The sequence below is a fragment of the Xanthomonas sp. PPL134 genome (genome assembly GCF_040595915.1).
Taxonomy (GTDB): domain Bacteria; phylum Pseudomonadota; class Gammaproteobacteria; order Xanthomonadales; family Xanthomonadaceae; genus Xanthomonas_A; species Xanthomonas_A indica.
In genome coordinates, this window is sequence record NZ_JAMDLL010000006.1 from 1 (window position 1) to 54913 (window position 54913).

The window sequence follows — 54913 nt, forward strand, 5'->3', positions numbered from 1 at the left end:
GGCACCACCAACACCTACACCGTCTACGACGAAGCCGGCCACTGGATGGGCGACTACGACACCAACGGCAAGGCGCTGCAGCAGGCGATCTGGCTAGATGGCCTGCCGGTGGGCGTGCTGGTGGGGGCCGCGCTGAACTACGTGCAGCCGGACCATCTGGGTGCGCCACGGGCGGTGATCGACCCGGCGCGCGACGTCGCAGTCTGGACCTGGGACATCAAGGGCGAAGCGTTCGGCAACACGCCGCCGGACCAAGATGCGGATCGCGACGGCGCGGCGTTCGTGTTCGGGATGCGTTTTCCGGGGCAGCGGTATGACAGCGCTACGGGGCTCAACCAGAACTACTTCCGGGACTATGACACGAGCACTGGACGATATGCGCAGAGTGATCCGATCGGCCTGAGTGGCGGCGCCAGCACTTGGGCATATGTTGAATCCAGCCCATTGATGTTTTCTGATCATATGGGGCTTGAGAAGGACCAAGCGTGCGTGGCTAGCTATACGACTACTGGTGCTATCTGCGGAGGGGTTGTTGGTTACTACGGCAGCGGTGTAGCTGGGGCGATTGGCGGTGGATTTGTATGTGCACCAGCAGGTCCTGGCGCCGCGGCATGTGCAGCAGGTGGAGCAATGGCCGTTAGTCCTGCTGGAGGAGCACTTGGCTCCATCGTTGGTGGTGTCACCGGGCATGCCATCGGCAATGCAATGTGTCCGGATGAACCCGAGGATAGAGAAAACGTTTGTGAAGAAAATCTGCAGCGAGATCTGGTGACGTGCAAAGCTCTCGGACGACGCGGAGGAAGGTCCTCCTATGCAGTATGTGAACGCCAAGCAATGCTTCGCTATGGAAACTGCTTAAGCGGGCGCGACGAGGGGATTGACGCACCTTTGCCACCTTGGAGAATGTAATGGATAATTCAAATAATGTTAAAAAACGTCGTGCGTTATTGATTTCAATTTTTGATAATGATGACTCCCTTCGCGTGGATTTGGATGATGTTGTAAGTGACGGAACATTCGGTGAGATTTGGAAGAAAAAAGAGCATGTGACGAACAAGGATATTTCCGTCGGTGAGTTCGATAGCCTGTCTTTTGACGAAAAGGAGTTGGCTGATTTCGGATATTTCGTGATGGCGCGATTGTATGCATATAGGTCTCGTGGTGAGAACTAGTCGTCACATCATTGCTGTCGTTTTGCTTTTTTGGTGACTGTAAAGAAACGAGGTCGATTCGCTGGTGGGAGTGGTTTGGGCTCGCGGGGTTTTCCGACAAAGTGGCTAAGAAAACAGAATTTCAGCGGGCCGCGGGCAAGCTTATCTCTGCCATTCAAAAGGAATGGGGCGAGGAGCTTGGTGAGAAAAATGCGGATTTCTCGGAAGATGTTATGAATGCTGCGCACGACATCCTGCAATGTAGGAGCTCTGAAAGATTAAGAGACATGTTGGGTGGGAAGAACGTTAGACAGCATCTGGGGGATGTTTGGGTGCAGCGGCATCCCAGTGTGAAGCCCGCCATTGCGGAATTGGAACGAGTCGTTGCTGCTGACTTGGGGGCATAACAGGGCGGGGGGCTGACACTGCGATGGGTGCGCTTACCGCCCGGCAAGCTGCTGGTCACGGGCGATCATCGCGGCGACAGTTTCGATGGCCGCTATTTCGGCTTCGTCGATGCCGACAGCGTCTATGGCAAGGCGCTGGCGGTGTTTTACCGCCGCGGTGAGGGATTCGAGTGGGCGCGGCTGTAGGGCGCGGCTAACGACGAGGGAACATGCTCCGTAGGAGCGGCTTCAGCCGCGACGGGCATTCCTTATAACGCCTGTCGCGGCTGAAGCCGCTCCTACGAAGGCGCCCTTGTGCAGTCAGAACGCCACGCCCGCCAGCGTGCACGCCACCTCCCACAAACGCGCGGCCACCTGCGGGTCGCGCGCCTGCCGGGCGATCCTGGCCGGGGCCGGGTCGCCTTTCAGCTCGAACGGGCCGTCGGGCCCGTAGTACCCGCCGGGCTGGGCGTTTGGCGAGGTGGCGGCGTAGAGGGTGGGCAGGGCGCCGGCGGCGGCGGAATGGCTGATCCACGGTGCGAGCCACTGGGTCGCTGCGCCGATCGCGGTGCGGCGACCGCCGACCGCCGGGCCATTGGCGATCAGCGCGGTCTGCGCAATGCCGGGATGCGCGGCGAGCGCGCGCACGCCCCAGCCCTGCGCGTCGCTGCGCCGCTGCAGTTCCAGCGAAAACATCAGCATCGCCAGCTTGGATTGCCCATAGGCCTTCCACGGCCGGTAGGGACGTTCGCACTGCAGGTCGTCGAAGTCGATGCGGCCTTGGCGATGCGCCAGGCTCGAGAGGTTCACCACGCGTGCTTCCGGCGCGGCGCGCAGCAGCGGCAACAGGCGCGCGGTCAGCGCGAAGTGGCCGAGGTAGTTGCTGCCGAACTGCAGTTCCAGGCCGTCGGCCGTGGTCTGCCGCTGCGGCGGCGCCATCACCCCGGCGTTGTTGATCAGCAGATCCAGCCGCGGGTCGCGCGCCGCGATGCGCGCGGCGAAGGCGGCCACCGATGCGAGCTGTGCCAGGTCCAGGGCTTCCACGCGCACGTCGGCCGCCGGATGTGCGGCCAGGATCGCCTGCCGCGCAGTCTCGGCCTTGCCCGGGTTACGCGCCGCCAGCACCACGCTGGCGCCCGCGTCGGCCAGCGCCAGCGCGGTCTCGTAGCCCAGTCCGCCGGGGCTGGCGCCGGTGACGATGGCAATCCTGTCGCGCTGCGACGGCAGGTCGGCGAGGGTCCAGCGGCTCACGGCGCCACCGCCTGCGCCAGTGCGCGCCACCAGCGCTCGCCGCTTGCCGGCTGCGTCAGGTCCACGCGCTCGCCCATGCGCGGCGTGGCCAGCGCCACACCAGCGGCATCGGCCAGCGCCGCGAGGCGTTCGAAGGGTTCGTGCCAGGCATGCATCGCCAGGTCGAAGGTGCCGTTGTGGATCGGCAGCAGCGTGCGTCCACCGATGTCCAGGTGCGCCTGCAGGGTCTGCTCCGGCTGCATGTGCACGTGCGGCCAGTCCACGTCGTAGGCGCCGTTTTCGATCAGGCTCACGTCGAAGGGCCCCAGCCGCTCGCCGATCGCCTTGAAGCCGTCGGAGTAGCCGCCGTCGCCGCTGAAGAACAGCTTCAGCTCGGGCGTCTCGATCGCCCACGAGCACCACAGCCGGCGCCCGCGGTCGAACATGCCGCGGCCGGAGAAGTGCTGCGCCGGGGTGGCGGTCAGCGTCATCCCGTCCACCGTGGTCGACTGCCACCAGTCCAGTTGCCGGATCCTGTCCGCGGCCACGCCCCAGCGCTGCAGCAAGTCGCCCACGCCCAGCGGCGTCACGAAGGTCCCGACACGCTCGGCCAGGCGGCGGATGCTGGCGCGGTCCAGGTGGTCGTAGTGATCGTGCGAGAGGATCACCCCGGCGATCGGCGGCAACGCGTCCAGCGCGATCGGCGGGGCGTGGAAGCGGCGTGGGCCGGCGAACGGAAACGGCGAGGCGCGTTCGGAGAACACCGGGTCGGTCAGCCACAAGCGCTCGCGCAGCTTGAGCAGCACCGTGGAATGGCCGAGCCGGTACAGGCTGCGGTCGGGCGCCGCCAGCAACTGCTCGGCGGTCAGCGGCAGCACCGGCAGCGGCTGCGCGGGCACCGCCTCGGGCGACTTGCGGGTCAGCAGATGCCACAGGATGCGCAGGGTTCCGGCCAGGCCGGGCGCGCCGCTGGTGCCCGGGGTGGCGTTGCGGAAGCGGCCGTGGCGGTACTGCGGCGACGCCTGATGCGCGGGCGGAACAGGGGACAGCGAGGAAGCGGACGCAGACATGGCGGCAATCCTTGGAAGACGATCTGGCACGAGAATTACACTACACAGTGTAGTTTCCTTTTCGTGCAAGTAAACTGCGCGGTGTAACATTCGCCCATGGCTTCTCTTTCCACGCCCGCATCGGCACGGCTGACCGAGCGCAAGCGCCAGGCGATCCTGGAGGCGGCGATCGCCGAGTTCCGTGGTCATGGCTTCGAGGCCACCAGCATGGACCGCATCGCGGCCAGCGCCGGCGTGTCCAAGCGCACCGTCTACAACCATTTCCCCAGCAAGGACGCGCTGTTCGACGAGATCCTGGTGCAGCTCTGGCAGCGCAGCCTGGACACCGTCGGCGTGCCGTACGACCCGCAGCAGCCGCTGCGAGGGCAGTTGCTGCAGTTGCTGCAGCAGAAGCTGCAGATGTTCGACGATCCCGCCTTTCTCGGCCTGTCGCGGATGGCGATGGTGGAAGGCCTGCGCGCGCCCGAGCGTGCGCGCGATCTGGTCGCGCGCCTGGGCAGCAAGGAGGAGGGCACGCTGGTGTGGTTGCGCGCGGCCCTGGCCGATGGGCGGCTCAAGCCGCTGCAGCCCGAGTTCGCCGCGCAGCAGTTGCATGCGTTGATCAAGGGCTTCGCGTTCTGGCCGCAGTTGAGCATGGGCCAGCCGCCGCTCAGCCCTGAGCAGCAGGCCCAGGTCGCCGCGTCGGCGACGGACATGTTCCTGGGGCATTACGCGCGGGATGCGGACTAGCCCGTCCGCGTCACCGCGCTTGCGCCGCGGGCATCAGTCCTCGCACCACACCGCCAGTTCGTAGCCGTCGCGGTCGGCGAAGTGGAAGCGGCGCCCGCCGGGGAAGGCGAACACCGGGCGCACGATGCGGCCGCCGCCGGCTTCGACGCGCGCCTGGGTCGCGGCCAGGTCGTTGGAGTACAACACCACCAGCGCGCCGCCGGGGTGCGGCGTGCCGTGGAAGAAGCCGCCGCTCAGGCGGCCGTCGCGGAACTCGCAGTAGTCCGGGCCGTAGTCCTGGAAGGTCCAGTCGAAGGCCTGGCCGTAGAAGGCCTTGGCCGCGGCGATCGAGGCGACGGCGAATTCCAGATAGTCGATGCGGTGATGCTGCTCGGCGCGGGACATGGGCGGCTCCTGTGGAAGAGCGGGCAGTGTCCTTCATCCGGGCGGCGCCGGCTTGGCGAAAACGGTCAACTCAGCGTGCGTGCCGCTGCACAAGTTCGCGCGGGCTGAGCCCGGTCAGTTGTCGGCTGTCGCGCACCAGATGCGGCGCGTCGCCATAGCCGGCCTCGAGCGCCGCCGCGGTCAGGCTGGGATGCTGGCGGGCCAGGCCCAGGAAGCGCTGAAGGCGCAGGATGCGCTCCAGGGTCTTGGTGCCGTAGCCGAATGCCTCGTGGCTGCGCCGGCGCAGCGTGCGTTCGCTGATGCCCAGTGTGCCGGTCAGCACGGCCAGCCGCGGCGGCGTCGCGCCGGCGAGTTGCGCGAACAGCCAGGCCATCGCGTGGTCGCGGTGCAGCGGCCGGCTCGCGCAGAGGGCGTGCAAGGTCGCCAGTGAGTCGGCGGCATCCTCCAGCCGCGCCTGCCAGTCGCGGCCGCGGACGCCCCACAGCGCGTCCAGCGGCACGCGCTGGTCGGCGACGGCATGCAGCGGCACGCCGAGCAGGCTGGCGCCGGCCCCGGCCGCGAGGCGTACACCGGTCAGCACCATGCCCGGCGCCAGCGTGGCGTCGCTGGCGCGGCGGTCCGGCCCGGCCACGAACAAGGCGCGGCCGTTCCAGATCAGGTCGACGCAGCCATCGGGCAGCACCTGCGTCGGCGCTGCCTCTGCTGCGCCCTGGCGGAACCGCCAACTGCAGCGCACCCGGTCGCGCAGCGCCGCTGGCGCATCGCATTCGGCATAGCGGGAGGGCAGGGACATGCGGCGGCAAGTCGACGGGAGCAGCCGCCACGGTAGCAGGCCGCGTCGTCGCGCAGGCATGGCCGTGCCGGCGCGACGCGCGCTGCACCAGCACCGCCGCCGCGCCGGCGGATCAGACGCCGCTGCGTGGCGTCGGCGCCAGGTGCGCGACGAACCAGTCGCGTGCGGCGCCGCTGGAGACCTCGAACTGTTCGACGTACGGCACGAAGTGGCCGCCGCGCAGCATCAGTAACTGCTTCGGTTCCAGCGCCTGCGCGTAGGCTTGCAGTTGGAAGTCGGTGCCGGAGATGTAGTCGCGGTCGGCGACGATCATCAGCAACGGCGTCGGGCTGATCGCCGCGGCGAAGATCGCCGGCTCGTAGCCGCGGCTCCACTCCGCCGAGCGCAGGGTGGTCCAGTTGTGCCAGTTCGGTGCGATCGCGCCGGCGCCCTCGAAGAAGGCGCGCGCGTCGTCGCTGGGAAAGAGCGCGTCGGTGGCACCGACCACGGCCTTGCGTGCCGGCTCGCCACCACGCAGCACCGCCAGGCGATCCGCGGCGAACGCGGCCTGCAGGGCCTCGGCGCGCTCGTAGCTGCCGCGGCGCAGCCCGTTGCGATAGCCGGCCAGGCCGGGCACCTGCGCGACCACCGCCTTGACCCGCCGATCGGTGGCCGCGACCTGCATGGCGTGCGCGCCGCTGTAGCTGGTGCCCCACACGCCGAGGCGCATCGGGTCGATGCCGTCCAGGTTGCCGGCATAGGTGATGGCGTGGCGGCAATCCTCGATCTGGCGCCAGGGATCGATCTCCTGCCGCGGGGTGCCGTCGCTGTCGCCGAAGCCGCGGTGGTCGTACACCAGCACGGCCAGGCCGGCGGCGGCGAACACCTCGGCATAGCGATCCAGGTACGCCTCCTTGACCAGCGACCAGCCGTGCGCCATCACCACGATCGGCGCGGGCGTGGCGGTGGTTGGTGTGGGCCGGTACAGCCAGCCGCGCAGGGTGACGCCGTCGGCGTCGAAGGCGATGTCGGCGCGGGAATGGGAATGCATGGGACAGGCTCCTGTGCAGGGCCGCGGTGCCGCGGCGGGGCACTCACCATGCACGCGCACCGCTGCAATCCGGCATTGCGTAAACTGCAACGATGCACGATTTCGAACGGATGTTCGGCCAGTTGCAGGCGTTCCTGGACGTGGTCGAGGCGGGCAGCCTGTCGGCCGCGGCGCGTCATCGCGGCGTCGCCACGTCCTCGCTCAGCCGCAACCTGGATGCGCTGGAAAAGGCGCTGGGCACGCAGGTACTGATCCGTTCCAGCCGCAGCCTGAGCCTTACCGAGGCCGGACGCGTGCTGCAGGCGCGTGCCGCCGCGCTGCTCGGCGGCCTGGCCGAGACGCGCGCGGAACTGGCGCAGCTGCAGGGCGAGGTGGCAGGCACCTTGCGCCTGAGCTGCCTGCCGTCGTTCGGCCGCACGCAACTGATGCCGTTGCTGGCGGCGCTGTCGCGGCGGCACCCGCAGTTGCACGTCGACCTGGACCTGGTGGAGCGGTTCGATATCCCGCTGCGCCGGCGCCTGGATGCGGTGATCCGGCTCGGCCCGGATCCGGCGCCGGCCGGCGCGCTGCGGCTGGCTCCGTTGCGGCGGGTGGTCTGCGCCAGTCCCGCCTACCTGCATGGCGCCGGGCCGGTCGACCGCTTGCCGGCGCTGGCCACGCATGCATTGCTGGACAAGCGCCACGACGACACGGTCATCAGTTGGCGGCATGTGCTCGGCGCGGACGTGGCGCTGCCGCCGCGACGGCTGCGCTGCGACGATCTGGAAACCCTGCGCCTGGCCGCGCTGGATGGCCTGGGCGTGGCCTGCCTGCCGACCTGGCTGGTCGGCGAGGACCTGCGCCGGCATCGTCTGCGTGCGCTGTTCCACGAGGCGGCGTTGCCGTGCGGGCCGCAGCAATGGCTGTGGCTGGTGCCGAGCCAGACGCCGCTGCCGGCGCGGGTGGCGCGCCTGGCGCATGTGCTGCGGCAGGCGATCGGGCAGCCGCCGCAGTGGGATCGCCCCGGCTGAGCGGCGCGATGTCGGCGACAGCGTGCGCCGCCGCGCTCAGCGCTCCGACGGCCCGCTCTCGTCGTAGCCGCGCGGGGTGAACAGGTCCGGCTGGATCAGTTCGATGAAGGCGCGCGCCTGCGGCGACAGGTACTTGCCCTTGCGCACCACCACGCCGTAGCTGCGCGCCGGGAAATAGTCGCCCAGCGCGCGGGTGGCCAGGCGCGCGCGGTCGGCGTCGGTGAGGCAGATCGAGCTGACGATGGACACGCCCATGCCCATCGCCACGTACTGCTTGATCACCTCCCAGCCCCCCACTTCCAGGGCGACGGTGTAGGGCACGCGCGCCTGCTGGAACACCAGGTCGACCAGGCGGTAGGTGACCTGGCGCCGCGGCGGCAGGATCAGCGGGTACGGCGACAGGTCTTCCAGGGTCAGCATCGGCTTGCGTGCCAACGGATGGTCGTGTGGGGCGATCAGCAGCTGTTCGAACCGGTACACCGGGGCGTAGCTGAGGTCGGCCGGCACGTCGAGCATGGAGCCGACCGCCAGGTCCACCGCGTCCTCGCGCAGCAGGTCGGTGCCGTCGGCGCTGATCGCGTTGTGCAGGGTCAGCCGCACCTGCGGGTGGCGGGCACGGAAGGCCTCCACGATCTTCGGCAGCAGATAGAGGATGGTGGAACTGTTGGCGGCCACGTTGAGCTCGCCGGCGTCCAGCCCGCGCGCCTTCTCGCGGAAGTCCGCCTCCAGCCGATCCAGGCTCTCCACCAGCGGCTGCGCCATCTCGTACAGCAACTGGCCCTCGCGGCTGGGCACCAGGCGGCGGCCGCTGCGCTCGAACAGCACCACCCCCAGCTCCCGTTCCAGCGCCTGCAACTGCAGGGTCACCGCCGGCTGGCTGACGAACAAGGCCTCCGCGGCGCGCGATACCGCGCCCAGGCGCACCGTCTGGCAGAACGCGCGCAGCGGTTTGAGCCGGTCGGATTTGTAGGGAAATCGCGGGGTTGCAGCGCTGCCCGTGGCCATGACGTGACGGATATAAGTCTGACTTATATAAAGCATTGACAAAACTGCTTTGTCAAATACATGCCGTGGAAGCACGGTGGAGCCCCGGAAACATCGAGGAATCCCCACATGTCCGCCCCCGCTTTCGCTGCCGTTCCCGACCCGTCCACGCGTTCCACGCCGGGCATCGCGCTCACCGCCTCGCTGGCCGGCCAGGACGCCTTGCTGCCGCCGCCGCTGCTGGGCCTGCTGGTGTCGCTGCACCGAGCGATCGAGCCGGAGCGCCAGGCGCGGCTGGCGGCGCGGCGCGAGCGCCAGGCCTTCTTCGACGCTGGCGGCCTGCCGGACTTCCGCGACGACACCCGCGCGATCCGCGAGGGCGACTGGCAGGTGGCGTCGCTGCCCGAGGCGCTGCAGGACCGCCGGGTCGAGATCACCGGCCCGACCGATCCGAAGATGGTCATCAACGCGCTGAACTCCGGCGCCAAGGTGTACATGGCCGACTTCGAGGACTCGACCGCGCCGACCTGGCGCAACCTGGTCGCCGGCCAGCGCGCCCTGGCCGAGGCGGTCGCCGGGACCCTGACCTTCACCGCGCCGGCTGCGCGCGACGGCACCCCGGGCAAGCGCTACGCGCTGCGCCCCTATGAGGAACAGGCGGTGCTGATCGTGCGCCCGCGCGGCTGGCACCTGGACGAGAAGCACGTGCTGGTCGACGGGCAGCCGCTGGCCGGCGGCCTGTTCGACGCGGCGCTGTTCGCCTTCCACAACGGCCGCGCGCTGCAGGCCAAGGACCGCGGCCCGTACCTGTACCTGCCCAAGCTGCAGTCGATGGAGGAAGCGGCGCTGTGGGAAACCGCGCTGGCCCACATCGAGGACATGCTCGGCCTGCCGCAGGGCCAGATCAAGGTCACCGTGCTGATCGAGACGCTGCCGGCGGTGTTCGAGATGGACGAGATCCTGCACGCGCTGCGTGCGCGCATCGTCGGTCTGAACTGCGGCCGCTGGGACTACATCTTTTCCTACCTGAAGACCTTCCGCCGGCATCCGGACCGGGTGCTGCCCGAGCGCGGCCAGGTGACCATGACCCAGCCGTTCCTGAAGGCCTACTCGGAACTGCTGATCCGCACCTGCCACCGCCGCGGCGCGCACGCGATGGGCGGCATGGCCGCGCAGATCCCGATCAGCCACGACGAGGCGGCCAACGAGCAGGCGATGGCGCGGGTGCGCGCGGACAAGCTGCGCGAAGTCACCGCCGGCCACGACGGCACCTGGGTGGCGCACCCGGCATTGATCCCGATCGCCCGCGCGGTGTTCGACGAGCACATGCGCACGCCGAACCAGCACGCGGTGCGCCGCGAGGACGTGCAGGCCGACCGCGACACGTTGATCGCACCGTCCGCCGGCACCATCACCCGCGCCGGCTTCGAGGGCAACATCGAAGTGTGCGTGCGCTACCTGGCGGCGTGGCTGGACGGCAACGGCTGCGTGCCGATCCACCACCTGATGGAGGACGCCGCCACCGCCGAGATCAGCCGCAGCCAGCTGTGGCAGTGGCTGCACGTGGGCGGCCTGCACCTGGACGACGGCACCGCCATCGACTTCGCCCTGTTCGACGCCTGCCTGCGGCAGCTGCCGGCACGGCTGGGCGAGCGCGCGCTGCTGCCGGGCGGGGCGCGCGTGGACGAGGCCATCGCGCTGCTCGACCGGCTGACGCGCGACGAAGAACTGGCCGACTTCCTGACCTTGCCGGCCTATCAGTTGATTGATTGATGTGACGCCGGGAATGGGGAATCGTGGAAGCGATGTCCCTGCGCCTGACTCCTTCCATGCCGGCCAAACCCTAAATCCAGCCACACCCCCACCGTTTCATCGCTGCATCCATTTTCGAGGAGAACGCCAGATGAGCACCACGCTGCAGACCGCCGAACAGATTCAGCGCGACTGGGACACCGATCCGCGCTGGGCCGGGATCACCCGCAACTACACCGCCGCCGACGTGGTGCGCCTGCGCGGCACGGTGCACGTGGAGCATTCGCTGGCCCGGCTCGGCGCCGAGAAACTGTGGAAATACCTGCACGAGAAGGACTTCGTCAACGCGCTGGGCGCGCTGACCGGCAACCAGGCGATGCAGCAGGTCAAGGCCGGGCTCAACGCCATCTACCTGTCCGGCTGGCAGGTGGCCGCCGACGCCAACCTGGCCGGGCAGATGTACCCGGACCAGTCGCTGTACCCGGCCGACTCGGTGCCGGCGGTGGTCAAGCGCATCAACAACACGCTGCTGCGCGCCGACCAGCTGCACCACGCCGAGGGCAAGGACGAGATCGACTTCCTGCAGCCGATCGTGGCCGACGCCGAGGCCGGTTTCGGCGGTGTGCTCAACGCCTTCGAGCTGATGAAGGCGATGATCGAGGCCGGCGCCGCCGGCGTGCACTTCGAGGACCAGTTGGCCTCGGTCAAGAAGTGCGGGCACATGGGCGGCAAGGTGCTGGTGCCGACCCGCGAGGCGATCGAGAAGTTGAACGCCGCGCGTTTGGCCGCCGACGTGATGGGCGTGCCGACCCTGCTGGTGGCGCGCACCGATGCCGAGGCCGCCGACCTGGTGACCAGCGACATCGACCCCAACGACCGCCCGTTCACCACCGGCGAGCGCACCGTCGAAGGCTTCTTCCGCACCCGCAAGGGCCTGGACCAGGCGATCAGCCGCGGCCTGGCCTACGCGCCCTACGCCGACCTGATCTGGTGCGAGACCGGCAAGCCGGACCTGGAGTTCGCGCGCAAGTTCGCCGAGGCCATCCATGCCAAGTTCCCCGGCAAGCTGCTGGCCTACAACTGCTCGCCCAGCTTCAACTGGAAGAAGAACCTGGACGACGCCACCATCGCCAAGTTCCAGCGCGAGATCGCCAGCTACGGCTACAAGTTCCAGTTCATCACCCTGGCCGGCTTCCACGCGCTGAACTACTCGATGTTCAACCTGGCGCACGGCTATGCGCGCCGGCAGATGAGCGCCTTCGTCGAACTGCAGGAGGCCGAGTTCGCTGCCGCCGACCGTGGCTTCACCGCGGTCAAGCACCAGCGCGAGGTCGGTACCGGCTATTTCGATGCGGTGACCCAGGCGATCCAGCAGGGCCAGTCCTCGACCACCGCGCTGGCCGGCTCGACCGAGGAAGAACAGTTCCATGGCGAGAAAGCGGCCTGACCTGCAGCCAGCCGCCTTCGATCGCCCCTCCCTGGCAGGAGGTGGGAAGCCCGGGTTCGCCCGGGCTTTTTTTCGCGTTTGGTGCCAAGGGCGAGGCGGTGTCTACCACGTGCGACAGCTTGCGCTGGCGTCTCTCCATGGCGCGAGATTGACTGTGAAACGTATCGTGAGCGCCGCGTGTAGGTGATATGCTCCCCCGACAGGGGCCAGCGACGTCACATGAGGGGGCCGGATGAGCTGCGACAGCGCCGCATCCACCGCACGCGGCACAATTTCCAACGCTGCGGTCTCTCCGAAGCCGAACGAGCTGGCGGTGCTGACCGCGGCGGAATTGCGCCTGTTTTCCGAATTCGGCCGGGCCCGTACGGTGCGTGCCGGCGACGTGCTGTTCCGTCGCGGCGACGGCGGCAGCGCCATGTTCGTGATCACCAGTGGCGTCATCGATCTGGATTTCGGCGAGGACCTGGTGGTGAAGCATCTCGGCCATGGCGAATTCTTCGGCGAACTGGGCCTGTTGATCGGCAACCACATGCGCAGCGCCGATGCCATCGCCGCCAGCGACGGCGCGCTGGTGGAACTGGACCACGACGACTTCCAGCGCCTGGTCGAGCGCGACCCGGGCGTGGTCGCCTACTTCCTCCGCCGCACCATCGTGCGCGTGGTGATGAACGAGCAGACCCTGATCCGCCAGCTGCGCCGGCGCAATCGCGACCTGGAAGCGGCGCTGGACAACCTCTACGCCACCACCCACCAGCTGACCCAGACCGAAGAGCTGGTGCGCACCGACGAACTGACCGGCCTGCACAACCGCCGCGGGCTGATCCTGCGCCTGCAGGAATGCCGCCGCGACGGCCGCTCGCCCGGCCCGGGCCTGCTGCTGATCGACTGCGACCGCTTCAAGCACATCAACGATGCGCACGGCCACCTGGTCGGCGACCGCGTGCTGCAGAACGTCGCCAACATCCTGCGTTCGGTGGCCGGGCCGGACGACATCGCCTGCCGCCTGGGCGGCGACGAGTTCTGCCTGCTGGTGGCCGCCGGCAACGTCGAGGACCTGCGCCGGATCGGCGAGTTCGTGCTCGCCACCGTGCAGAACCTGCTGGGCGTGCCGCACCCGGCGCCGCACATCTGCCCGGTCAGCATCGGCATCAGCCGGGTCGACCCGCATTCGGACTGGAACGACTGGTACGCCAACGCCGATGCGGCGTTGTACGAGGCCAAACGCCAGGGCGGCAACCGGCTGTACTGGCACGACCTCGCCTCCGCCAACTGCTGAGCCACCGCGCCCCCGCCGAGCCGCCGCCATGACCGACGCCCCCGCACCGCCGCCTGAGGTCCCGCAGCTCCGCACCCTGCTGCTGACCGACCTGTGCGACTCGGTGGCGCTGGTGGAAAAGCTCGGCGACGCCAACGCGGCCGAGCTGTTCAAGCGGCACGACTCGCTGGTGCTGGAGCTGCAGCAACGCTGGCGCGGCCGCCTGATCGACCGTTCCGACGGCCTGTTGCTGCTGTTCGAACGGCCCATCGACGGCCTCGGCTTCGCCCTGGACTACAGCCGCGGCCTGCGCGAGCTGGGCGCGCAGCGCAAGCTCGACCTGAAGGTGCGCGCCGGCCTGCACGTCGGCGAGGTGCTGACCTGGCGCAACAGCGACGCCGCGGTGCAGGTGGGCGCCAAGCCGCTGGAAGTGGAAGGCCTGGCCAAGCCGACCGCGGCGCGGCTGATGACCCTGGCCCGGCCCGGGCAGATCCTGCTCTCGGCGGTGGCCGAATCGCTGACCCACCGCGCCGCGCGCGAACTGGGCGAGCGCGGCGAACGCCTGCTGTGGAAGTCGCACGGCCGCTGGCGCTTCAAGGGCGTGCCCACCCCGCTGGAGATCTACGAAGTCGGCGAGATCGGCCACACCCCGCTGCGCGCGCCCAAGCCCACCCCCAAGGCCTGGCGCGACATCCCGCTGTGGCGCCGGCCGGCGGCGCTGGCGGCGGAAGCCGCGCTGATCGCCGCGTTCGCGGTCGGCGCCTGGTTCGTCACCCGCCCGCAGCCGGCCATCGCCTTCGCCGAACGCGACTGGGTGGTGGTGGGGGATTTGCGCAATCTCACTGGCAATCAGGTACTCGACGAATCGCTGGACCAAGCGTTCCGGATCAGCCTTGAACAGTCCCGTTACGTGAATCTGCTGAGTGACCTCAAGGTACGGGACACCTTGGTGCGGATGCAGCGTAGCCCCGACAGTCGCATTGATCGCGCCACCGCGTCGGAAATTGCTCAGCGCGACGGAGCAAAAGCCGTCCTCTTGCCGACGGTCGCTGAGGTAGGGGGGCGATTGAGGGTAAGCGTCGACGTCGTCGATCCTACAAGCGGTGCAACGGTCCTCGCGCTGTCGAAAGACGGAAAAGGGTTGGATTCAGCCTTGGCGTCGATCGACGACGTCACCGCCCAGTTGCGCGACCAGTTGGGCGAAGCCATGGAGTCCATTGCCCAGAGCGCACAGCCCTTGCCGCAGGTCACCACCGCCAGCATCGATGCGCTGCGAGCGTACTCACTGGGTGTCGAGGCCTACGCCCGAAAAGAAAACGACTCGGCGCTTGAATATTTTAATCGGGCTTTGGAGCTGGACAAAGATTTTGCCCTAGCTCATGCCGCTATCATGCGGATATATGTGAGCCGTGCTGCACCCGCGTTAGCCGAATCGCACCTTTCTGCGGCATTGAACCACTTGGAACGGCTCCCAAAGCGAGATCAGCTCTATCTCTTGGCGTGGAAATCTCAATACTTTCCACAGAAGGGAGATGATCCCGCACGCAGGTGGAAGCTCCTGGCGCAGCTGTATCCCGATTATTATGCGGGCGCTGCTAATTACGCCTGGATTTCAATGGAGAATGGCGACTATCCAGAGGCCATTAAATATTTGAAATCGGCTGTCGTGGCAAACAATCCACTACGAGGCTATGCTCTCGATCAATTGGCGAGAGCGGAGCTTGCGCAGGGCAGATACCAAGAGTCCTTCGAGTACTTTCGACAATCAGAGGAGGAGTTCGGCGCATCCCCTGGTCTGGGAAGCGCGCTCGCACTGGCTGCATCCGGCGATCTTCTGGCGGCTCAACGTCTCATCGATCATCGTGTGGAAGGCAACGGGTATCAAGCTAGGCCGGCGGACATCATTACACGCATTGCCGTTCTTGCTCAGAGCGGCAATCTGGTGGAAGCCGCGTCCCTGGCGGATCAGGAGGCCAGGCAGGCCAAGCCAGAGTCTGAACTGCTGTACCATGACTTCAAGTTGATCGCCTTGTCTTTGCGCGCAACGGAAATGCAAGATGCCGATTTGCAGAGTGAGCTTCTAAAGTGCGCGAGCGAGCTATCAAAAAGTGTATCTGCAAAGCCAAGTGTTGAAAGGTCTGACTACGCGGCCTTGGCACTTGCTTCAGTGTATCTGCTGCAACGTGCCGGTCTAAAAAAGCTTCCAAATGAATTGCAAGGCCTCGTTCGCATGGCTGAGCGTTCTAGCAATGCGACAGCCAGTAGAATGGCTGGTCTGATCAGGGCAAAGCAACTGTTGCAAGAGGGAAATCCCCGATTGGCCGTCACTTTGCTTCAATCGCAAATGAATGGAAAAGAGCTGTTCCAGTCCAGGATTGTCATGAGAGATGCATTGGATCGTATTGGAGATTCTGAGGCGGTTCTTGCGCAGGATCGTGCGATCGCGGCCGCCCGTGGGCAGGGGTACGCGGAAGTTGCGGGTAGCTCCATTTTTCAGCCCCTTAATGTCGCAGATGCTGCTGCAGCAATGCGAAGAATTAAGGGGCTGAACCTCGATCGGTCAACTGCTCGTCTTTAGGTAGTTTTCAACCTTGTTTGCTTCGAAGCAATGCGGGTTGTGGAACGCCGTGTCGGAAACGAGGTAGGACAGAAGTTGCTCTCTTGCAGCGATCAGCTCCTCCTTGGATGCCATTATTCCGACTTCCAGGCAGCTTGTGTCGGCATCGGCGTCCAAAATGATGCCGATGGACGCGAGTGCAGCGACAGGGTCGCTTTGGAATGCGGCGCGGAAGGCGTCGTCGTTAATAAGAGCGTCAAGTAGCGCTGCTGCACTAACCGGATCCAGGGGAGAGGGGTGCGGGGGCTGATTATTTGCCATGACCAGTTTGCTCTGATTGTGAGATTAGGGCTTGGATTTGACCAGGTTTGCGGTGCAACGGAGTGCATATCGGCAGAAAGCCGGTAAAGTTTAGCCCCGAGGTTGCAATGAGGATGGTATGAAGCTGCGTCGCTGCGGAGTTGTATTTTTTGAGCCAAGGGAATCGGTTGGCTTCGACTTGATGTCACTGCTTGCTGGCGCAGCTGGCCTTAGTCGTCAAACCCGTTGGCTCGCGCTGGCTCCTCATCTGGACGATGAGGTCGAAGTGGATCAGGGCGAGCGGGAGGTCTTGGGCGCTGTCAGCCCAAGCAACTGGATCGACATGGCATCCGTTGTTGGGTACGGCGTAAGCTTAATTGATGGACTTTTGGAAAAAGGTCTACTGATAGGCGATACAAGCGCGCACAGCGCAATGCGCGAGCGCGATGACACTGTGCGCTCGGCGTATTGGTGGCCTGCAGCGGCGATGCTACACAAGTTTTGTCGCTGGAAGGATCTTGATAGCGTTGCTTCCATGGAGGCCAACAAGTTGACCACGGCGCCTGAGCTGCGCGACAAACTCGGTCCGCCGCCTCCCGAGGTCATCTCAAGATCGCGCTTGGGAGACGATATTGAGCTCCCCAGGCTCGCGGTCGACGAGTACGAAAAGCTGATGGCGTCGAGGACGACGTGCAGAAATTTCGATCAAGAGCGACATCTTCCGGTCGATCTCTTTTCGCGAATGATGCAGCGAGTGGTGATGGCGCAATCCGTTGTCCGCCTACAGGACGATACGGCGTTTCTAAAAAAGAATGTTCCTTCGGCCGGTGGACTGCATCCGACAGAGGTATATCTGGTAGTCCAACGGGTGGAGGGCATTGCGCCCGGTCTCTATCATTATCACCCCGTGAACCATGCCTTGGAACTGATTTCTGTCCCGTCGGCCGGTTTGGCTGACTTGGCGAGGAAGATGTTGGCGGGCCAGCATTGGTTTGCGGATGCGCATGTGCAACTCATTCTGGCCCCGCGCTATGCGCGTAGCTTTTGGAAGTACCGGCTTCATTCGAAAGCCTACCGCGCGGTGACGCTCGACGTCGGCCATATCTCCCAGGCGATTTATTCAAGTGCTACCCAACTCGGGCTCGGTGCTTTTGTCACGTCGGCCATAAACGACGTCAATATTGAGAATGCGTTTGGTCTCGACCCTTTGCTGGAGGGGCCGCTCGCCATCTGCGGCTTTGGTTGGAGGTCGAAATCGATGGTGACGACAGAGTTTGACCCCCTCAATGAGGTGTGGTCGGGCCAACGTTAAGCTTAGCCAGGGCGACCAGTTTGCGGATCTGCCTGCTTCTGCCAATACGTCAGCAACGGCCCCTCCGCCCCGAGCAGCGGATCGCTCTGCGGAAACGGCACGTTGGCGATCCGTTGCAGTCTTTCGGCGCTGGGCGGTTCCCGGCAGATATCCCAGTCCTGCCCGTCGGGATAAGCGCCGACCACCAGGAAGTCGGCGCTCGCCGATAGCCGGCAATGGCCGGTACCGGCCGGCAGCAGCAGGGCGTCGCCGGCCGCGAGCGCAACCTCGATGCCGCCCGGGCCGCCGAGCAGCACGCGGGCGCTGCCGCAGGCGACGCCCAGCACCTCGTGCGCGGTGGAATGGTAGTGGTGATAGTCGTAGATGCCGTCGCGCCATTGCGGCGGCCAGCCGTGCGCCGCGAAGCGGCGTTCGAACCCGTCGGCGTCCAGGGCGCCGGCAGACTGCCGGTAGTGCAGCACCGGCAGGAACGGGTGGTTGGGTACCCAACCGTGTGGCGGCAGTTGCCAGTGGTCCAGTGACATCGGCGGATCTCCTGCATGGCCGTAGCAGTTCGATGCTAATCGGCCGATGTCGTTACCGTGTCACCGTGGGAAGGCGAGCGCGGCGGCGATCGCGCGGTCACCCGCGGATCGCGTTGTGGTCGATGCGCTGCGCGGTGTCGCCGCAGCGTCGACTCTCCCGCCCATGCCTCAGTGCAGAGGCACGTGCTCCACGTCGCCCCGATGATGGGTGCCTAGTCGACCGACCATTGCCGCACTGCCCACGTTCAGTCCCACCACGTGGACCTGGGCGCCGTGGCGGCGGAATTTCAGCACCACCTGATCCAGCGCGCCGATGGCGCTGATGTCCCAGACATGCGCATGGCTCAGATCCACGGTGACCCGCGCTGGCGCATGGGCGAAGTCGAAGGCGCCGGCGAAGCTGCCGGCCGAGGCGAAGAACAACTGGCCGCGGATGCGGTAGGTGTGGCCGCCGTCCGCGTCCTCGCTCCGCTCGATGTCGAGCATGCGCCCGACCTTGCGCGCGAAGAACAGCGCCGACAGCAGCACGCCGGTGAGGACGCCGCGCGCCAGATCGTGGGTGGCCACGGTCACCGCGACGGTGCCGAGCATCACCACGCTGGAGCTGGCCGGGTGGGTGCGCAACTGCGCCAGCGAGCGCCAGCTGAAGGTGCCGACCGAGACCATGATCATCACCGCCACCAGCGCAGCCATCGGGATCTGCCGCACCCAGGCGCCGGCAAACACCACCAGCAGCAACAGCACGCTGCCGGCGACCAGTGCGGACAGGCGGCCGCGCCCGCCGGACTTCACGTTGATCACCGACTGCCCGATCATCGCGCAGCCGGCCATGCCGCCGAACAGGCCGCTGACGATGTTGGCCACGCCCTGGCCCACGCATTCGCGGTTCTTGTCGCTGGGCGTGTCGGTCATGTCGTCGACGATCTGCGCGGTCATCATCGACTCGAGCAGGCCGACCACCGCCATCGTCGCCGCGACCGGGAACACGATCCGCAGCGTCTCCAGCGTCCACGGCACCGCCGGCAACAGCAGGCTGGGCAGGCGGTCGGGCAGTTGCCCCTTGTCGCCGACAGTGGGCACATGGATGCCGAAGTACAGCGCCAGCCCGGTCAGCAGCACGATCGTCACCAACGGTGGCGGCACGGCCACGCCGCGCGTCCAGCGGTGCCCGAGCACCAACGCCAGCGCGCCACCCACGGCCACCGGCAGCAGCGTCCATGGCGCCATGCTGCCCGCGGTCAATGCCGCGCCCAGCACCAGCAGCCACAGGCCGATACCGGGGAAGCTGCGCCGCGACAGCCAGGGCAGGCCGTAGATCAGCAGCAAGCCCAGCGCTACCAACGGATACACCGGCGCCGGCACGCCGATCAGTTCGGGCAGTTGCGCCATGAAGATCAGGATCGCCAGGGCGTTGACGAAACCGGTGATCACCGAGCGCGAAACGAAGCGCATCAGCGCGCCGAGCTTGAACAGCCCGGCCAGGATCTGCAGCACGCCGGTCAGCAGCGTGGCCGCCAGCAGGTAGTGCAGGCCGTGCTGCTTGACCAGGCCGATCATCAGCAACGCCATCGCGCCGGTGGCGGCGGAGATCATGCCGGGGCGTCCACCGGCGAAGGCGATGGTCACGCAGATGCAGAAGGCGGCATAGAGGCCGATCTTGGGGTCGACCCCGGCGATGATCGAGAACGCGATCGCCTCGGGAATCAGCGCCAGTGCCACGACCAGGCCGGCGAGCACGTCGCCACGGAGATTGCCGCACCATGACTGGCGCAGGGAAGAGGAAAACTTCAAGGTAAACGCTCCTGACACCGCCCTGTCGCAGGGCAGTGCTCGCTAGATGCAAGGGAAAACCAGCAACCTGCGGCCTGCCGTCGAGGGCGGACCGATGCATGTCGCGGGTGTCAGGGTGGCGTCATGGGAGAGCGTGGGGAGCAGGCGCGCGCCGGCGGGGCGCGGTGCGCAAGTATACGCGATGCCTCTCCAGGGACCCAGCCGCGTCGCGCGCCGTGTGATTGGGTGCATGTCGAGGCCGCCGCCCGACTCACGTTGCGCTCACTTTCGCCGCGCAGAATGTGCGGATCGCAACGCCGTATGGAGCCGGCCATGCAGGATCTCCGCATCGATCATGTCGATGGCGCCTTGTCCGCCCTGGACCAGGCCGACCCGCAGTACAAGACGGCGTTGTGGCAATGGGCATGCCTGGAAATGCTGCACGAGACGCTCAGCGCCATGCATCAACTCTCGCACCGCGTCGGCGTGGCCGAATTGGTCGCCGATGCCTGGCTGGCGCCGGTCGACGTCATCGCGCCGGAGCAGCCGTTCCTGGAGCGCGCCATGCTGGCCGATCCGCGTGTGCCGGCCTTCGCGCTGGCGCTGAATGCGGCCGCGTCGCGGCAATCGCGCGCCGACTTGTGGCGCAGTGGCTACGCCAGTGCGGTGCAGGCCACCTTGCAGGGGATGCAGGCGCTGGCCGGTAAGCACCGCATCGACGCGCGGCTGCCCGCACATGCCGTGGCGACTGCCTGAGCACTGTGCACAGCGCCCCCTGAGCGCGTTGCTGCGCATCCGGTCGGCAGTGATCCCGCCACGGGCGTTCTGCGCACGCAGTGATGCGTCCCACCGCAAGCGTCGGCCGCGGGCAGCGGACCTTAGTGCCCCTTCGGCTTCGTGATGTCGGTCGTCGCGCATGACGCGCGCACGACATTGCGTTCACCCCCGTGCGACGGTCTGCGCGACAGCCTGGGTCCATGCGCCACGACGACCGCCATCCTGCGGCTCCCCCTTCCGGCTCTGCGCCGCCGCGCCGCCGCGCCCGCGATGCCAGCGGCACCTCCGAAGCCGCGGCCTGGTGGCGGCAATTGCGCGGCAGCCGCTGGCTCGGTGCGATTGCGGTGGTGGTGTTGCTGGCGTTGGTGGTCGTGCTGCTGCTGCGCTGGTACGGGACATGAGCGAGGCGGCGCGTCATCCGGCCCCGCACGGAGCCTCGCGCATGGCCGGACCTGCCGCTTATGCCAATGTGCGCGCCTGCCACGTACGCGACGCGGCGTCCGGCGGCCACGAGGTGGCCACGCATGCCTGGGTCGTCGCGGAAGTGGCGCGGCTGATGCGCCTGCCGCTGCACGAGGATCCTTGCGCCGCCGGGACGTGCGCGTTCTGCGTGCCCGATGACACCCTCACCGCCGCCCAGGCCCAGCGGCTCGGCGTGCACGCGGTGGACGATCTGCTTGGCGGCGTGGTGCCGTATGCCTTCGTCGCCACCAAGGCGATCAGCCATCCGCTGGTCGATGCCAATGCGCAGGCACCGGACGGGTGGCAGCCGGACCTGGGGATGGCGCTGGCGGACATGACGCTGCCCGGCTACACCGCCTTCAGCGCAGGCGACGCGCGGCGCGCGTTTGCGCGCCTGCATGCCGGTGGCCCGGTGCGGCTGAAGCTGCCGCACGGCGTCGGTGGGCTGGGGCAGGTGCTGCTTGGCGACGCGCAGACGCTGGACGCGGCATTGGCGACCCTGCCCGCGCACGAGCTGCGCCAGCATGGCGTGGTGCTGGAACGGCATGTGCACCAGTCGACCACCTTCAGCGTCGGCGAAACCCACTGCGCCGGCGTGACCATCGCCTACTGGGGCACGCAATCGGTCACCCGCGACGGCAGCGGCCGTGAGGCGTATGGCGGCTCGGAACTGCACGTGATCCGCGGCACCCTCGATACCCTGCTGGAGCAACCATTGCCGCCACGCCAGCGCACCGCGGTGATGAAGGCGCGCGACTACGACCGGCTGGTGGCCGCGGCCTATCCCGGGTTCTATGCCTCGCGGCGCAACTACGACGTGATCGAGGGCCTCTTGACGGACGGCAGCGTTGCCTGCGGCGTGCTCGAGCAGTCCTGGCGTGTCGGCGGCGCCACGCCGGCCGAATTGGCCGCGGTCGCCGCGTTCCAGCAATCGCCGACGCTGCAGCGCGTGATCGCCGCCACGGTCGAGCGCTACGGCGCGCACCCGCCGCCGCCGTCCGGGGCGCAGGTCTACTACGTCGGCGAGCAGCCGCGCACCGGCCTGTTGACCAAGTACCGCTACATGCGCAGTGTGGCCTGACCATGGAAGCGGAACTGTCCAGCATCGACATCGCGGTCGACGGCGCGGCGCTCAGCGGCACCTTGCTGACGCCGACCAGCCGGCTGCCCGGCGTGCTGTTCGTGCACGGTTGGGGCGGCAACCAGCACCACAACCTGGTGCGCGCGCGCGAGGCGGCGGGCCTGGGCTGCGTGTGTCTGACCTTCGACCTGCGCGGGCACGAAGGCCTGGCCTCGATGCGCGAGACGGTCACGCGCGCGCAGAACCTGGACGACATCAAGGCCGCCTACGATCGCCTGGCGGCGTCGCCGCAGGTGGATCCGGAGGCGATCGCGGTGGTGGGGCTGAGCTACGGCGGCTACCTGGCCGCGTTGCTGACCCTGGAGCGGCCGGTGGAATGGCTGGCGCTGCGCTCGCCGGCACTGTACAAGGACGCGCACTGGGACGGGCCGAAGGTCGCGCTGAACCGCGATCCGGACCTGATGCCCTATCGCAACCGCGTGGTGGCGCCGGCGGACAACTGCGCCCTGGCGGCCTGCCAGCGTTACCGTGGCGACGTGCTGCTGGTGGAGGCCGAACGCGACGTGATCGTGCCACGGCAGGTGTTGCGCAACTATGCGGCCGCCTTCTCCAACGCGCGCTCGCTGACCACGCGCACGATTGCCGGTGCCGATCATGCGCTGACCGAAAAGGCGCACCAGGCCGCGTACACGCGCTACCTGATCGACTGGCTGACCGACATGGTGATCGGGCGTCGCGTGGCCCTGGCCAGCAGCGTGGTCGAACAGCGCAAGCAGCGGCTCAAGCACAGCGAGGGCGAGGCGGCGACGGCACCGGGCAAGGGCTCGAACGCGTTCCACGGGCGCCTGGAGGCGAAGGAGCGCAGCACATCGCCGCCCACGTCGTCGCGTTGAGCCGCATGCAGCGTGGGGAGCGCGCGACAGCAAACCCGCGGCGCAGCCGCGGTGTGCCATGCACACGATGGGGTGCTGTCCTGTTGTCGCCGCGACGCCGGCATGCGGGCCTTGTGGGCGCCTTCAGTAACGACTGAAGCCGCTCCTGCGCGGGCAACGACGAGATGCCCCGCTGCGCAAGGTGCTCCTCAGTGACAACGCGCCGAATGCGCCAGGTGCTGCCACGCATGCCGCACCAGCCAGCGCGCCTCGTCCCATGGCACCGACAGCATCGGCGCGCACTGGTGATAGGCGTCCTGCAGGACCCGGTAGAGTTGCGCCTCGCTGGCGCGTGGGTAGGCCAGGTACACGTCGTAGCCGATCTTCAGCAACTGCGCGTAGTCGGCGAAGCCTTGGTGACCGAGGCGGCCCTCGGCATGGGCCTGACGCCAATACGCCATCTCGGCGTCCAGATCGACAGTGCGGTGCGGCTGGACAGGCTGGGCAAGTGCGGAGGCGGTGTGCATGGACATCACTCCGGTGGTGGCGATCCCCTGTGCCGCCGATCCTAGCCGATGAACCAGGGCTGACCGTGAGGGCTCCGTTTGCCGGGCGTGAAGCGCGGCCACGTTGGCCTGCCGCGTGCAGCATATTGGAATCGCCCACACGCCAGATCGCAGAATCGCGTGATTGCAGACGCGGCCCGCGGTGGCCGACGCAGACCTGTCACGGCGCCCGAGCATGCTGCAGTGCAGCTTGCGCCGAAATAATGATGATCTATAACTATTATCAGTACTAAGTGATCCGCTCCTCCCCCCTCCCCATGCAGGCCTATCCATGAGCAGCTACCAAGACCGCTGGCAGACCGTCCAGGTCGAGATCGACGCAGGCATCGCCTGGGTCACCCTGAATCGTCCGGACAAGCGCAACGCGATGAGCCCCACGCTCAACCGCGAGATGATCGACGTGCTGGAAACGCTGGAACTGGACAGCGACGCCGAGGTGCTGGTGCTGACCGGCGCCGGTGAGTCCTGGTCGGCCGGCATGGACCTGAAGGAATACTTCCGCGAGACCGACGGCAAGGAAGAGATCGTGCAGGAGCGCATGCGCCGCGACTGCTCGCAGTGGCAGTGGCGCCTGCTGCGCTTCTACAGCAAGCCGACCATCGCCGCGGTCAATGGCTGGTGCTTCGGCGGCGCATTCTCGCCGCTGGTGGCCTGCGACCTGGCCATCGCCGCCGACGAGGCGGTATTCGGGCTGTCGGAGATCAACTGGGGCATCCCGCCGGGCAACCTGGTCAGCAAGGCGGTCGCCGACACCATGGGCCACCGCAACGCCATGCTGTACATCATGACCGGGCGTACCTTCACCGGCACCGAGGCGGCGCAGATGGGCCTGGTCAACGCCAGCGTGCCGCGCGCGCAACTGCGCGCCGAAGTGACCAAGCTGGCGCAGGAACTGCAGCAGAAGAACCCGGTGGTGCTGCGCTTCGCCAAGCACGGCTTCAAGCGCTGCCGCGAACTGACTTGGGAGCAGAACGAGGACTACCTGTACGCCAAGGTCGACCAGTCCAATCACCGCGATCCCGAGAAGGGCCGGCAACAAGGCCTGAAGCAATTCCTGGACGACAAAACCATCAAGCCCGGTCTGCAGACCTACAAGCGCTGACCCGTCGCGTCGCCTGCGGCCCGCGGGGGCCGCGGCGGCGCTGCCGCACGCCGTGCCGTCTCTCTCCTCCGGATGGTTCCGATGAATGCCGCTGAGTCCGTTGCCACCGCCGTGCGCTACCGTCCTGTCGGACTGAGCCACGCCGATACCGAGGTCCACCGCGATGCCGACGGCGTGCTGCGCCTGCGCGCACGCGAACCGCTGGCGCCGCTGCCACGGCACCTGCTGCAGCGCCTGCAGCACTGGGCGCTGCATACCCCCGATGCGACCTTCGTGGCGCAGCGCGACGAAGAGGGGCAGTGGCGGCGCCTGAGCTACGCGCAGATGCTCGAGCGCACCCGCCGCATCGCCGCGCACCTGCTGGACATGGGCCTGTCGGCGCAACGGCCGCTGGCGATCCTGTCCGGCAACGATCTGGAACACCTGCAGCTCGCGTTCGCAGCGATGTACGCCGGCATCCCGTACTGCCCGGTGTCGCCGGGCTATGCCCTGCTGTCGCGCGATTACGCCAAGCTGCGGCATGTGGCCGAGGTGCTGCGCCCGGGCCTGTTGTTCGCCAGCGACGGCGACGCGTTCGCCCCGGCGATCGCTGCCGTGTTCCCCACCGATGTGCCGGCAGTGTGCGTGCGCGGCACCCTGCGCGATCGCGCCTGCCTGCGCTTCGAGGAGTTGCTGGCGCCGCGCGCGCTGGACGCCGCCGATGCCGCCTTCGCCGCCTGCGGCCCGGACAGCATCGCCAAGTTCCTGTTCACCTCCGGCTCCACCCTGCTGCCCAAGGCGGTGATCACCACCCAGCGCATGCTGTGCGCGAACCAGCAGATGCTGCTGCAGACCTTCCCGGTGCTTGGGCAGACGCCGGTGCTGGTCGACTGGCTGCCGTGGAACCACACCTTCGGCGGCAGCCACAACATCGGCATCGCCCTGTACAACGGCGGCAGCTTCTATCTGGACGACGGCAAGCCGACCCCGGCGCTGTTCCAGCAGACGCTGCGCAACCTGCGCGAGATCGCGCCCACCGTGTACCTGAGCGTGCCGCGCGGCTGGGAGCAGCTGGCGCAGGCGCTGGAACAGGATGCGGCGCTGCGCGAGACCTTCCTGTCGCGCATGCGCATGTTCTTCTTCGCCGCCGCGGCATTGTCGCAGGAGGTCTGGGACCGCCTGGAGCGCATCGCCGAGGCGCATTGCGGCGAGCGCATCCGCATGCTCGCCGGCCTGGGCATGACCGAGTGCGCGCCCTCGTGCACCTTCACCCACGGTACCAGCAACACGCCTGGCGACGTCGGCGTGCCGGCGCCGGGCTGCGAGGTCAAGCTGGTGCCGGTCGGCGACAAGCTGGAGGCGCGCTTCCGCGGGCCGCACGTGATGCCGGGCTACTGGAACGCGCCGCAGCAGACCGCCGAGGCCTTCGACGAGGAGGGCTTCTACCGCTCCGGCGATGCGCTCAAGCCGATCGATCCGCAGCACCCCGAGCGCGGGCTGTTGTTCGACGGGCGCCTGGCCGAGGATTTCAAGCTGTCCTCCGGCGTGTTCGTCAGCGTCGGCCCGCTGCGCACGCGCGTGCTGATGGAAGGCGCCGCCTACGTGCAGGACGTGGTGGTGACCGGCGCCGACCGCGACGCCATCGGCCTGCTGCTGTTCCCGCGGCTGGACGCGTTGCAGGCGTTGTCGGGGCTGCCGGCGCAAGCCGAGGCGGCGCAGGTGCTGCAGGCGCCGCCGGTGCGCGCCTGGCTGCAGCGCCTGCTCGATACGCTCAACCGCAGCGCCACCGGCAGCGCCAGCCATGTCGCATGCGCGGCCTGGCTGGAACAGCCGCCGAGCCTGGAGACCGGCGAGATCACCGACAAGGGCTCGATCAACCAGCGCAACGTGCTGCGTGCGCGTGCGGCGCTGGTCGAACAGCTCTACGCCGGGACCGCGCCGGGCGCGGTGGCGGCGCCGCCGTCATGACCGGGCCATCCGACCGCGCCACCGGCTAGCCGGATCGCGCTTCTTCGCACCACTGGCTTCGAGACTTGGGAGGGAATCGATGACTGTGCCTCTTGCGCGCGCGCGGCGTGCGCCCCGTGCCGTGTGCCTGGCAATGTTGTGCAGCGTCGGCTGCGGCCAGGCCGATGCAGAAAACAACGGCCCGCAGGGCAAGTTGCTGGCCGATCAGGAAGACTATTCGGCGTTGGCCGCGCAGCCGCGCCAGGGCTGGGAGAAGTGGAAGTACATCCCGCTCGGCGATGGCTGGCTCAGCCTCGGCGGCGAGAGCCGCACGCTGTACGACTATCGCGAGCATGCCGGCTTCGGCCGCTTCGCCACCGATCCGCACGGCTACGCGCAGCAGCGCCTGCGGCTGTGGGCCGACTACCGGCCCTCGGCGTATGTGCGCCTGTTCGGCGAACTGGCCGACAGCCGCGTGGCCGGCCTGCAGACGCGGCCGGCGCAGGCCACCGACCGCAACCCGCTGGACCTGGCGCAGGGTTTCGTCGAACTGTCCGACGGGCAGAAGGAACCCGCCTGGCGCCTGCGCGCCGGCCGCCAGCAGATCGCCTACGGCTGGCAGCGCCTGCTCGATCCGCGCGATCCGGCCAATTCGCGCATGCCGTTCGATGCGGTGCGCCTGTTGACCCGGCAGCCGCGCTGGAGCGGCGGCCTGCTGTGGGGGCGCCCGGTGCTGACCCGTACCGGCAGTTTCGACGACCGCACCAACCGTGACCAGCGCCTGTGGGGCGCACATGCCGAAGTGCCGCTGTCGCCCAGCCAGCCGAAGGCGGCGCTGCTGGAGACGCTGTACCTGGACACCGTGCAGGACGGGCGCCGCTATGGCGGCGTGGTCGGCGAAGAGCATCGGCACACCCTGTCCACGCGCCTGAGCGGCGCGGTGCAGGGCTGGGACTACGACCTGGAACTGATCGGCCAGCGCGGTCATTTCGCCGGCCAGCGCGTGCGCGCCTGGCAGGGCACGCTGTTCGGCGGCTACACCTTCGCCAAGACCGCGTGGACGCCGCGCCTGGGCTGGCGCATGGAGGCGTCCTCCGGCGACCGCGATCCGCGCGATGGCGAACTGAACACCTTCAATGGCCTGTACGCGCGCGCGTCGGTGTTCGACGGCAGCATGATCAGCAGCAACGTGCGCGCCATCGGCCCGGAGCTGGTGCTGCGTCCCAGCGAACGGCTGTGGATCGACATGTACGTGCTCAAGCTGCAACGGCAGAGCCTGCACGACGGCGTGTACGCCGCCGGCTGGCGGGTGCTGCAGCCGGGCGATGCCAACGATGCGCGCGACATCGGCACGCGCTCGGTGCTGTGGGTGAAGTACCGCTTCAACGCCTTCGCCAGCCTGGACGTGTACGCCCACTACACCCAGGCCGGGCCGTTCCTGCGCGAGGGACCGGTCCGCGGCCGCGACTACTTCTACATCGCCCCCTTCCTGACCCTGCGCTTCTGAGCCGGAGCCTTCCCATGCGCGATCCGCTGCCATCGTCTGCGCCGTACCGCCCGCTGTATGCGTGGTACGTCACCATCGTGCTGTTGCTGGCCTACACGCTGTCCTTCGTCGACCGGCAGATCCTGGGACTGCTGGTGCAGCCGATCAAACGCGACCTGCAGTTGTCCGACTCGGCCTTCAGCCTGGTCCACGGTTTCGCCTTCGCGGTGTTCTACACGCTGATCGGGGTGATGCTGGGCCGCGTCGCCGACCGCCGCAACCGCCGCAACCTGATCGTGCTGGGCGTGGTGGTGTGGATCGCGGCGACCGCGGCCGGCGCCTACGTCACCAGCTTCTTCACCCTGTTCCTGGCGCGGGTGTTCGTCGGCGTCGGCGAGGCCTCGCTGTCGCCGGCGGCGTACTCGATGCTGGCCGACTACTTCCCGCCGGAAAAGCGCGCGCGGGCGATGAGCGTGTACACCTCCGGCGTCTACATCGGCTCGGCGGCGGCGTTCATCGTCGGCGGCCTGGTGATCGCGGCCACCAGCAAGGAGAGCACGGTGGTGTTGCCGCTGCTGGGCAGCTTCCGGCCCTGGCAGGCGGCCTTCATCCTGGTCGCGCTGCCCGGCCTGGCGGTGATCGCGCTGATGGCCACGGTGCGCGAACCGGCGCGGCGCGAGCAGGCCGCGGCGGTGCCGAGCGTGCGCCCGGACCTGCGCCACCTGCGCGACAACGCGCGGGTGTACGTGGCGCTGTTCCTGGCCAATGGGGTGATCGCGATGATCACCTTCGGCATCACCGCGTGGCTGCCGGCCACCTTCATCCGCCGCTGGCAATGGACGCCGGGCGAGATCGGCCCGGCCTACGGCATCATCATCCTCACCTTCGGCATCGCCGGCATGCTGTTCAGCGGCTTCCTCGCCGACCGCCTGGCGGCGCGCGGCAGCCGCGACGCGGCGCTGAAGATCTCGCTGGTCGGGGCGGTGCTGCTGGTGGTCAGCAGTGCGCTGTTCGCGGTGGCACCGGGGCCGTGGCTGGCGCTGGCGGCGATCGCGCTGACCACGTTCGTGCTGGGCATGCCGGTGGCGCTGGCGCCGGCGATCCTGCAGGCGGTCACCCCCAATCGCCTGCGCGGCCAGGTCACCTCGATCTACCTGCTGCTGGTCAACCTGATCGGGCTGGGCCTGGGGCCGTACCTGGTGGCGCTGGGCACCGACCACGTGCTCGCCGACGAGCGCCAGGTCGGCCTGTCGCTGGGCGTGGTGTGCATGGGCGCGGCGCTGCTCGGCGCGCTGTGCCTGTGGACTGCGGCCGCGCCGTACCGCGCGCTGCTGCGGCGCGTGGACGCGGCGTTGTGACCATGCGCGGCCATGCCCCTACAATGCAACGGCGACGGTGTTGCCGGCCGGCGCCGATGGATGCGTGCGCATCCGCCGTGACCTGGTCGCAGGATGCCCCATGCAGGAAGCGCCGTGAGTTCGAAACCCAGTCCCGAGATGTCCAGCAGCGCGTTGCCCGCCGATCCGCACACGGCGGACAGCGTGGACCAGCGGCGCCTGACCAGCCTGATCGGCTATCGCATCACCCGCACCGAACTGCAGGTGCGGCGCCTGTTCCAGGAGTGCGTGCGCGCCTTCGAGCTGAAGCCGGTGGAGTATTCGCTGCTGGTGCTGGTGGACGCCAACCCGGGCATCAACCAGCGTCAGTTGGGCGAGGTGCTCAGCGTGTCGCCGCCGAACCTGGCGATCGTGGTCGCGCGCCTGGTCAAGCGCAAACTGCTGCGCCAGGTGCGCGGACGCCAGGATCGGCGCATGCAGCACCTGCATCTGACGGCGCCCGGCACGGCGCTGCTGGCGCAGGCCGAAGCCGAAGTGGTGCGCATGGAGCAGCAGCTCAGCACCGCCCTCGGCGCGACCTCGGCACGCGCGCTGCTGCAGGCGTTGGACCGGCTGGACCGGGTGGACGCGCTCGAGCGTCTGTAGCGGTCCTTGTTGCCGCGGCCGGCCAGCGCCGCCCGCCCGTCTTCCTTGTTGATTCCCGACCCGCCGCCAGCGTCCCGCTGACGGCGCGCGTCGCCGCGTGGCCGTGCCCTGTGCGCGGCGGCGCATGTCCGCGTTCCTTTCCCCCCGCACCCCGTCGTTCTCCTTTCGCTTGGAGTGCTTGCCTGTGACCCGTGTCTGCCACCGTGCTCCCTCGCCGCCGCGTGCCCACGCGCGCGTGTCCCTGCTTGCCTTGCTGACCATCGCCTGCGTCGCCCCGGCGGCCGCGCAATCGGTACCGCAGAGCGCCACCCTGCCGACCGGCATCAACACCGGCGGTACCAGTTTCTTCGACGGTTTCAGCAAACCCGATCCGGGCTGGACGGCGATCCAGTATCTGCGCCGCTACGACTTCGACGCGATCAAGGACGCGCACGGCGACGACGTGCCGGTGTTCCGGGATCCGCACATCGGCTCCTCGGTGTGGGTCACCCAGGTCGCCTACCTCAGCGACTACAAGCTGTTCGGCGGCTCGCTCGGCATCACCGCGCTGGCCGCGCTGGTCGATCTGGACACCTCGTTCGCGTACGACAGCCCGGTGGCGCTGCGCGACAACGGCCTCGGCCTGGGCGACCTGACCATCGGCCCGTACCTGCAGATGGCGCCGGTGATCCGCGACGGCCGCCCGGTGTTCTCGCAGCGCTTCGAACTGGACGTGCTGGCGCCGATCGGCAAGTTCGACCGCAATCGCGACGTCAACCAGGGCTCGGGTTACTGGTCGGTGCTGCCGAACTGGGCCTTCAGCATCCTGCCCACGCCGCGCTGGGAGATCAGCGGGCGCCTGAACTACCTCTACAACTTCCGCGCCGACAAGGCCTCCAACGTGCCGCAGGGCGATGGCTTCGTGTTCCGCAACGGCCAGGCCGGCGACGCCGCCTGGCTCAACTTCGCCAGCTCGCTGGAAGTGGTGAAGGATCTGCACGTGGGCATCAACGGCTACTACCTCAAGCAGTTGCGCGACAACCGCACCAATGGCGAACGCGTCGCCGACAGCAAGCAGACCCAGTTCTATCTCGGCCCCGGCCTGTCGTGGCGGATCGATCGGAAGAACATCTTCAACGCCAATTTCTACATGCCGGTGGAGGTCAAGAACGCGCCTTCCGGCCACAACGTCAACGTCCAGTACGTCCACGTCTTCTGACGCCCAACTCCGCAACGGACACGCGCTGCCATGAACCTGCACAACAAGACCCTCCTCGTCACCGGCGTGGCCTCCGGCATCGGCGCCGAGGTCGCGCGCCTGGCGCGCTTCCACGGCGCCACGGTGATCGGCATCGACCGCCAGCCGGTCAACATGACCCTGCACGGCTTCCACCAGGCCGACCTCGGCAACCCGGCCTCGATCGATGCGCTGGTGGCGCAGTTGCCCGAGCGCATCGACGCGCTGGCCAACATCGCCGGCGTGCCCGGCACCGCGCCGGTGGACGTGGTGGCGAAGGTCAACTACCTGGGCCTGCGCCACCTCAGCCAGGCGCTGCTGCCGCGCATCGTGCCCGGCGGCAGCATCATCAACATCGCCTCCATCCTCGGCGCGGAGTGGCCGCAGCGGCTGGACCTGCACAAGCAACTGGCCGCCGCCGACAGCTACGCTGCCGGCCACGACTGGCTGGCGGCGCATCCGGTGCCGCAGGACACCTGCTACCAGTACTTCAAGGAAGCGCTGATCGTGTGGACGCTGCTGCGCTCGCGCGACTGGTTCGCCACGCATTCGGTGCGCGTCAACAGCGTCGCGCCGGGCCCGGTGTTCACGCCGATCCTGGGCGATTTCGTCACCATGCTCGGGCCCGAGCGGGTCCAGGCCGACGCCGGCAAGATGAAGCGCCCGGCCTATGCCGACGAAGTCGCCGAGGCGGTGGTGTTCCTGGCCTCCGATGCGGCGCGCTGGATCAACGGCGTCAACCTGCCGGTGGACGGCGGCCTGGCGGCCACCGCCCTCTGAACGACTTCTTCTTCCTCTTTCCACGAGAGCACACAGCATGCACAGCACCGAACCCCTGGCCGCCGCGTCCACCTGGAGCGAGCGCATTTTCAATGGCGAGTGGATCGCCGCCCAGGGCGGCGTCCTCGAGGTGATCGAACCGGGCAGCGGCACGCCGCTGCATCGCGTCGGCCAGGCCAACGCCGCCGACGTGACCGCGGCGGTGGTGCAGGCGCGCGCCGCGCAACGCGCCTGGGCCGCCACGCCGCCGCGTGAGCGTGCGGCCGTGTTCCATCGTGCCGCGCAGGTGCTGCAGCAGCATGCGGCGGCGGCCGCGGCGCTGATCGCGCGCGAGACCGGCGGCATCCTGCCCAAGGGCGAGCACGAGGTGCGCGAGGCGATCGTGCTGCTGCAGCAGGCCGCGGCGATGCCGCTGCAGGCGCAGGGCCAGGTGCTGCCGACCGCGCCGGGCCGGCTGAGCCTGGCACGGCGCCTGCCGCTGGGCGTGGTCGGGGTGATCTCGCCGTTCAACTTCCCGCTGGTGTTGTCGCTGCGCTCGGTGGCGCCGGCGCTGGCGGTCGGCAATGCGGTGGTGCTCAAGCCCGATCCGCGCACGCCGTACGCCGGCGGCTTCGTCATCGCCGAGGTGCTGCAGCAGGCCGGCCTGCCGAAGGGCCTGCTGCACGTGCTGCCGGGCGGCGCGGACGCCGGCCAGGCGCTGGTCGAGGCGCCGGGCGTGCCGATGATCGCGTTCACCGGGTCCACCGCGGCCGGTCGCCGCATCGGCGAGCTGGCCGGCAAGCACCTGAAGAAGACCGCGCTGGAACTGGGCGGCAAGAATTCGCTGATCGTGCTCGACGATGCCGACCTGGACAAGGCGGTGTCGGCGATCGCCTTCGGCGCCTACTTCCACCAGGGCCAGATCTGCATGGCCACCGGCCGCGTGCTGGTCCAGCGCCGCATCGCCGCCGAACTGACCCGGCGCCTGGCCGAGAAAGCGCGACACCTTCCGGTCGGCGACCCGGCCACCGCACACGTGGCGCTCGGCCCGATCATCGACCAGCGCCAGCTGCAGCACGTCAAGGAGGTGGTCGATGCCTCGGTGGCGGCGGGTGCCGTGATCGAGGCCGGCGGCACCCACGGTGGCCTGTTCTACGCGGCCACGGTGCTGTCGAACGTGCAGCCGGGCATGCCGGCGTTCGAGGAAGAAGTATTCGGCCCGGTCGCCAACGTGATCGCCTTCGACAGCGACGACGACGCGGTGGCGCTGGCCAACCAGACCGAATACGGCCTGTCGGCCGGCATCCTCTCGGCCTCGGTCGGCCGCGCGATGGCGTTGGGCGAACGCCTCCACACCGGCCTGCTGCACATCAACGACCAGACCGTGGCCGACGAAGTCACCAACCCGTTCGGCGGCACCGGCGCCTCCGGCAACGGCACCAGCATGGGCGGCCCGGCCGACTGGGGCCAGTACACGCACTGGCAGTGGGTGACGATCCAGGACAGCGCGCCGCAGTATCCGTTCTGAGTGTGGTTCGCCGGGCGTCGGTGTGGCGCCCGGCGATGCGTCTTGCCGACCAGCACAGGACTCGCGTGCGGGAGTCGTGCTTGATCCGTTAGCGTGGGGGGTTGGAACATCTTGTCGCGGCTGAAGCCGCTCCTACGACGGACGCGCAGCCCAGTCGTAGGAGCGGCTTCAGCCGCGACGAACGAAGCGGGACTGGTCGATCATCGATCACGCGTCGGGACTGAAGTCCCTCCCACAGGAGAGCGATCGCACCGCGATCGTCGTGCTGGCCGCGGATCCTGTCACTCCTGCGCCCGCTGCCGGAACTGGATCGGCGAACACCCGGCATGCCGGCGGAAGCAGCGGCTGAAGTACGCCGCATCCGCATAGCCCAGCACCGTGGCGAGCTGCTGCACGGTCAACGTGGTGTAGACCAGGCTGCGCCGCGCCTCGAGCATGATCCGGCGCTGTAGCAGTTCCAGCGCCGAGGCACCGGCCAGGCGCCGGCACAGCGTGTTGAGATGGCTGCGGCTCAGCCCGAGCCGGTCGGCATAACGCGCCAGCGGCCAGTGCTCGCGGTAGTGCGCGTCGATCAGCGCGGTGTAGGCGCGCACGTGGCGCGCGCCGCGGTCGGCATCGTGCGGATCGGCATGCGTCTGCGCCAGCGCGCCGCGCGCGGCCCACAGCAAGGCCTGCGTCGCCAGCGCCTGCAGCATCGGTTCGCGGCCGGGGCGGCGCTGCGCGTGTTCGGCGGCGATGGCGGCGAAGCAGGCGTCCAGCATCGGGTGCTGGTCGCCCGCCGGCAGGCAGACCGGCCGCGTCAGCGCCTCCTCCAGGCTCGGCCACTGCGCCACCAGGCGCTGCCGCAGCGGCGCCGACACCGTCACGATGTGGCCACGCACGTTGCGCTGGAAGCGGAAGCCGTGCACGCACAGCGGCGGCAACAGCAGCAGGCACGGCCCGCGCAGGCGCTGCTGCGTTCCGTCCAAGTGCAGGCCGGCGCTGCCGCGCTGCAGATACAGCAATTGCAGCAGGTCGTCGTGGCGGTGCGGGCGGATGTGCCAGTCGTGCAGGCGGCTGCGCGCGGCGATGGATTCCCAGTGCAACAGGTCCGGTGTCTCGCGGTCGCCGGTCTCGCCGTACAGGCGGAAGGCCGGGACCGTGACGGGCGACGTGGCGGCAGCTGAAGCGGTGCGGGGCATCGGCGAAAAGTACCGGAATCGATCGCAATGATCCATGTCCTCGGCACGCCGCAGCCGGAACACTGTGCGTCGGTCCCATCCTTCGGAGGACGCATGCGTACCCAGGTCGCCATCGTCGGCGCCGGCCCGGCCGGGCTGCTGCTCGGACAGTTGCTGCACGGCCACGGCATCGACACCGTCATCGTCGAGCGGCAGACGCCCGAGCACGTGCTGTCGCGGATCCGCGCCGGCGTGCTGGAACAGGGCACCGCCGACCTGCTGTGCGCCGCCGGTGCCGGCGCGCGCATGCAGCGCGAAGGCATCGTCCACCATGGCTTCGAGCTGGCGCTGGAGCAGCGCCGCGAACGCATCGAACTGAGCGCGGCGACCGGCGGCCGTGCGGTCACCGTCTACGGCCAGACCGAAGTGACCCGCGACCTGATGGACGCGCGCCGCGCCGCCGGCGCCACCACCCTCTATTCCGTCGAGGATGTGCAGCTGCACGACATCGACGGGCGGCAGCCCTGGCTGCGCTTCGTGCACGACGGCGCCGCGCAGCGCCTGGACTGCGACTACGTGGTCGGCTGCGACGGCTTCCACGGGGTCAGCCGCCGCGCCATCCCAGCCGAGGTGCTGCGCGTGTACGAGCGGGTCTATCCGTTCGGCTGGCTGGGCGTGCTGGCGGACACCCCGCCGGTGGCCGACGAACTGATCTACGCGCGCAACGCGCGCGGCTTTGCCCTGTGCAGCATGCGCTCGCCCACCCGCACCCGCTACTACGTGCAGGTGCCGGCGGACGAGCGGGTCGAGGACTGGTCGGACGAGCGTTTCTGGGACGAATTGCGCCGCCGCCTGCCCGACGACGTGGCGCAGGCGCTGGTCACCGGCCCCTCGCTGGAGAAGAGCATCGCGCCGCTGCGCAGCTACGTCGCCGAGCCGATGCAGTACGGCCGCCTGTTCCTGGCCGGCGATGCCGCGCACATCGTGCCGCCGACCGGCGCCAAGGGCCTGAACTTGGCCGCCGGCGACGTCGGTCTGCTCGCGCAGCTGTTCGCGCAAGCGCAGCAAGAGCACAGCGACGCGCCGCTGCAGCGCTATTCGGAACTGGCCTTGCAACGCGTGTGGAAGGCCGAGCGCTTCTCCTGGTGGATGACCACGATGCTGCATCGCTTCCCGGACGAGGATGCGTTCAGCCGCCGCCTGCACGATGCGGAACTGGACTACCTGCTCGGCAGCGCGGCCGGCCGCGCGACCATCGCCGAGAACTACGCGGGACTGCCGTTGGCGGTTTAGAGCGGGGATTGGGGAGTCGGGATCGGGGATTTGCCACGCGGCGTCCCAGTCCCTCTTCGCATGTTGATCGCGCCCGTCTCCGCCTTCTTCCAATCCCCAATCCCGAATCCCCGCTCTCGACAGAAGAGTCGTCGAGCATCGCAATCGATGATGGCGATCAAACGAGCCGGTGGATGATGGTGCGGACCGCCAACGCGTCGCTGCGCCATGCGCTGCATACGCACATTTAGGTGCGTGTTACTTCGCCATTTCTGAGGTCGAGGTAATTGTGGCGATTCTCCCAGACCAGTAAAAAAGCCGGTAAATCCGCGTGTTTTTCGCGGTTTCCTGCGTTGCGCAGGCCGTGCGCGTTGCTACGCTGCAGCCGCGCCGGTGCCATCGCTGCCGCGCATCGCGGCAGCGCGTCGTCATCGCGCATCCCCCTGTTCCCCCATCGGAGAGTCTTCCATGAAGATCCGTTTTCAGGCCTGCCTGCTGGCGCTGCTGCTTGCGCTCCCCGCCGCGTCCGCGTTCGCGCAGACCGCGGTCACCGCCAATCCCAACCACGCGCAGCTGCTGCACGGCGAGGACTGGCGCACCACCGCCAACAAGCGCCTGGTCTACGATTTCTGGCGCATCGTGTTCGAAGCGGGGCACACCGAATATGCGCCGCTGTACATGGCCAAGGACTACATCCAACACAACCCCAACGTGGCCAACGGCCGCGATGCGTTCCTGGCGTTCCTGACCTCCTTCGTCAAGCCGACGCCGATCCAGCCGCGCGTGCAGTTGCCGCTGGTGGCGATCCTGGCCGAGGGCGACTACGTGACCCTGGTGTCGGTGCGCACGCTGCCCGATCCCAAGGACGCCAGCAAGACCTACACCACCACCTGGTTCGACATGTTCCGCATCCAGAACGGCAAGATCCAGGAGCATTGGGACGCGGCGACCAAGTGATCCCCCACGGATGATGTTGAAAACCCGCAGGCGCCACCCGCTGCGGCGGACGGCGCCTGCGGTGTGTGGGGGTGGCGCCGCGCCTGCGCGTCAGAACGCGTCGGCGCGGTAGCCGGTGTCGATGCTGAGGCTGCCGCCGAGCGCGCGCGAGACGCAGGCGCACAGCTTGCGGTTGCTGTGGCGCTGCTCGTCGCTGAGGAACACGTCGCGATGGTCCAGCGGCGCGGCGGCTTCCAGCACCTCGACCACGCACAGGCCGCATTCGCCGCGGCGGCAGTCGGCCATGACTTCCACGCCGGCCGCGCTCAGCGCATCCAGCAGCGACTCGTTCTCGGCGACCTGCACGGTCTTGCCCAGCGCCGGCACCTGCACCACGAACGGCTGCGCCGGTGCGTTGCCGCTGTTGCCGAAGGTCTCGAAATGCAGGCGCGCGCGGGCGCGCCCGTCGTCGCGCCAGCGTTGCCGCAGTTCGTCCAGCAACGGCAGCGGGCCGCAGGCGTAGACGTCGGCGTTGCGCGGCCATTGCGCGATCTGCGCGGCCAGCTCGAGTTGGCCCAGATGCTCCGGGCAGAACAGCTGCAGGCGCTCGCCAAGCAGCTCCTGCAGATGCTCCAGGTAGGCCATGCTGGCGCGGCTGCGGCCGGCGTAGAGCAGTTGGAACGGGATGCGCCCGCGCGCCAGCCGTTGCGCCATGCCCAGGATCGGGGTGATGCCGATGCCGCCGGCGACCAGCACGAGGTGCTCGGCGGTCTCGTCCAGGGCGAAATGGTTGTTGGGCGAGGAGATCTCCAATTGCGCACCCGGCGCCAGCGCCCACATCGCGCGCGAACCGCCGCGGCTGTCGGGAACCGCGCGCACGGCGATGCGGTAGTGGCCATCGGCGGCAGGCTCGCCGACCAGCGAATAGGAGCGCTCGTGCCAGGCGTCACCGATGCGCACGCGCACGTCGAGATGGCTGCCCACGGTGAAGGGGCGGCTGGCGCGGCCCGGATCGAGCACGATCTCGCGCACGTCCTGGCACGGCGTGGCAACGGCGACGACGCGGGCGGTGGTCCACTGGGTGTCTTTGCGCATGGCGGGGTCCGGCAGGCGGGAAGGGGAGGCGGGTACGACGTGCGCCGCGATCAGGCGGGTGGGCGGCGCCGCAGCAGGCGGCTGCCGGGGATCTGGCCCAGCGCGTTCTGGTCGTGCAGCGCGTGGTGGGCGTTGCGCTGCGCCAGCCGCGCGTGTTCGCGCATCAGCGCTTCGGCGCGCGCGCCTTCGCGGCGCACGATCGCGTCCAGCACCTGGCGATGCTGGTCCTGCGCGATCGACAGCACGGTGGCGGCCTGGCCGCGCTCGAGCACGAAACTGCTCGGCGAGGCGAACGGCAACTGCGTCACCCGCGCGAACTCGCGCGACAACAGCGCGCTGCCGGCCATCTCGAACAGCAGTGCGTGCAGCTGCGCGTTGCAGTCAACATAGTGGGCGAAGGCCTGCTCGCTCAGCGGACGCGCCGCCAGCACGGTGTCGATCTGCGCCAGCAGCGCCTGTGCCCGTGCCAGCAGTGCCGGGTCGGCACCGCGCTCGGCGGCGCGCCGCGCCGCCAGGCCTTCCAGGGTGCCGCGCAGTTCGATGGCATCGTCCACGTCGGCTTCGTCGAATGCCTGCACCGCGTAGCCGCCGCCACGCAGCGGCTGCACCAGCCCCTCTTCGGCCAGCCGCTGCAGCGCGGCGCGCACCGGTGTGCGCGAGGCACCCAGGCGTTCCACCAGGGCGACCTCGGACAGGCGCTCGCCGGCGGCCAGGGCGCCGGCCAGGATCAACTCGCGCAATTCGAGCAGCGCGCGGGTGGTCTGTGCGGCGCTGGAGCGGAACGGATGCGCGGCGGACATGGCGGGTTCCTGTGCGACAGGGCGGGGCGGGCTCAGCCGACCATGCGCAGCTGCAGGTCCTGGTTGCGCTGCTCGGCGGCGACCATGCGCTCGATCAGGCGCCGCGCCCACATGCCGCCGGCATCGACGTTGAGGTTGTAGAACACGTGGTCCGGATGCGCGTCGATGGCACGCTGCTGCGCTTCCAGCACCAGTTCGTCCTCGCCGAACACGCCGCTGACGCCGTCGCGCAAACGGGTGGTGATCGACTGCTCGTGCAGCGAATGGTTGCGCGCGAATGCCCAGAAGTAGTGGCAGGTGCGGTCGGTTTCCGGGGTGATGGTGTTGAGCACGTAGCCGTTGACGCCGCGCGAGCGGTCGCCCTGTGGCGCGCCGCTGCCGGCCACCGCCACGCCGACATCGATGGCGATGGTGCACGGCGCCTCGAAACGGATGATCTGCCAGCGGTCGACCTTGCCGCGGTAGCCGTGCGCGTGTTCGATCTGCCAGGCCCAGAACGGCGGCGGGTCGATGTCGAGCATCCAGCGCGAGACCACCGTGCTGCGTTCGCCGTGGACCACGTCGAACGGCGCCTCGGCGACCTCGTCCTGGCCGATGCTGGAGCCGTGCACGAAGGTCTCGTGGGTCAGGTCCATCAGGTTGTCCAGCACCAGCCGGTAGTCGCATTTGACGTGGATGGTGCGGCCGTCGCCGGCCCAGGCCGGGTCGTCGTTCCAGTGCAGGTCCGGTACCAGCGCCGGATCGGCCAGCGCCGCATCGCCCGGCCACACCCAGACGTAGCGGTGCCGTTCCACGGTGGGGAAGCGGCGCACGCAGGCGGATGGGTTGATGGTGTCCTGCGAGGGCATGTGCACGCAGCGCCCGTTCGCGTCGTAGACCAGGCCGTGGTAGCCGCAGACCACGTCGTCGCCGCGCAGCCGGCCCATCGACAACGGCACCAGGCGATGCCAGCAGGCGTCCTCGAGCGCGGCGACGCGGCCGCTGCTGGTGCGGTACAGCACGATGTCCAGATTGCACACCTTGCGCGGCAGCAGCGCGTGCTTGACCTCGTGATCCCAGGCGATGGCGTACCAGGCATTGAGCGGAAATGCCGGAGCGGACGACTGCATGGCGGCGACCTCGATTGTGTATACAACAGGCTGGGGAAAGATCCTTGCGTGTTGCGGGCGAATGGCGGGCTTGCGGTGCCATCGCGCCGTCGCCCGATGCGGGGGCGACGGTCGAATGTATACAACAGGGGCAAGAGGGCGCGCCGTTGTCGTCGCGTTAAATTGTTCGTTTATCGAACTATGCATCCGATAATCGGATTGACCGCCCGCCGGAGCGGGCCTAACGTGGCCTCCCGAAGCGACCTGGAGGAGGATGTCGTGGCACACCCCGTAATGCGCCTGCGCCCCTGTGCGCTGCGCCCCCGGCCGGCGACGGCGGAGCGGCGCCGATGATCGACAAGACCATGGCCTCGTGCGCCGCCGCGGTGGCCGACATCCACGATGGCGCCACGGTGATGATCGGCGGCTTCGGCACCGCGGGCATGCCCGATGCGCTGATCGACGCGCTGATCGCGCAGGGCGCGCGCGAACTCACCATCGTCAACAACAATGCCGGCAACGGCGAGACCGGGCTGGCCGCGCTGATCAAGCACAAGCGTGTGCGCAAGATCGTGTGCTCGTTCCCGCGGCAGAGCGATTCGCAGCACTTCGACGCGGCCTACCGCGCCGGCGAGCTGGAGCTGGAACTGGTGCCGCAGGGCAATCTGGCCGCGCGCATCCACGCCGCCGGCAACGGCCTGGGCGCGATCTTCACCCCCACCGGCTACGGTACCGAACTGGCCGCCGGCAAGGAGACCCGCGAGATCGACGGCCGCCACTACGTGCTGGAGTATCCGATCCGCGCCGATTTCGCGCTGATCAAGGCCTACCGCGGTGATCGCTGGGGCAACCTGGTGTACCGCAAGACCGCGCGCAACTTCGGCCCGCTGATGGCGATGGCCGCGACCTGCGCGATCGTGCAGGTGGACACGGTGGTGGAGCTGGGCGCGCTGGATCCGGAAGCGGTGGTGACCCCGGGCATCTTCGTGCAACGGCTGGTGGCGGTGAGCGCCACGCAGGAGGACGCATGCACGCATTGAGCAGCCGCGGCATCGACCGCAATGCACTGGCCGCGCGGGTGGCGCGCGACATCCCCGAGGGCGCCTACGTCAACCTGGGCATCGGCCTGCCGACCGCGGTGGCCAACTTCCTGCCGGCGGACAAGGAAATCTTCCTGCACAGCGAGAACGGCCTGCTCGGCATGGGGCCGGCGCCGCCGCCGGGGCAGGAGGATCTGGACCTGATCAACGCCGGCAAGCAACCGGTGACGCTGCTGACCGGCGGCTGTTATTTCCACCACGCCGACTCGTTCGCGATGATGCGCAGCGGCCGCCTGGACGTGTGCGTGCTCGGCGCGTTCCAGGTGTCGGTGCACGGCGACCTGGCCAACTGGAGCACCGGCGCGGCCGATGCGATCCCCGCGGTCGGCGGCGCGATGGACCTGGCGATCGGCGCCAAGCAGGTCTACGTGATGATGGAACTGCTGACCAAGCGCGGCGAACCGAAGCTGGTGAACGCCTGCAGTTATCCGTTGACCGGGCTGCGCTGCGTGTCACGGGTGTATACCGACCTGGGCGTGTTCGCGCTGGGCCCGGACGGCGCGCGCGTGCTCGAACTGGTCGCCGGCGTGAGCCTGGACGACCTGCGCCAGGCCACCGGGCTGGCGCTGACCCTGGCCGATTCCACGGAGGCGGCATGAACGAGGCCTACATCATCGACGGCGTCCGCACGCCGATCGGCCGCTACGGCGGCGCCCTGGCCGGGGTGCGTGCGGACGATCTCGGCGCGGTGCCGCTGCAGGCGCTGCTGGCGCGGCATCCGCAGTTGGATCCGGCGCGCATCGACGACGTCTACCTGGGCTGCGCCAACCAGGCCGGCGAGGACAACCGCAACGTGGCACGCATGAGCCTGCTGCTGGCGGGCCTGCCGTTCAGCGTGCCGGGCAGCACGGTCAACCGCCTGTGCGGCTCGGGCCTGGATGCCATCGGCACCGTCGCGCGCGGCCTTCGCGCCGGCGAGCTGGGCCTGGCCATCGCCGGCGGCGTGGAGTCGATGTCGCGCGCGCCGTGGGTGATGGGCAAGGCGGAGAGCGCCTTCGCCCGCAACCAGCAGCTCGAGGACACCACCATGGGCTGGCGCTTCGTCAATCCGAAGATGCAGCAGCGCTATGGTGTGGAGCTGATGGGCGAGACCGCCGAGAACGTGGCCGCGCGGCACGGCATCTCGCGCGAGGACCAGGACGCGTTCGCGCTGCGCAGCCAACAGCGCACCGCCGCCGCGCAGGCCGCCGGTTTCTTCGACGGCGAGATCGTGCCGGTGACCGCCCCGGGCAGGAAGCGCGGCGAGACCGTCGAGGTCGGTGTCGACGAGCATCCGCGTGCCGACACCACGCTCGAGGCCCTGGCCAAGCTCAAGCCGATCTTCCGCCAGCCCGGCACGGTCACCGCCGGCAATGCCTCGGGCATCAACGACGGCGCCGCCGCGCTGCTGCTGGCCAGCGCCGCGCAGGTGCAGGCGCTGGGCCTGACCCCGCGCGCGCGCGTGCTGGGCTTCGCCAGCGCCGGCGTGGAGCCGGCCTACATGGGCATCGGCCCGGTGCCGGCCACGCGCAAGCTGCTGGCGCGCCTGGGGCTGTCCATCGGCGACTTCGATGCGATCGAACTCAACGAAGCCTTCGCCGCCCAGGGCCTGGCCTGCCTGCGCGAACTCGGCGTCGCCGACGATGCCGCGCACGTCAACGCCAACGGTGGCGCGATCGCGCTCGGCCACCCGCTCGGCATGAGTGGCGCGCGCCTCGCCCTGACCCTGTTGCGCCAGCTCGAGGCCACGGGTGGCCGCCGCGGGCTAGCGACCATGTGCATCGGCGTCGGCCAGGGCGTGGCGCTGGCGATCGAGCGGCTGTAGCCGCTCGCCATCGACGCTGCGCCCCGCACGCCTGCATCATCCTTCCAGCCAACCGGCTCCGCGCGGAGCCAGCGAGACCGCACGATGCGCGACGACACCCCCATCGATCCCCTGCTCGGCTATCGCCGCCCGTACCCCGGGACGCAGCCGGCCTATCTGCATCCGCCCTACGCCTCCACCGGCGCGCGCGGCCCGACCCGCGATCCGATCGCGATCCCGCTGACTCTGTCCGAGGCCACCGGCCCGACCCTGGACCGCACCACCCTGGGCGCGCATGCCGCCGATCTCACCGCCGGCTTCCCCGGCGCGCCGCTGGGCGAGCGCATCATCGTCAGCGGCCGCCTGCTCGACGAGAACGGCAAGCCGGTGCGCCACAGCGTGGTCGAGGTCTGGCAGTGCAACGCCGCCGGCCGCTACCTGCACGCCGGCGACCAGCACGATGCGCCGCTGGATCCCAACTTCACCGGCACCGGCCAGGTGCTGACCGACGACCACGGCCGCTACCGCTTCACCACCATCAAGCCGGGCGCGTATCCGTGGCGCAACCACTACAACGCCTGGCGCCCGGCGCACATCCATTTCTCGCTGCACGGCGACGGCATGGGCCAGCGCCTGGTCACGCAGATGTACTTCCCCGGCGATCCGCTGCTGGCGTTCGACCCGATCTTCAACTGCGTGGAGGATCCCAAGGCGCGCGAGCGCATGGTCTCCACGTTCGACTGGGAGAACACCGCCAACGAATTCGCGCTGGGCTACCGTTTCGACATCGTCCTGCGCGGACGCAAGCAGACCCCTTGGGAGTGAGGCGATGAGTTTCCAGGCAACCCCTTCGCAGACGGTCGGCCCCTACTACCGGATCGGGCTGGAGCCGCTGTACCGCACCGAGATCGCGCCGGCGCAGGCGCAGGGCACGCATGTGGAGATCGCCGGCAGCGTGTTCGACGGCCATGGCGTGCCGGTCGGCGATGCGCTGCTGGAGATCTGGCAGGCCGATGCCGCCGGCATCTACGACCATGCCGCCGATCCGCGCCGCGGCGACCACGATCCCGCCTTCCACGGCTGGGGCCGGGTGCCGACCGACGCGCAGGGCCGCTTCGCCTTCCGCACGGTCAAGCCCGGGCGCGTCGCTGGGCCCAAGGGCCTGCAGGCGCCGCACCTGGTGGTGCTGGTGTTCATGCGCGGCTTGCTGCGCGCCGCGCCGACGCGGCTGTACTTCGGCGACGACGACCTGGACGGCGATGCGATCCTGGCGCAGGTGCCGGCCGAGCGCCGCGCCACCCTGATCGCGCAACCGCTGGCGGCGCACCGCTACCAGTGGGACGTGCGCATGCAGGGCGAGCACGAGACCGTGTTCTTCCGCTACTGAGCGCGGCGACATCCCGCACAGGCCGCAGCGGTTACGCTGCATGATCTCTCCACCGCATACGAACCGATGAGCGTGTCCGACTCCCTGTTGCGTCCATTGTTCGGCGATCCGGCCGTCGATGCGCTGTTCGACGACCGCGCGCGTCTGCAGGCCATGCTCGACGTGGAAGCGGCGCTGGCGCGCGCGCAGGCGCGTTGCGGGGTGATCCCGGCCAGTGCGGCGGCGCCGATCGCCGCGGCCTGCGATGCCGCGCGCTACGACGTGCCCGCGCTCGCCGCCGCCACCGCGCTGGCCGGCAATCCGGCGATCCCGCTGGTCAAGGCGCTCACCGCGCAGGTCGCCGCCGCCGATGAAAACGCCGCGCGCTGGGTGCACTGGGGCGCGACCAGCCAGGACATCATCGACAGCGGTGCGGTGCTGCAACTGCGTGCCGCGCTCGACCATGTGGAGGTGCAACTGGACGCGCTGTGCGCGGCGCTGGCGGCACTGGCGCAGCGCGAGCGCGACACCGGCCTGCCCGGACGCACCCTGCTGCAGCAGGCGGTGCCGGTGACCTTCGGGCTGAAGGCCGCCGGCTGGCTGGACGCATTGCAGCGCAGTCGTCGGCGCCTGCAGGCGCTGCGCGAGGATGCGCTGGTGCTGCAGTTCGGCGGCGCCGCCGGCACCCTGGCCGCGTTGCAGTCGCAGGGCCTGGCCGTGGCCGAGGTGCTGGCGGCGGAACTGCGCCTGCCGCTGCCGGCGCTGCCCTGGCATGCGGCGCGCGACCGCATCGGCGAGATCGGCGCAGCGTTCGCGCTGCTGGCCGGCAGCCTCGGCAAGATCGGCCGCGACGTCGCCCTGCTGATGCAGTCGGAAGTGGCCGAGGCCTTCGAACCTGCCGCGGCGGGCAAGGGTGGTTCCTCGGCGATGCCGCACAAGCGCAATCCGGTGGGCTGCGTGGTCGCGATCGCCGCGGCCACGCGCGCGCCGGGCCTGCTCGCGACCCTGTGCGCGGCGCTGCCGCAGGAACACGAGCGCGCGGTCGGTGGTTGGCATGCCGAATGGGAGACCCTGCCGGAACTGGTGCGCCTGAGCGCCGGCAGCCTGGCCCAGGTGCGGGTGCTGGCCGAGGGCCTGGAACTGGACCGCGCGCGCATGGCCGCGCATCTGGACAGCCACGGCGGCCTGCTCTACGCCGAGGCGGTGGCGGTGACTCTCGCCGCCCATCTGGGCAAGGCTGCCGCGCACGCGCTGGTGGAAACGGCGGTGCGTCGTGCGCTGGCCACGCAGCAGCACCTGCGCGCGGTGCTGGCCGAGGAGCCGCAGGTGACCGCGGTGCTGGCGCCGGCGGATCTGGATGCGCTGTTCGCCAGCGACAGCTGGCGCGGCATGGCCGCGGTGTGGATCGCGCGCGTGCTCGCTGCGCAGGCGCGCGGGTGAGCGGCGCCGTGCCTGTCTGCCGCAGCGCCGGCGCCACGTTCTAGACTTGCCGGTGCCGCGCGGTTTGCTGCGCGACGGCCCATTCCCCTCTCCAAGCGAGCGCCGACCATGCCGATCCTCGACCTGCCCACGCATCGTCTGCATTACCGCATCGACGGCAGCGAAGGCCGTCCGTGGCTGACCCTGTGCAATTCGCTCGGCACCGACCTGCACATGTGGGATGCGCAGATCGCGGCGCTGGCGCCGCATTTCCGCGTGCTGCGCTACGACCGTCGCGGCCACGGCGCCTCCACCGCCGCGCCCGCGCCGTACGCCATGGCCGATCTCGGCGGCGACGTGCTGGCGCTCTGGGATGCGCTGTCGATCGAACGCAGCCACTTCTGCGGCCTGTCGATCGGCGGGCTGACCGGGCAGTGGCTGGGGCTGCACGCCGGCGAGCGCCTGCTCAGCCTCACCCTGTGCGCCACCGCGGCCAGGATCGGCAGCGCCGAAAGCTGGCAGGCGCGCATTGATCAGGTCCGCGCCGAGGGCCTGGCGCCGCTGTGCGAAGGCACCCGCACGCGCTGGTTCACCCCGGCCTTCGCCGAGGCGCAGCCGGGTACCGTCGAGGCGATCCTGGAGAGTTTCCGCGCCACCGACGCGCAGGCCTACATCGGCTGCTGCCAGGCGCTGGCCGAGGCCGACTTCCGCGCGCGCCTGGGTGAGATCCGCGTGCCGGTGCTGGCCGTGGCCGGCCATGACGACCCGGTATGCCCGCCGGCCGATCTGCAGGCCATCGCCGCGCAGGTGGCACAGGGCGACGACGCCGAGGTGCACGGCCGCCACCTGTGCAACGTGGAGTCGCCGCACGCCTTCAACGATGCGCTGCTGCGCTTCCTGCTGCAGTAGATCGCGCCCGCCTTTTCCCCACGTTGCAGGAGTTGCCCCGATGCACGAGAACGAACGCTATGCCGCCGGCCTGCAGGTGCGCCGTGCGGTGCTCGGCGATGCCCACGTCGACCGCTCGCTGGCCGCACGCACGCCGTTCACCGAGGAATTCCAGGAGTTCATCACCCGCACCGCCTGGGGCACAGTGTGGACCCGCGAGGGCCTGCCGCGGCACACGCGCTCGCTGCTGACCCTGGCGATGATGGTGGCGCGCGGCCACGACGAAGAGTTCAAGCTGCACGTGCGCGCCGCGCGCAACAACGGCGTCAGCGCCGACGAGATCAAGGAAGTGCTGCTGCAGGCCGCGATCTATTGCGGCGTGCCCGCGGCCAACCACGCCTTCGCCCTGGCCGCACCGATCCTGGCCGAGCAGGCCGCCGAGGGCGACGCCTAGCGCGTGCAGCGCTCCGCTCAGCGCACCTTCCGCACGACGGTGACCGCCGGGCTCAGCCGCGTGCCGTCGGCGGCGCGCGGCAGCATGCGCGCGACCGGCTTGCCGGTGCGCGTGTCGATCAGCACCGAGTGGCGCTCGCCGTGGTCGAACAGATGCCGTTCGCCCCATTGCCGCAGCGCCAGCACCACCGCGAACAGGTCCTCGCCCTTGGCGCTCAGCGCGTACTCGCGGTAGGCGCTGCCGTCGGAGGCCTCGCGCGTCTCCAGGATGCCGGCCTCGACCAGCTTGCGCAGCCGGTCGGCCAGGATGTTGCGGGCCATGCCCAGGCTGCGCTGGAAGTCGCCGAAGCGGCGTATGCCATCGAAGGCATCGCGCACGATCAGCAGTGACCAGCGGTCGCCGATCAGGTCGGCGCTGCGCGCCACCGGGCAGGGCGACGCGGGTAGGGCAGGGCGGGACGGCATCGGCGTTCCTGGTCGGCGCTCGGCGGCAGTGGTTGCATTTTAAAACCTATCGACCTAGCCTGGAGCAAGTTTCGTTTTGAAACTGGAACCGGCAAGTCTTCGATCATGCAATCCGTCACCGCTGCGCCCTCCATGCCGCGTCGCCTGGTCTGGCTGTTCGCCATCGCCAGCGGCCTGAGCGTGGCCAACGTCTATTACGCGCAGCCGCTGCTGGATGCGCTGGCAGCGGATTTCCGCATCGGCCCGGCAGCGGTGGGCGGCGTGGTCAGCGCCGCCCAGGTCGGCTGTGCGCTGGCCCTGCTGTTGCTGGTGCCGCTGGGCGACCTGGTGGAGCGTCGGCGTCTGATGGCAGCGCAGGCGCTGGGACTGGTCGTGACGCTGGTCGCGGTGAGCCTGGCGCGGTCGGCGCCGGTGTTGCTGGCCGGCATGCTCGCCGTCGGCATGCTGGGCACGGCGATGACCCAGGGGTTGATCGCCTATGCCGCCAGCGCCGCGGCGCCGCAGGAGCAGGGGCGGGTGGTCGGTGCGGCGCAGGGCGGTGTGTTCATCGGCCTGTTGTTGGCGCGGGTGTTCGCCGGCGGCATCAGCGACCTGGCCGGCTGGCGCGCGGTCTATGCCGGCGCCGCGGCGCTGATGCTGGCGCTCGCGCTGCCGCTGTGGCGCTGGTTGCCGGCGCTCCCGGTGGCGCCGCAGCCACTGCGCTATCTGCGCCTGATCGCGTCCATGCTGACGCTGCTGCGGCAGGAGCGTGTGTTGCAGGTGCGCGGCGTGTTGGCGCTGTTGATGTTCGCGGCGTTCAACATCTTCTGGAGCGCGCTGGTGCTGCCGTTGCGCGCACCACCGTACGCGTTCTCGCACACCGCCATCGGCGCCTTCGGTCTGGTCGGCGCGGTCGGTGCGCTGGCGGCCGCGCGGGCCGGACACTGGGCCGACCGCGGCCATGCCCAGCGCACCAGCGCCGCGGCGCTGGTGGTGTTGGTGCTGGCCTGGTGGCCGCTGTCGTGGCTGCCGCAGTCGCTCGCCGCGCTGGTGCTCGGCATCGTCCTGCTCGACCTGGCCGGGCAGGCCTTGCACGTCACCAGCCAGAGCATGATCCTGCGCGACCGGCCGCACGCGCACGGTCGGCTGATCGGCCTGTACATGCTGTTCTACGCAGTGGGCAGCGGACTGGGCGCGATCGGCACGACCGCGACCTATGCCCAGGCAGGTTGGACCGGCGTGTGTCGCCTGGGGGCGGCGGTCAGCCTGCTGGCGCTGCTGTTCTGGTGGGCGACGCGACGGCTCGGCGCGGCCCCGGCGGCGCTCAGTCCAGCACCCGGCTCAGGCGCTGTGCCGCCTGCCGCAGTGCCGGCAACACCGTGCTCTGCAGGCTGCCCAGGGTCATCCGCGCTACCGAGCTGCCGACATTGAGCGCGGCCACCACGCGGTCCTGGCGGTTGCGCACTGGCACCGCCACCGAGCGCAGGCCGATCTCCAGTTCCTGGTCGACAACGGCATGGCCGTCGCGCTGCACGCGTTCGAGCAGCGCCTGGAACTGCGCACGGTCGGTGACGGTACGTTCGGTGCGCGGGCGCAGCGGATTGCGGTCCAGGTAGCTATTCAAGGTGTCGCCCGGCTGCGCGGCCAGCAGCACCCGGCCCATCGAGGTGCAGTAGGCGGGCAGGCGGCTGCCCGCACGCAGGCCGATCGACATGATCCGCACGGTTTCCGCGCGCGCCACGTACAGCAGGTCGTCGCCGTCGAGCACGCCCAGCGAGCAGGACTCGTGCAGGTCGTCGCGCAGCGCATCCAGCACCGGCTGCGCCGCCACCGACAGGGCGGCGGTGGACAGGTAGCCGCTGCCGATGCCCAGCGCACGCGGCAGCAGCACGTAGCCGCGGCCGTGGGTGCCGGCGTAGCCCAGCTTCTCCAGCGTGTACAGCACGCGCCGCACCGCCGCGCGCGGGATGCCGGTGTCGGCGCTGAGCTGGGCCATGCTGACGTCGCGGCTGTGCTGGCCGAAGGCGCTGAGCACGGCCAGACCGCGCGCCAGCGAGGTCATGAAGTTCGGGTCGCCTTCGCACTCGCCGATGCGCCGCATCAGCTCCGCGGCCAGGCCACGCTCGGGCGGGGTGGGGGCGGTGGCGGCACGCGCGGTGCGGCGTGCACGAGGGGGACGCGGGGAATCGGACATGGAAGCGGCGGCGGCGGCAATGCGTCCGATGGTAGTGGCTGCATCCGCGGGCGTCGATGCCGCGGTGTGCGCGAGTATCGTCATCCACCAGGTGGCGGATGAAGATCCTCGATCCTTGTAAGAGCGGCTTCAGCCGCGACCGGGCGTTCCCGGGGACGCCCGGTCGCGGCTGTAGCCGCTCCTACGAGGGGTTCGAGTTTCGGTCCCCGGCCTCAGTCGCCCAACCGCACCACCAGCTTGCCGAAGTTGCCGCCGCTGAGCATGTCGATGAAGGCCTGCGGGGCGTTCTCCAGCCCGTCCACCACGTGTTCGCGATAGCGCACGCGGCCCTCGGCCAGCCACGCGCCCATCTCGCGCAGGAACTCCGGGTACAGCTTGACGAAGTCGCCGACGATGAAGCCGCGCAAGGTCAGGCGCTGGCGCAGTACCTGGCCCATCAGCGCCGGGAGCCGGTCCGGCCCCGGCGGCAGGGCGCCGTTGGCGTTGTAGGTGGCGATGGTGCCGCACACCGGCACCCGCGCGAAGTCGTTGAGCAGCGGCAGCACCGCATCGAACACGTGGCCGCCGACGTTCTCGAAGTACACGTCGATGCCGTCGGTCGCGGCGGCGCGCAACTGCTCGGCGAAGTCCTTGGCGCGGTGGTCCAGGGCCACGTCCACACCCAGTTCCTCGCGCAGGTAGCGGCATTTCTCCGCGCCGCCGGCGATGGCGATCACCTTCGCCCCACGCAGCTTGGCGATCTGCGCCACCGTGGCGCCGACCGGGCCGGTGGCCGCGGCCACCGCGACGGTCTCGCCGGGCTGCGGCTTGCCGATCTCGTGCAGGCCGGCATAGGCGGTGAAGCCGGGCATGCCGTACACGCCGAGCGCGGTGCTCGGCGGCAGCGGCGAGCCGCGGTCGAGCTTGCGCCGCAGGCTGGCGCCGTCGATGACCAGATGGGTCTGCCAGCCGCCGTTCTGCACCAGCACCAGATCGCCCGGCGCGTGGTCGGGGGAATTGGATTGCAGCACCTCGGCCACGGTGCTGCCGACCATGGTCTCGCCCAACTGCACCGGCGGCGCGTAGGACGGCGCATCGCTCATGCGCCCGCGCATGTACGGATCCAGCGACAGCCAGCGGTTGCGCAGCAGCACCTGGCCGGGGCCGGGTGGCGCAAGCGGCGCCTGCTCGGTGCGGAAGTTGTCGGTGCCCGGCGCGCCTTGCGGGCGCGAGGCGAGCACGATGCGGGTGGTCTGGGTGGGGGCGGTCATGCGGTTTCCTCACTTGCGGTATTCAATTGCGCGATGTCTTCGGCCGACAGCTGCAGGCGCGCGGCGGCGAGCAGGTCCTGCAACTGTTTCAGGCTGGTCGCGCTGGCGATCGGCGCGACGATGCCGGGCCGCGCCATCAACCAGGCCAGCGCCACCTGCGTGGGCGTGGCGGCATGCTTGCCGGCGATGTCGTCGAGCGCGGCGAGGATGCGCAGGCCGCGCGCGTTGAGATAACGCGCGACCACGCTGGCGCCGCGCGCCTGGCTCTTGCCGGCGTCTTCGGCGCGGCGGTACTTGCCGCTGAGAAATCCGCTGGCCAGCGCGTAGTAGCACAGCACGCCCAGGCCCTGTTCGCGCACGAGCGGCTCCAGCTCGGCCTCGTAGCCGGCGCGGTCGTACAGGTTGTACTCCGGCTGCAGCGTCTCGTAGCGGGGCAGGCCGTACTGCGCGGAGACGTTCAGGGCCTCGCGCAGGCGCGCGGCGTTGTAGTTGGAGGCGCCGATCGCGCGCACCTTGCCTTGTTCGATCAGCCGCCCGAACGCCGCCAGGGTGGCTTCCAGCGGTACCGAATCGTCGTCTTCGTGCGCCTGGTACAGATCGATGACGTCGGTCTGCAGGCGCTGCAGCGAGTCCTCTGCGGCAGCGGCGATGTTGTCGGCGGACAGACCCGGGCGCTCGGCCCACTTTCCGACCTTGGTCGCGATCAGCACCTTGTCGCGCTTGCCGCTGCGCTTGAGCCACTGCCCGATCAGCGTTTCCGATTCGCCGCCGCGGTTGCCGGGCACCCAGGCCGAGTAGATGTCGGCGGTGTCGATGAGGTTGCAGCCGGCCTCGACGAAGGCGTCGAGCAGGGCGAAGGAGGTCTTGGCGTCGGCGCTCCAGCCGAACACGTTGCCGCCGAACGCCAACGGTGCCGCATGCAGGCCGGAGCGGCCGAGTTCGCGCGTGTGCAGCATGGAAAACGCTCCACTGTGGGGGAAGGCGACAGGATAGTCGCCAGGGGTTTGGCAACCGTCAAATGCTCGCGAAAACAGCGTTCCGCCAGCGTGATCCGCGCTAACGGGAGTGCAACATTCGGCCTTGCCGGGTCGCGTGCTAGGCTCGCGCCACCTCTCTTGCGGATGCCTGCCATGACGCTTCGAACCTCGCTCGCCTGCGCCTGCACCCTGGCCGTCGCCACCGCCTTGCTCGCTCCCGCGGCGCAGGCGATCAAGCCCGCCGACACCGCGACGCTGCCGGCGCCGGACGCATCGCTGCAGGCGGCGATCAACGGCAGCTGGCGCGACCGCGCCAACGTCGCCCGCGACGCCTATCGCCACCCCGGGCAGACGCTGGCGTTCTTCGGCATCAAGCCGACCCAGACGGTCATCGAGGTCACCCCGGGCAGCGGCTGGTATTCCGAGATCCTGGCGCCGTACCTGCGCGAGCATGGTCAGTACATCGCCGCGGTGGTGGATCCGGCAGCCGTGCCGGAAGGGCGCGGCCGCGACTACCAGCAGAAGGCGCGCGCCGGCCTGGAACAGAAGTTCGCCGCGGCGCCGGCCCAGTACGACCGCGCGCGCATCGTCGCGTATGCGCCGAACGCGCCGGTGTTCGGCCCGCCCGGCTCGGCCGACCTGGTGCTGACCTTCCGCAACGTGCACAACTGGCGCATGGCCGGGCAGGCCGAGGGCATGTTCAAGGGTTTCTACCAGGTGCTCAAGCCCGGCGGCGTGCTCGGCGTGGTCGAGCACCGCGCCAAGGCCGACGTGCCGGCCGACGACAAGAGCGGCTATGTCGGCCAGGCGCAGGTGATCGCCATGGCCGAGGCGGCCGGCTTCAAGCTGGCCGGCAAGAGCGAGCTCAACGCCAATCCGCGCGACAGCAAGGACTACCCGGGCGGCGTGTGGACGCTGCCGCCGAGCAACCAGCACGAGGCCGCCGACGACGCCAAGTACCAGGCGATCGGCGAGAGCGACCGGATGACCCTGAAGTTCGTCAAGCGCTGAGCCGGCGCGCGGGCGACGCGGCGCAGGTGCATGGGACAATGCCTGCGCCGCGCCGTGCGGCGCAGGCCCGCCGCCGTTCCCGCCGATGCTGATCGCCTTCAACAAGCCCTTCAACGTGCTGTGCCAGTTCACCGACCGCAGTACGCCGCCGCGGCGGACCCTGGCCGAGTTCGGCCTGCCTGCCGACGTGTATGCGGCCGGACGCCTGGACTACGACAGCGAAGGCCTGCTGCTGCTGACCGATGACGGCGCGCTGGCACATCGCCTCACCGATCCACGGCACAAGCAGCCCAAGACCTACTGGGTGCAGGTGGAGGGCGCGCCACAACCAGAACAATTGCAGCGCCTGCGCGACGGCGTGCTGTTGAACGATGGCCCGACCGCGTTGGCGCAGGTGGCATTGCTGGAGGCACCGCCAGCGCTGTGGCCGCGCGATCCGCCGGTACGCTTTCGCAAGAGCGTGCCCGATGCCTGGCTGCAGATCGTGCTGCGCGAAGGCCGCAACCGCCAGGTGCGGCGGATGACCGCGGCGGTCGGCCTGCCGACGCTGCGGCTGGTGCGCGCGGCGATGGGCGCGCACCGGGTGGACGGGTTGGCGCCGGGCGCGTGGCGTGCGTTGTAGTGCGTGTTGTGCCGAGTCACGCCTAGGAGCGGCTTCAGCCGCGACATGAGGATCTCGTAACCCTTCCGGTCGCGGCTGAAGCCGCTCCTACGTTGGAAGAGCGGGGGCGCAGCGAACCCATAAAAAAGCGACCGGGATCTCTCCCGGTCGCTGTGTGCGCCGCTGCGGCGGCCCTCAGGCCGCTCGCGCAACCTCACTCTTCGGTCGCGGCGTCCTGCGTGGCTGCAGCGCGGCGCGAGTTGCGGGTGCTGGCGGCGCTGCGGCGGGCGCCGGTATTGCCGCGCTTGCTGGCGGCTTCGATGCGCTGCGCATTGCCTTCGATCGGCGCGCCCTTGTCGCGCTGGCGCTTGCGGTAGATGGCGTAGCCGAGCAGGCCGACGCCCACCGCGGCGGCGGCGATGGCCACGGCCGGGTTGCGGCGCACTGCGGTGCGCGCGACCTTGGTGCCGGTCTTCACCGCACCCAGTGCGGCACCGGCCTTGAGCGCGCTCACCGCCTTGCCCGACTGCAGCCACTTGTTCGCCTGCGGGCCGAGATGCTTGAGGCTGTCGCCGGCGTGGCTGGCGAGATCCAGGGCGCGGTCGGTGATGATGGTCAGCTTGCTCATGGGCGTCCCCTACTGGCAGGAATGAAGGCCTGCAGTGTCGCCCCCGTGCCGTATACGGGGCGTTAGCGCAGCGCCGCGGATTCGTCTGCCGGCTGAATGCGGGGACGTGGGTGGCAACGCGCGATCCGCCCCGGCGTGCGCCGCGTGGGCCTGCGACGCGCTGCCGGTGGTGCGTCGCGCGGCGCCTGGCTTGTCGTCGGTTCCAGCGGCACGACGTTGGCCTTGCGCCTGCCTATTCGGTCCGATCGACCACGTTGTGTGCGTCCGTGTCGTCCACGGGCATGGACTGGCGTCCACTTCCTCCCGCTCCCCTTGCACAACTCCGCGCCATCGTGGCGAGCGTGCTCAAGCGATCAATGGTGGCCTAGGTACCGCGCGGCTTGGCGCGATGGCTGGCGGTGGCGGTCCAGGGGTCGTCCGGCCAGGGGTGGCGCGGGTAGCGTCCCTTCATTTCCTTCTTCACTTCCGGATAGGTGCTGGACCAGAAATTGCGCAGGTCCTGGGTGACCTGCAGCGGCCGGCCACCGGGCGAGAGCAGGTGCAGCAGCAGCGGCACGCGGCCGTCGGCGATGCGCGGGGTGTCGGCCAGGCCGAACAGCTCCTGCAGCTTGACCGCCAGCACCGGCGGCTGCGGCTGTCCGGCGTGGTCCACGCTGTAGTCGATGCGCCGTTCCATGCCCGAGGGCACGGCGATGCGCACCGGGGCATAACGGTCGATGGCCTGGCGCCGGTCCCACGGCAGCCGCGCCTTCAGCGCCTCGCCCAGCTCGTCCTCGCCGAGCGCGTCGAGCCGGGTCTTGCCGGCGAAGGCCGGGCGCAGCCAGTCGTCGAGGCTGTCCAGCAGCGCGGCATCGCCCAGGTCCGGCAGCTCCAGTTCCGGCATCCACTGGCGCAGCCCGGCCACCCGCGCGCGCCACTGCGCCAGGCCCTCGCTCCAGGGCAGCGCCTGCAGCCCCAGTTCGCGGACCGCCTCGGTGAGCGCTGCGGCCGCCTGCGCCGGCGCGACG

General features: G+C 69.2%; 55 protein-coding genes and 1 pseudogene (1 of these 56 cut by a window edge). 35 read left to right on the forward strand and 21 right to left on the reverse strand.

Annotation, left to right across the window (positions count from 1 at the left end; translation table 11 throughout):
* The 3 genes and pseudogenes from M3U25_RS12495 to M3U25_RS12505 all read left to right on the forward strand — a co-directional run.
* A partial coding sequence (locus tag M3U25_RS12495; protein ID WP_355503017.1) for an RHS repeat-associated core domain-containing protein occupies positions 1-909 on the forward strand: 909 nt, incomplete at its 5' end.
* Entirely contained in the window at positions 909-1172 is a 264-nt protein-coding gene (locus M3U25_RS12500; protein WP_355503015.1) for a hypothetical protein, read from the forward strand. The genes M3U25_RS12495 and M3U25_RS12500, both read left to right, overlap by 1 nt.
* 419 nt (positions 1173-1591) lie before the next feature.
* Positions 1592-1744 (forward strand): annotated as a pseudogene (locus tag M3U25_RS12505) (S26 family signal peptidase); the annotation flags it as partial.
* A 114-nt stretch (positions 1745-1858) separates the two neighbouring features.
* Here M3U25_RS12505 and M3U25_RS12510 read toward each other — a convergent pair.
* Together M3U25_RS12510 and M3U25_RS12515 are read right to left on the reverse strand one after the other, a co-directional pair.
* The gene (locus M3U25_RS12510) at positions 1859-2788 is read right to left on the reverse strand and encodes an SDR family oxidoreductase (protein ID WP_355503013.1); all 930 of its coding nucleotides are present in this window, start codon (positions 2786-2788) and stop codon (positions 1859-1861) included.
* The gene (locus tag M3U25_RS12515) at positions 2785-3837 is read right to left on the reverse strand and encodes an MBL fold metallo-hydrolase (protein ID WP_355503011.1); all 1053 of its coding nucleotides are present in this window, start codon (positions 3835-3837) and stop codon (positions 2785-2787) included. The genes M3U25_RS12510 and M3U25_RS12515 overlap by 4 nt, the downstream gene beginning before the upstream one ends.
* 96 nt (positions 3838-3933) lie before the next feature.
* Here M3U25_RS12515 and M3U25_RS12520 point away from each other — a divergent pair, with 96 nt between their 5' ends.
* The gene (locus M3U25_RS12520; RefSeq protein ID WP_355503009.1) at positions 3934-4566 is read left to right on the forward strand and encodes a TetR/AcrR family transcriptional regulator; all 633 of its coding nucleotides are present in this window, start codon (positions 3934-3936) and stop codon (positions 4564-4566) included.
* Between the two features lie 33 nt (positions 4567-4599).
* On the opposite strand, the gene M3U25_RS12525 is transcribed toward M3U25_RS12520, so the two are convergent.
* The 3 genes from M3U25_RS12525 to M3U25_RS12535 all read right to left on the reverse strand — a co-directional run bounded on the left by M3U25_RS12525 (position 4600) and on the right by M3U25_RS12535 (position 6773).
* Positions 4600-4950 (reverse strand): VOC family protein, encoded by a 351-nt coding sequence (locus M3U25_RS12525; protein ID WP_355503007.1) that lies wholly within the window; start codon positions 4948-4950, stop codon positions 4600-4602.
* 70 nt (positions 4951-5020) lie between these two features.
* Positions 5021-5743, reverse strand: a complete 723-nt coding sequence (locus M3U25_RS12530) for a helix-turn-helix domain-containing protein (RefSeq protein WP_355503005.1) — start codon at positions 5741-5743, stop codon at positions 5021-5023.
* A gap of 112 nt (positions 5744-5855) precedes the next feature.
* Positions 5856-6773, reverse strand: coding sequence for an alpha/beta fold hydrolase (locus M3U25_RS12535; protein WP_355503002.1), 918 nt, complete (start codon positions 6771-6773; stop codon positions 5856-5858).
* 92 nt (positions 6774-6865) lie between these two features.
* Between M3U25_RS12535 and M3U25_RS12540 the strand changes: the two genes are divergently transcribed.
* Complete coding sequence (locus tag M3U25_RS12540) at positions 6866-7783, forward strand: LysR family transcriptional regulator (protein ID WP_355503000.1); 918 nt, start codon at positions 6866-6868, stop codon at positions 7781-7783.
* Between the two features lie 36 nt (positions 7784-7819).
* Here M3U25_RS12540 and M3U25_RS12545 read toward each other — a convergent pair whose 3' ends face one another.
* Positions 7820-8788 carry a LysR family transcriptional regulator gene (locus M3U25_RS12545; RefSeq protein ID WP_355502999.1) on the reverse strand — a complete coding sequence of 323 codons (969 nt, stop codon included), beginning with the start codon at positions 8786-8788 and terminating at the stop codon, positions 7820-7822.
* A 108-nt stretch (positions 8789-8896) separates the two neighbouring features.
* Between M3U25_RS12545 and aceB the strand changes: the two genes are divergently transcribed.
* The 4 genes from aceB (at position 8897) to M3U25_RS12565 (ending at position 15799) form a co-directional block, all read left to right on the forward strand.
* Positions 8897-10540, forward strand: a complete 1644-nt coding sequence (gene aceB / locus M3U25_RS12550) for a malate synthase A (protein ID WP_355502997.1) — start codon at positions 8897-8899, stop codon at positions 10538-10540.
* A 130-nt stretch (positions 10541-10670) separates the two neighbouring features.
* A complete protein-coding gene (gene aceA / locus M3U25_RS12555; RefSeq protein ID WP_355502995.1) occupies positions 10671-11966 on the forward strand; it encodes an isocitrate lyase in 1296 nt (431 codons plus the stop codon).
* A gap of 232 nt (positions 11967-12198) precedes the next feature.
* Positions 12199-13242: a GGDEF domain-containing protein gene (locus M3U25_RS12560; protein ID WP_242159141.1), complete on the forward strand. Its 1044-nt coding sequence runs from the start codon at positions 12199-12201 to the stop codon at positions 13240-13242.
* Between the two features lie 28 nt (positions 13243-13270).
* Positions 13271-15799 carry a putative peptide modification system cyclase gene (locus tag M3U25_RS12565; protein WP_355502993.1) on the forward strand — a complete coding sequence of 843 codons (2529 nt, stop codon included), beginning with the start codon at positions 13271-13273 and terminating at the stop codon, positions 15797-15799.
* On the opposite strand, the gene M3U25_RS12570 is transcribed toward M3U25_RS12565, so the two are convergent.
* Positions 15782-16099 carry an NHLP-related RiPP peptide gene (locus M3U25_RS12570; protein ID WP_160946842.1) on the reverse strand — a complete coding sequence of 106 codons (318 nt, stop codon included), beginning with the start codon at positions 16097-16099 and terminating at the stop codon, positions 15782-15784. The two genes, M3U25_RS12565 and M3U25_RS12570, sit on opposite strands and share 18 nt — an antisense overlap.
* Positions 16100-16217: 118 nt before the next feature.
* On the opposite strand from M3U25_RS12570, the gene M3U25_RS12575 reads away from it, so the two are divergent.
* A complete protein-coding gene (locus M3U25_RS12575; protein ID WP_242159143.1) occupies positions 16218-17390 on the forward strand; it encodes a putative peptide maturation dehydrogenase in 1173 nt (390 codons plus the stop codon).
* 2 nt (positions 17391-17392) lie between these two features.
* Here M3U25_RS12575 and M3U25_RS12580 read toward each other — a convergent pair whose 3' ends face one another.
* Both M3U25_RS12580 and M3U25_RS12585 read right to left on the reverse strand, forming a co-directional pair.
* Complete coding sequence (locus tag M3U25_RS12580; RefSeq protein WP_355502991.1) at positions 17393-17914, reverse strand: cupin; 522 nt, start codon at positions 17912-17914, stop codon at positions 17393-17395.
* A gap of 168 nt (positions 17915-18082) precedes the next feature.
* Positions 18083-19705, reverse strand: coding sequence for a SulP family inorganic anion transporter (locus tag M3U25_RS12585; protein ID WP_160946839.1), 1623 nt, complete (start codon positions 19703-19705; stop codon positions 18083-18085).
* Positions 19706-20017: 312 nt separating this feature from the next.
* On the opposite strand from M3U25_RS12585, the gene M3U25_RS12590 reads away from it, so the two are divergent.
* From M3U25_RS12590 to M3U25_RS12605, 4 genes are all read left to right on the forward strand, one after another.
* Entirely contained in the window at positions 20018-20440 is a 423-nt protein-coding gene (locus M3U25_RS12590) for a hypothetical protein (protein ID WP_355502989.1), read from the forward strand.
* Between the two features lie 221 nt (positions 20441-20661).
* A complete protein-coding gene (locus M3U25_RS12595) occupies positions 20662-20862 on the forward strand; it encodes a hypothetical protein (protein WP_160946837.1) in 201 nt (66 codons plus the stop codon).
* A gap of 41 nt (positions 20863-20903) precedes the next feature.
* Positions 20904-22004 carry a DUF3182 family protein gene (locus M3U25_RS12600; protein WP_355502987.1) on the forward strand — a complete coding sequence of 367 codons (1101 nt, stop codon included), beginning with the start codon at positions 20904-20906 and terminating at the stop codon, positions 22002-22004.
* Between the two features lie 2 nt (positions 22005-22006).
* Entirely contained in the window at positions 22007-22897 is an 891-nt protein-coding gene (locus M3U25_RS12605; RefSeq protein WP_355502985.1) for an alpha/beta fold hydrolase, read from the forward strand.
* 188 nt (positions 22898-23085) lie between these two features.
* Here the strand turns inward: M3U25_RS12605 and M3U25_RS12610 are convergent, their stop codons facing one another.
* A complete protein-coding gene (locus M3U25_RS12610; protein WP_160946834.1) occupies positions 23086-23403 on the reverse strand; it encodes a hypothetical protein in 318 nt (105 codons plus the stop codon).
* Between the two features lie 310 nt (positions 23404-23713).
* On the opposite strand from M3U25_RS12610, the gene M3U25_RS12615 reads away from it, so the two are divergent.
* The 8 genes from M3U25_RS12615 to M3U25_RS12650 all read left to right on the forward strand — a co-directional run bounded on the left by M3U25_RS12615 (position 23714) and on the right by M3U25_RS12650 (position 33441).
* The gene (locus tag M3U25_RS12615) at positions 23714-24544 is read left to right on the forward strand and encodes a p-hydroxycinnamoyl CoA hydratase/lyase (protein WP_010343733.1); all 831 of its coding nucleotides are present in this window, start codon (positions 23714-23716) and stop codon (positions 24542-24544) included.
* Positions 24545-24625: 81 nt separating this feature from the next.
* A complete protein-coding gene (locus tag M3U25_RS12620; RefSeq protein ID WP_355502982.1) occupies positions 24626-26491 on the forward strand; it encodes a feruloyl-CoA synthase in 1866 nt (621 codons plus the stop codon).
* A gap of 79 nt (positions 26492-26570) precedes the next feature.
* The gene (locus M3U25_RS12625; RefSeq protein ID WP_355502980.1) at positions 26571-27977 is read left to right on the forward strand and encodes an alginate export family protein; all 1407 of its coding nucleotides are present in this window, start codon (positions 26571-26573) and stop codon (positions 27975-27977) included.
* Positions 27978-27991: 14 nt separating this feature from the next.
* Positions 27992-29314 carry an MFS transporter gene (locus M3U25_RS12630; RefSeq protein WP_242081493.1) on the forward strand — a complete coding sequence of 441 codons (1323 nt, stop codon included), beginning with the start codon at positions 27992-27994 and terminating at the stop codon, positions 29312-29314.
* Between the two features lie 138 nt (positions 29315-29452).
* Entirely contained in the window at positions 29453-29938 is a 486-nt protein-coding gene (locus M3U25_RS12635) for a MarR family transcriptional regulator (protein WP_242081627.1), read from the forward strand.
* Positions 29939-30173: 235 nt separating this feature from the next.
* A complete protein-coding gene (locus M3U25_RS12640) occupies positions 30174-31136 on the forward strand; it encodes a transporter (protein WP_160946831.1) in 963 nt (320 codons plus the stop codon).
* Positions 31137-31166: 30 nt separating this feature from the next.
* Positions 31167-31934 (forward strand): coniferyl-alcohol dehydrogenase, encoded by a 768-nt coding sequence (locus M3U25_RS12645; RefSeq protein ID WP_355502977.1) that lies wholly within the window; start codon positions 31167-31169, stop codon positions 31932-31934.
* 37 nt (positions 31935-31971) lie between these two features.
* Complete coding sequence (locus M3U25_RS12650) at positions 31972-33441, forward strand: benzaldehyde dehydrogenase (protein ID WP_355502976.1); 1470 nt, start codon at positions 31972-31974, stop codon at positions 33439-33441.
* 281 nt (positions 33442-33722) lie between these two features.
* Here the strand turns inward: M3U25_RS12650 and M3U25_RS12655 are convergent, their stop codons facing one another.
* Complete coding sequence (locus M3U25_RS12655; protein ID WP_355502974.1) at positions 33723-34622, reverse strand: helix-turn-helix domain-containing protein; 900 nt, start codon at positions 34620-34622, stop codon at positions 33723-33725.
* Positions 34623-34715: 93 nt separating this feature from the next.
* Here M3U25_RS12655 and pobA point away from each other — a divergent pair, with 93 nt between their 5' ends.
* The gene (gene pobA, locus M3U25_RS12660) at positions 34716-35894 is read left to right on the forward strand and encodes a 4-hydroxybenzoate 3-monooxygenase (RefSeq protein WP_263392093.1); all 1179 of its coding nucleotides are present in this window, start codon (positions 34716-34718) and stop codon (positions 35892-35894) included.
* A gap of 226 nt (positions 35895-36120) precedes the next feature.
* On the opposite strand, the gene M3U25_RS12665 is transcribed toward pobA, so the two are convergent.
* Positions 36121-36312, reverse strand: a complete 192-nt coding sequence (locus tag M3U25_RS12665) for a hypothetical protein (protein WP_355502971.1) — start codon at positions 36310-36312, stop codon at positions 36121-36123.
* 29 nt (positions 36313-36341) lie between these two features.
* Between M3U25_RS12665 and M3U25_RS12670 the strand changes: the two genes are divergently transcribed.
* The gene (locus tag M3U25_RS12670) at positions 36342-36830 is read left to right on the forward strand and encodes a nuclear transport factor 2 family protein (protein WP_160946826.1); all 489 of its coding nucleotides are present in this window, start codon (positions 36342-36344) and stop codon (positions 36828-36830) included.
* 90 nt (positions 36831-36920) lie between these two features.
* Here the strand turns inward: M3U25_RS12670 and M3U25_RS12675 are convergent, their stop codons facing one another.
* The 3 genes from M3U25_RS12675 to M3U25_RS12685 are packed head-to-tail and all read right to left on the reverse strand — an operon-like array spanning position 36921 to position 39813.
* Positions 36921-37904 carry a PDR/VanB family oxidoreductase gene (locus M3U25_RS12675; RefSeq protein WP_355502969.1) on the reverse strand — a complete coding sequence of 328 codons (984 nt, stop codon included), beginning with the start codon at positions 37902-37904 and terminating at the stop codon, positions 36921-36923.
* Between the two features lie 50 nt (positions 37905-37954).
* Positions 37955-38704 (reverse strand): GntR family transcriptional regulator, encoded by a 750-nt coding sequence (locus M3U25_RS12680; RefSeq protein ID WP_355502967.1) that lies wholly within the window; start codon positions 38702-38704, stop codon positions 37955-37957.
* 32 nt (positions 38705-38736) lie between these two features.
* The gene (locus M3U25_RS12685; RefSeq protein WP_242081485.1) at positions 38737-39813 is read right to left on the reverse strand and encodes an aromatic ring-hydroxylating dioxygenase subunit alpha; all 1077 of its coding nucleotides are present in this window, start codon (positions 39811-39813) and stop codon (positions 38737-38739) included.
* A gap of 329 nt (positions 39814-40142) precedes the next feature.
* On the opposite strand from M3U25_RS12685, the gene M3U25_RS12690 reads away from it, so the two are divergent.
* The 8 genes from M3U25_RS12690 to pcaC all read left to right on the forward strand — a co-directional run bounded on the left by M3U25_RS12690 (position 40143) and on the right by pcaC (position 46802).
* A complete protein-coding gene (locus tag M3U25_RS12690; protein ID WP_242081484.1) occupies positions 40143-40832 on the forward strand; it encodes a 3-oxoacid CoA-transferase subunit A in 690 nt (229 codons plus the stop codon).
* Positions 40820-41491: a 3-oxoacid CoA-transferase subunit B gene (locus tag M3U25_RS12695; protein ID WP_184502834.1), complete on the forward strand. Its 672-nt coding sequence runs from the start codon at positions 40820-40822 to the stop codon at positions 41489-41491. The genes M3U25_RS12690 and M3U25_RS12695 overlap by 13 nt, the downstream gene beginning before the upstream one ends.
* Positions 41488-42696, forward strand: a complete 1209-nt coding sequence (gene pcaF, locus M3U25_RS12700) for a 3-oxoadipyl-CoA thiolase (RefSeq protein ID WP_355502964.1) — start codon at positions 41488-41490, stop codon at positions 42694-42696. Before M3U25_RS12695 ends, pcaF begins: the two co-directional genes overlap by 4 nt.
* 84 nt (positions 42697-42780) lie before the next feature.
* The gene (pcaH, locus tag M3U25_RS12705; RefSeq protein ID WP_355502962.1) at positions 42781-43500 is read left to right on the forward strand and encodes a protocatechuate 3,4-dioxygenase subunit beta; all 720 of its coding nucleotides are present in this window, start codon (positions 42781-42783) and stop codon (positions 43498-43500) included.
* A gap of 4 nt (positions 43501-43504) precedes the next feature.
* Entirely contained in the window at positions 43505-44062 is a 558-nt protein-coding gene (gene pcaG / locus M3U25_RS12710; RefSeq protein ID WP_355502960.1) for a protocatechuate 3,4-dioxygenase subunit alpha, read from the forward strand.
* 66 nt (positions 44063-44128) lie between these two features.
* Positions 44129-45481, forward strand: coding sequence for a 3-carboxy-cis,cis-muconate cycloisomerase (locus tag M3U25_RS12715; RefSeq protein WP_355502958.1), 1353 nt, complete (start codon positions 44129-44131; stop codon positions 45479-45481).
* Between the two features lie 108 nt (positions 45482-45589).
* Positions 45590-46369 carry a 3-oxoadipate enol-lactonase gene (gene pcaD / locus M3U25_RS12720; RefSeq protein ID WP_355502956.1) on the forward strand — a complete coding sequence of 260 codons (780 nt, stop codon included), beginning with the start codon at positions 45590-45592 and terminating at the stop codon, positions 46367-46369.
* Between the two features lie 40 nt (positions 46370-46409).
* A complete protein-coding gene (gene pcaC / locus M3U25_RS12725) occupies positions 46410-46802 on the forward strand; it encodes a 4-carboxymuconolactone decarboxylase (protein WP_355502954.1) in 393 nt (130 codons plus the stop codon).
* Between the two features lie 17 nt (positions 46803-46819).
* Here pcaC and M3U25_RS12730 read toward each other — a convergent pair whose 3' ends face one another.
* On the reverse strand, positions 46820-47266 hold the full coding sequence (locus M3U25_RS12730; protein ID WP_242159165.1) for a helix-turn-helix domain-containing protein: 447 nt from the start codon (positions 47264-47266) through the stop codon (positions 46820-46822).
* A gap of 132 nt (positions 47267-47398) precedes the next feature.
* Here M3U25_RS12730 and M3U25_RS12735 point away from each other — a divergent pair, with 132 nt between their 5' ends.
* Complete coding sequence (locus tag M3U25_RS12735; protein WP_355502951.1) at positions 47399-48676, forward strand: MFS transporter; 1278 nt, start codon at positions 47399-47401, stop codon at positions 48674-48676.
* Here M3U25_RS12735 and M3U25_RS12740 read toward each other — a convergent pair.
* From M3U25_RS12740 to M3U25_RS12750, 3 genes are all read right to left on the reverse strand, one after another.
* Positions 48570-49439: an IclR family transcriptional regulator C-terminal domain-containing protein gene (locus tag M3U25_RS12740; protein ID WP_355502949.1), complete on the reverse strand. Its 870-nt coding sequence runs from the start codon at positions 49437-49439 to the stop codon at positions 48570-48572. The genes M3U25_RS12735 and M3U25_RS12740 overlap by 107 nt on opposite strands.
* Before the next feature lie 212 nt (positions 49440-49651).
* The gene (locus M3U25_RS12745) at positions 49652-50689 is read right to left on the reverse strand and encodes an NADP-dependent oxidoreductase (protein ID WP_355502947.1); all 1038 of its coding nucleotides are present in this window, start codon (positions 50687-50689) and stop codon (positions 49652-49654) included.
* Complete coding sequence (locus M3U25_RS12750) at positions 50686-51645, reverse strand: aldo/keto reductase (RefSeq protein WP_355502945.1); 960 nt, start codon at positions 51643-51645, stop codon at positions 50686-50688. Before M3U25_RS12750 ends, M3U25_RS12745 begins: the two co-directional genes overlap by 4 nt.
* A 174-nt stretch (positions 51646-51819) precedes the next feature.
* Between M3U25_RS12750 and M3U25_RS12755 the strand changes: the two genes are divergently transcribed.
* Positions 51820-52677: a methyltransferase gene (locus tag M3U25_RS12755; RefSeq protein WP_242159170.1), complete on the forward strand. Its 858-nt coding sequence runs from the start codon at positions 51820-51822 to the stop codon at positions 52675-52677.
* Positions 52678-52762: 85 nt separating this feature from the next.
* Complete coding sequence (locus tag M3U25_RS12760) at positions 52763-53299, forward strand: pseudouridine synthase (protein WP_355502942.1); 537 nt, start codon at positions 52763-52765, stop codon at positions 53297-53299.
* A 193-nt stretch (positions 53300-53492) separates the two neighbouring features.
* Here M3U25_RS12760 and M3U25_RS12765 read toward each other — a convergent pair whose 3' ends face one another.
* Both M3U25_RS12765 and hrpB read right to left on the reverse strand, forming a co-directional pair.
* Positions 53493-53906 (reverse strand): hypothetical protein, encoded by a 414-nt coding sequence (locus tag M3U25_RS12765; protein WP_242159172.1) that lies wholly within the window; start codon positions 53904-53906, stop codon positions 53493-53495.
* A gap of 364 nt (positions 53907-54270) precedes the next feature.
* Positions 54271-54913, reverse strand: the end of a protein-coding gene (gene hrpB, locus M3U25_RS12770) for an ATP-dependent helicase HrpB (RefSeq protein ID WP_355502940.1). 1967 nt of this gene lie beyond the right edge of the window; only the last 643 of its 2610 coding nucleotides appear in the window; the start codon falls outside the window, past its right edge; its stop codon occupies positions 54271-54273.

Bases quoted from the DNA above. Each gene is read 5' to 3' on its own strand.
- M3U25_RS12685 (WP_242081485.1), bottom strand. From the start codon at position 39,813: ATGCAGTCGTCCGCTCCGGCATTTCCGCTCAATGCCTGGTACGCCATC.
- M3U25_RS12750 (WP_355502945.1), bottom strand. From the start codon at position 51,645: ATGCTGCACACGCGCGAACTCGGCCGCTCCGGCCTGCATGCGGCACCG.
- aceB (WP_355502997.1), top strand. From the start codon at position 8,897: ATGTCCGCCCCCGCTTTCGCTGCCGTTCCCGACCCGTCCACGCGTTCC.
- M3U25_RS12600 (WP_355502987.1), top strand. From the start codon at position 20,904: ATGGCCGGACCTGCCGCTTATGCCAATGTGCGCGCCTGCCACGTACGC.
- M3U25_RS12645 (WP_355502977.1), top strand. From the start codon at position 31,167: ATGAACCTGCACAACAAGACCCTCCTCGTCACCGGCGTGGCCTCCGGC.
- M3U25_RS12760 (WP_355502942.1), top strand. From the start codon at position 52,763: ATGCTGATCGCCTTCAACAAGCCCTTCAACGTGCTGTGCCAGTTCACC.
- M3U25_RS12755 (WP_242159170.1), top strand. From the start codon at position 51,820: ATGACGCTTCGAACCTCGCTCGCCTGCGCCTGCACCCTGGCCGTCGCC.
- M3U25_RS12605 (WP_355502985.1), top strand. From the start codon at position 22,007: ATGGAAGCGGAACTGTCCAGCATCGACATCGCGGTCGACGGCGCGGCG.
- M3U25_RS12765 (WP_242159172.1), bottom strand. From the start codon at position 53,906: ATGAGCAAGCTGACCATCATCACCGACCGCGCCCTGGATCTCGCCAGC.
- M3U25_RS12615 (WP_010343733.1), top strand. From the start codon at position 23,714: ATGAGCAGCTACCAAGACCGCTGGCAGACCGTCCAGGTCGAGATCGAC.
- aceA (WP_355502995.1), top strand. From the start codon at position 10,671: ATGAGCACCACGCTGCAGACCGCCGAACAGATTCAGCGCGACTGGGAC.
- pcaC (WP_355502954.1), top strand. From the start codon at position 46,410: ATGCACGAGAACGAACGCTATGCCGCCGGCCTGCAGGTGCGCCGTGCG.
- M3U25_RS12620 (WP_355502982.1), top strand. From the start codon at position 24,626: ATGAATGCCGCTGAGTCCGTTGCCACCGCCGTGCGCTACCGTCCTGTC.
- M3U25_RS12665 (WP_355502971.1), bottom strand. From the start codon at position 36,312: ATGCGCGATGACGACGCGCTGCCGCGATGCGCGGCAGCGATGGCACCG.
- M3U25_RS12595 (WP_160946837.1), top strand. From the start codon at position 20,662: ATGCGCCACGACGACCGCCATCCTGCGGCTCCCCCTTCCGGCTCTGCG.
- M3U25_RS12565 (WP_355502993.1), top strand. From the start codon at position 13,271: ATGACCGACGCCCCCGCACCGCCGCCTGAGGTCCCGCAGCTCCGCACC.
- M3U25_RS12580 (WP_355502991.1), bottom strand. From the start codon at position 17,914: ATGTCACTGGACCACTGGCAACTGCCGCCACACGGTTGGGTACCCAAC.
- M3U25_RS12675 (WP_355502969.1), bottom strand. From the start codon at position 37,904: ATGCGCAAAGACACCCAGTGGACCACCGCCCGCGTCGTCGCCGTTGCC.
- M3U25_RS12695 (WP_184502834.1), top strand. From the start codon at position 40,820: ATGCACGCATTGAGCAGCCGCGGCATCGACCGCAATGCACTGGCCGCG.
- M3U25_RS12520 (WP_355503009.1), top strand. From the start codon at position 3,934: ATGGCTTCTCTTTCCACGCCCGCATCGGCACGGCTGACCGAGCGCAAG.
- M3U25_RS12655 (WP_355502974.1), bottom strand. From the start codon at position 34,622: ATGCCCCGCACCGCTTCAGCTGCCGCCACGTCGCCCGTCACGGTCCCG.
- M3U25_RS12545 (WP_355502999.1), bottom strand. From the start codon at position 8,788: ATGGCCACGGGCAGCGCTGCAACCCCGCGATTTCCCTACAAATCCGAC.
- M3U25_RS12650 (WP_355502976.1), top strand. From the start codon at position 31,972: ATGCACAGCACCGAACCCCTGGCCGCCGCGTCCACCTGGAGCGAGCGC.
- pcaD (WP_355502956.1), top strand. From the start codon at position 45,590: ATGCCGATCCTCGACCTGCCCACGCATCGTCTGCATTACCGCATCGAC.
- M3U25_RS12630 (WP_242081493.1), top strand. From the start codon at position 27,992: ATGCGCGATCCGCTGCCATCGTCTGCGCCGTACCGCCCGCTGTATGCG.
- pcaH (WP_355502962.1), top strand. From the start codon at position 42,781: ATGCGCGACGACACCCCCATCGATCCCCTGCTCGGCTATCGCCGCCCG.
- M3U25_RS12530 (WP_355503005.1), bottom strand. From the start codon at position 5,743: ATGTCCCTGCCCTCCCGCTATGCCGAATGCGATGCGCCAGCGGCGCTG.
- M3U25_RS12500 (WP_355503015.1), top strand. From the start codon at position 909: ATGGATAATTCAAATAATGTTAAAAAACGTCGTGCGTTATTGATTTCA.
- pobA (WP_263392093.1), top strand. From the start codon at position 34,716: ATGCGTACCCAGGTCGCCATCGTCGGCGCCGGCCCGGCCGGGCTGCTG.
- M3U25_RS12535 (WP_355503002.1), bottom strand. From the start codon at position 6,773: ATGCATTCCCATTCCCGCGCCGACATCGCCTTCGACGCCGACGGCGTC.
- M3U25_RS12560 (WP_242159141.1), top strand. From the start codon at position 12,199: ATGAGCTGCGACAGCGCCGCATCCACCGCACGCGGCACAATTTCCAAC.
- M3U25_RS12680 (WP_355502967.1), bottom strand. From the start codon at position 38,704: ATGTCCGCCGCGCATCCGTTCCGCTCCAGCGCCGCACAGACCACCCGC.
- M3U25_RS12590 (WP_355502989.1), top strand. From the start codon at position 20,018: ATGCAGGATCTCCGCATCGATCATGTCGATGGCGCCTTGTCCGCCCTG.
- M3U25_RS12540 (WP_355503000.1), top strand. From the start codon at position 6,866: ATGCACGATTTCGAACGGATGTTCGGCCAGTTGCAGGCGTTCCTGGAC.
- M3U25_RS12735 (WP_355502951.1), top strand. From the start codon at position 47,399: ATGCCGCGTCGCCTGGTCTGGCTGTTCGCCATCGCCAGCGGCCTGAGC.
- M3U25_RS12670 (WP_160946826.1), top strand. From the start codon at position 36,342: ATGAAGATCCGTTTTCAGGCCTGCCTGCTGGCGCTGCTGCTTGCGCTC.
- M3U25_RS12515 (WP_355503011.1), bottom strand. From the start codon at position 3,837: ATGTCTGCGTCCGCTTCCTCGCTGTCCCCTGTTCCGCCCGCGCATCAG.
- M3U25_RS12575 (WP_242159143.1), top strand. From the start codon at position 16,218: ATGAAGCTGCGTCGCTGCGGAGTTGTATTTTTTGAGCCAAGGGAATCG.
- pcaF (WP_355502964.1), top strand. From the start codon at position 41,488: ATGAACGAGGCCTACATCATCGACGGCGTCCGCACGCCGATCGGCCGC.
- M3U25_RS12690 (WP_242081484.1), top strand. From the start codon at position 40,143: ATGATCGACAAGACCATGGCCTCGTGCGCCGCCGCGGTGGCCGACATC.
- M3U25_RS12625 (WP_355502980.1), top strand. From the start codon at position 26,571: ATGACTGTGCCTCTTGCGCGCGCGCGGCGTGCGCCCCGTGCCGTGTGC.
- M3U25_RS12525 (WP_355503007.1), bottom strand. From the start codon at position 4,950: ATGTCCCGCGCCGAGCAGCATCACCGCATCGACTATCTGGAATTCGCC.
- M3U25_RS12635 (WP_242081627.1), top strand. From the start codon at position 29,453: ATGTCCAGCAGCGCGTTGCCCGCCGATCCGCACACGGCGGACAGCGTG.
- M3U25_RS12730 (WP_242159165.1), bottom strand. From the start codon at position 47,266: ATGCCGTCCCGCCCTGCCCTACCCGCGTCGCCCTGCCCGGTGGCGCGC.
- M3U25_RS12745 (WP_355502947.1), bottom strand. From the start codon at position 50,689: ATGACCGCCCCCACCCAGACCACCCGCATCGTGCTCGCCTCGCGCCCG.
- M3U25_RS12715 (WP_355502958.1), top strand. From the start codon at position 44,129: ATGAGCGTGTCCGACTCCCTGTTGCGTCCATTGTTCGGCGATCCGGCC.
- M3U25_RS12610 (WP_160946834.1), bottom strand. From the start codon at position 23,403: ATGCACACCGCCTCCGCACTTGCCCAGCCTGTCCAGCCGCACCGCACT.
- pcaG (WP_355502960.1), top strand. From the start codon at position 43,505: ATGAGTTTCCAGGCAACCCCTTCGCAGACGGTCGGCCCCTACTACCGG.
- M3U25_RS12740 (WP_355502949.1), bottom strand. From the start codon at position 49,439: ATGTCCGATTCCCCGCGTCCCCCTCGTGCACGCCGCACCGCGCGTGCC.
- M3U25_RS12570 (WP_160946842.1), bottom strand. From the start codon at position 16,099: ATGGCAAATAATCAGCCCCCGCACCCCTCTCCCCTGGATCCGGTTAGT.